General features: G+C 56.2%; 31 protein-coding genes. 16 read left to right on the top strand and 15 right to left on the bottom strand.

Annotated elements, in window-relative coordinates; translation table 11 throughout:
- Positions 1-192: 192 nt before the first annotated feature.
- The gene (locus tag AC01ZF_RS06850; RefSeq protein ID WP_424676091.1) at positions 193-1716 is read right to left on the bottom strand and encodes an ATP-binding cassette domain-containing protein; all 1524 of its coding nucleotides are present in this window, start codon (positions 1714-1716) and stop codon (positions 193-195) included.
- 102 nt (positions 1717-1818) lie between these two features.
- Positions 1819-2991, bottom strand: a complete 1173-nt coding sequence (locus AC01ZF_RS06845) for a sugar ABC transporter substrate-binding protein (protein ID WP_424676092.1) — start codon at positions 2989-2991, stop codon at positions 1819-1821.
- Positions 2992-3297: 306 nt separating this feature from the next.
- Between AC01ZF_RS06845 and AC01ZF_RS06840 the strand changes: the two genes are divergently transcribed.
- Entirely contained in the window at positions 3298-6051 is a 2754-nt protein-coding gene (locus tag AC01ZF_RS06840) for a winged helix-turn-helix domain-containing protein (RefSeq protein ID WP_476575228.1), read from the top strand.
- Between the two features lie 4 nt (positions 6052-6055).
- Here AC01ZF_RS06840 and AC01ZF_RS06835 read toward each other — a convergent pair whose 3' ends face one another.
- Positions 6056-7108, bottom strand: a complete 1053-nt coding sequence (locus tag AC01ZF_RS06835; protein WP_424676094.1) for a homoserine dehydrogenase — start codon at positions 7106-7108, stop codon at positions 6056-6058.
- Between the two features lie 120 nt (positions 7109-7228).
- On the opposite strand from AC01ZF_RS06835, the gene AC01ZF_RS06830 reads away from it, so the two are divergent.
- The 4 genes from AC01ZF_RS06830 (at position 7229) to AC01ZF_RS06815 (ending at position 12504) form a co-directional block, all read left to right on the top strand.
- Positions 7229-7978 carry a cyclic di-GMP-binding domain-containing protein, MshE-related gene (locus AC01ZF_RS06830; protein WP_424676095.1) on the top strand — a complete coding sequence of 250 codons (750 nt, stop codon included), beginning with the start codon at positions 7229-7231 and terminating at the stop codon, positions 7976-7978.
- A gap of 98 nt (positions 7979-8076) precedes the next feature.
- Positions 8077-10134, top strand: coding sequence for a DUF6541 family protein (locus AC01ZF_RS06825; RefSeq protein WP_428112944.1), 2058 nt, complete (start codon positions 8077-8079; stop codon positions 10132-10134).
- Positions 10119-11294, top strand: coding sequence for a glycosyltransferase (locus tag AC01ZF_RS06820; RefSeq protein WP_424676097.1), 1176 nt, complete (start codon positions 10119-10121; stop codon positions 11292-11294). Before AC01ZF_RS06825 ends, AC01ZF_RS06820 begins: the two co-directional genes overlap by 16 nt.
- Before the next feature lies 1 nt (position 11295).
- On the top strand, positions 11296-12504 hold the full coding sequence (locus tag AC01ZF_RS06815) for a glycosyltransferase family 4 protein (protein WP_424676098.1): 1209 nt from the start codon (positions 11296-11298) through the stop codon (positions 12502-12504).
- Here AC01ZF_RS06815 and AC01ZF_RS06810 read toward each other — a convergent pair.
- A complete protein-coding gene (locus AC01ZF_RS06810; protein WP_424676099.1) occupies positions 12488-14017 on the bottom strand; it encodes a LuxR C-terminal-related transcriptional regulator in 1530 nt (509 codons plus the stop codon). The two genes, AC01ZF_RS06815 and AC01ZF_RS06810, sit on opposite strands and share 17 nt — an antisense overlap.
- Before the next feature lie 188 nt (positions 14018-14205).
- Between AC01ZF_RS06810 and AC01ZF_RS06805 the strand changes: the two genes are divergently transcribed.
- Together AC01ZF_RS06805 and AC01ZF_RS06800 are read left to right on the top strand one after the other, a co-directional pair.
- Positions 14206-16482, top strand: coding sequence for a hypothetical protein (locus AC01ZF_RS06805; protein ID WP_428112946.1), 2277 nt, complete (start codon positions 14206-14208; stop codon positions 16480-16482).
- On the top strand, positions 16479-17396 hold the full coding sequence (locus AC01ZF_RS06800; protein WP_476575227.1) for a hypothetical protein: 918 nt from the start codon (positions 16479-16481) through the stop codon (positions 17394-17396). Before AC01ZF_RS06805 ends, AC01ZF_RS06800 begins: the two co-directional genes overlap by 4 nt.
- An 88-nt stretch (positions 17397-17484) precedes the next feature.
- Here AC01ZF_RS06800 and AC01ZF_RS06795 read toward each other — a convergent pair whose 3' ends face one another.
- From AC01ZF_RS06795 to AC01ZF_RS06785, 3 genes are read right to left on the bottom strand one after another with little or no spacing between them, the layout of a single operon-like run.
- Entirely contained in the window at positions 17485-19545 is a 2061-nt protein-coding gene (locus tag AC01ZF_RS06795; protein WP_424676102.1) for a hypothetical protein, read from the bottom strand.
- Positions 19542-19859: a hypothetical protein gene (locus AC01ZF_RS06790; protein ID WP_424676103.1), complete on the bottom strand. Its 318-nt coding sequence runs from the start codon at positions 19857-19859 to the stop codon at positions 19542-19544. The genes AC01ZF_RS06795 and AC01ZF_RS06790 overlap by 4 nt, the downstream gene beginning before the upstream one ends.
- 35 nt (positions 19860-19894) lie before the next feature.
- Entirely contained in the window at positions 19895-21055 is a 1161-nt protein-coding gene (locus AC01ZF_RS06785) for an aminotransferase class I/II-fold pyridoxal phosphate-dependent enzyme (RefSeq protein ID WP_424676104.1), read from the bottom strand.
- Between the two features lie 98 nt (positions 21056-21153).
- Here AC01ZF_RS06785 and AC01ZF_RS06780 point away from each other — a divergent pair, with 98 nt between their 5' ends.
- The gene (locus AC01ZF_RS06780) at positions 21154-23589 is read left to right on the top strand and encodes a hypothetical protein (RefSeq protein ID WP_428112949.1); all 2436 of its coding nucleotides are present in this window, start codon (positions 21154-21156) and stop codon (positions 23587-23589) included.
- A 73-nt stretch (positions 23590-23662) separates the two neighbouring features.
- On the opposite strand, the gene AC01ZF_RS06775 is transcribed toward AC01ZF_RS06780, so the two are convergent.
- Positions 23663-24679 carry a hypothetical protein gene (locus tag AC01ZF_RS06775; protein ID WP_428131832.1) on the bottom strand — a complete coding sequence of 339 codons (1017 nt, stop codon included), beginning with the start codon at positions 24677-24679 and terminating at the stop codon, positions 23663-23665.
- Positions 24676-26808 (bottom strand): S8 family serine peptidase, encoded by a 2133-nt coding sequence (locus AC01ZF_RS06770; RefSeq protein WP_428131827.1) that lies wholly within the window; start codon positions 26806-26808, stop codon positions 24676-24678. The genes AC01ZF_RS06775 and AC01ZF_RS06770 overlap by 4 nt, the downstream gene beginning before the upstream one ends.
- A gap of 437 nt (positions 26809-27245) precedes the next feature.
- On the opposite strand from AC01ZF_RS06770, the gene AC01ZF_RS06765 reads away from it, so the two are divergent.
- The 3 genes from AC01ZF_RS06765 (at position 27246) to AC01ZF_RS06755 (ending at position 29189) form a co-directional block, all read left to right on the top strand.
- On the top strand, positions 27246-27959 hold the full coding sequence (locus AC01ZF_RS06765; protein WP_424676108.1) for a hypothetical protein: 714 nt from the start codon (positions 27246-27248) through the stop codon (positions 27957-27959).
- 130 nt (positions 27960-28089) lie between these two features.
- Positions 28090-28503 (top strand): hypothetical protein, encoded by a 414-nt coding sequence (locus AC01ZF_RS06760; protein ID WP_424676109.1) that lies wholly within the window; start codon positions 28090-28092, stop codon positions 28501-28503.
- A 20-nt stretch (positions 28504-28523) separates the two neighbouring features.
- Complete coding sequence (locus AC01ZF_RS06755) at positions 28524-29189, top strand: SOS response-associated peptidase (RefSeq protein ID WP_424676110.1); 666 nt, start codon at positions 28524-28526, stop codon at positions 29187-29189.
- Between the two features lie 3 nt (positions 29190-29192).
- Here AC01ZF_RS06755 and murA read toward each other — a convergent pair whose 3' ends face one another.
- The gene (gene murA, locus AC01ZF_RS06750; RefSeq protein ID WP_424676111.1) at positions 29193-30485 is read right to left on the bottom strand and encodes a UDP-N-acetylglucosamine 1-carboxyvinyltransferase; all 1293 of its coding nucleotides are present in this window, start codon (positions 30483-30485) and stop codon (positions 29193-29195) included.
- Between the two features lie 90 nt (positions 30486-30575).
- A complete protein-coding gene (locus AC01ZF_RS06745; protein ID WP_428131822.1) occupies positions 30576-31637 on the bottom strand; it encodes a hypothetical protein in 1062 nt (353 codons plus the stop codon).
- Positions 31638-31788: 151 nt separating this feature from the next.
- Between AC01ZF_RS06745 and AC01ZF_RS06740 the strand changes: the two genes are divergently transcribed.
- From AC01ZF_RS06740 to AC01ZF_RS06730, 3 genes are read left to right on the top strand one after another with little or no spacing between them, the layout of a single operon-like run.
- Positions 31789-32139 carry an STAS domain-containing protein gene (locus AC01ZF_RS06740; RefSeq protein ID WP_015941283.1) on the top strand — a complete coding sequence of 117 codons (351 nt, stop codon included), beginning with the start codon at positions 31789-31791 and terminating at the stop codon, positions 32137-32139.
- Positions 32140-32183: 44 nt separating this feature from the next.
- Positions 32184-32933, top strand: coding sequence for an anti-sigma factor antagonist (locus tag AC01ZF_RS06735; RefSeq protein WP_424676113.1), 750 nt, complete (start codon positions 32184-32186; stop codon positions 32931-32933).
- Positions 32934-35927 (top strand): SpoIIE family protein phosphatase, encoded by a 2994-nt coding sequence (locus AC01ZF_RS06730; protein ID WP_424676114.1) that lies wholly within the window; start codon positions 32934-32936, stop codon positions 35925-35927.
- A gap of 167 nt (positions 35928-36094) precedes the next feature.
- On the opposite strand, the gene AC01ZF_RS06725 is transcribed toward AC01ZF_RS06730, so the two are convergent.
- From AC01ZF_RS06725 to AC01ZF_RS06710, 4 genes are all read right to left on the bottom strand, one after another.
- A complete protein-coding gene (locus AC01ZF_RS06725) occupies positions 36095-36880 on the bottom strand; it encodes an alpha/beta hydrolase (protein WP_424676115.1) in 786 nt (261 codons plus the stop codon).
- Complete coding sequence (locus AC01ZF_RS06720; protein ID WP_476575226.1) at positions 36873-37715, bottom strand: ComEA family DNA-binding protein; 843 nt, start codon at positions 37713-37715, stop codon at positions 36873-36875. Before AC01ZF_RS06720 ends, AC01ZF_RS06725 begins: the two co-directional genes overlap by 8 nt.
- A 51-nt stretch (positions 37716-37766) precedes the next feature.
- The gene (locus tag AC01ZF_RS06715; RefSeq protein ID WP_424674843.1) at positions 37767-38627 is read right to left on the bottom strand and encodes a deoxyribonuclease IV; all 861 of its coding nucleotides are present in this window, start codon (positions 38625-38627) and stop codon (positions 37767-37769) included.
- A gap of 82 nt (positions 38628-38709) precedes the next feature.
- Positions 38710-38886: a DUF2256 domain-containing protein gene (locus AC01ZF_RS06710; RefSeq protein ID WP_428131817.1), complete on the bottom strand. Its 177-nt coding sequence runs from the start codon at positions 38884-38886 to the stop codon at positions 38710-38712.
- A 123-nt stretch (positions 38887-39009) separates the two neighbouring features.
- On the opposite strand from AC01ZF_RS06710, the gene AC01ZF_RS06705 reads away from it, so the two are divergent.
- Both AC01ZF_RS06705 and AC01ZF_RS06700 read left to right on the top strand, forming a co-directional pair.
- On the top strand, positions 39010-40122 hold the full coding sequence (locus AC01ZF_RS06705) for an RNA-guided endonuclease InsQ/TnpB family protein (protein ID WP_424674845.1): 1113 nt from the start codon (positions 39010-39012) through the stop codon (positions 40120-40122).
- Between the two features lie 115 nt (positions 40123-40237).
- Positions 40238-40818: ComF family protein (locus AC01ZF_RS06700; protein ID WP_476575225.1), on the top strand; the 581-nt coding region annotated here is incomplete at its 3' end.

Here is a 40818-nt window from a genome sequence, read left to right as displayed (position 1 = left end):
CTGCGCTCACCCTGACCCCTGCTGTCATTTCGAGGGCGCACCAGCGCCCGAGAAATCTTAACGTGCGGCAGATTGCTCGCTCCGCTCGCAATGACAGATGGCATTGCACCCGCCCTGACAGCCTCCGTTCGGTAATCATTTGCTAAACACCAGTGTGCCGACTATGAGCGGCGCACGGTGCGCTTCGTAACATTAGTAATCTACTGCCAACGCCATAATCTTCTCTTGGGTCGCCTCGACAATCGGCAGCTCACCTTTGATACGCCCACCGGACACGACGTAGACGCGATCACTCATTCCCAACACTTCGGGCAATTCCGACGAGATCATCAGAATGCTCATCCCTTCGCTCACCAGTTGGTTCATCAACTGATAAATCTCGTATTTCGCCCCGACATCAATACCACGGGTCGGTTCATCGAGGATCAGAAGATCGGGTCGAACAAACAGCCATTTACCGAGACATACTTTCTGTTGATTGCCACCACTCAAATTCGCTACTTGCTGCTCAATGGTTGGTGTTTTGATATTGAGCGATTTGCGATAGTTTTCGGCGATCTGAATCTCGGCATTGCGGTCGATCACGCCATTAGTTGCCAATGCCCGCAAGTTGGCCAGCGTGATATTCTGACGCACATCCTGGATCAACACGAGACCTTTCGCCTTCCGATCCTCTGAGACATACGCCATCCCGGCGGCAATTGCTTCACGCGGGTGGTGGAACAGCCGTTTGCGCCCCTTGAGCCACAATTCGCCACTTAAGCGGTAGCCCGGCGCATTCCCAAAGATACTGAGCGCGAGTTCGGTCCGACCGGCACCCATTAGCCCGGCTAAACCAACGATCTCACCTTTACGCACCTGTATATTGACATCACGGAGTAGATAGCGACCGACGTCAGGTGAGAAGACCGACCAATTGCGCAGTTCCAGCACCACCTCGTGACCAGGCTGATGGGTACGCGGGGGGTAGATGTTGGTAATTTCACGACCAACCATATTGCGAATTAAGGTCTGCTCGTTCACCTCACCTTTGTGGGCATCGAGTGTGCAGACCGTCTTCCCATCGCGTAGCACCGTCACCGTATCCGCGACCGATAACACCTCTTTCAATTTGTGCGAAATGAGAATACAGGTCACGCCGTTATCGCGCAATTCACGTAACAGATTCAATAAATTCTCACTATCATCTTCGTTGAGCGCAGCGGTTGGCTCATCGAGGATCAGAATCTTGACTTCCCGGCTTAGTGCTTTCGCAATTTCGACCAGTTGCTGCTTTCCTACACCGAGATCGCGGATTTTTGCTGCCGGATTCACATTGAGGCGGACTTTACGCAACATTCCATCGGCACGGCGGATGGTTTCGTTCCAGTCAATGATCCCGTTGCGACTAATTTCGTGGCCGAGAAAGATATTTTCGTAGACGGTTAATTCCGGTACCAGAGCCAATTCTTGATAGATGATACCAATCCCTACCCGTTCGCTATCAGCAATGCCGGTAAAGCGTTGAGGTTGACCGTTGATCAGAATTTCACCGCTGTAAGTACCATACGGATAAACACCGCTAAGTACCTTCATGAGAGTGGATTTACCGGCGCCATTCTCCCCGACGAGACAGTGGATTTCGCCGCGCTTGACACTAAACGTCACGTTGTCAAGCGCACGTACACCGGGGAACTCTTTGGTGATGTGGCGCATTTCGAGAATAGGGGTTTCCATACACGCACCGCTTCAGTGGATGAACCGCTGATATTGGGGAAAGGGTGGCGGCCCGAGACGGATGAGACCGCACGACCCCTTCCTTATTACATCACGACAGCCTTACGGGAGATTAGTGAAATCGCTGGCACTATAATAACCGGAGTCAATAAGAGCGGCGCGCACGTTGTCACGGGTGACGGTCACCACCGGCGATTGAATGGCCGGCACGTCCTTCTTGCCGTTGTTGTAGGAGCCACGCGCCTCAGGCTGCTTGTTTTCAAGCAGGGCCACAGCAGCACTGATCGCATCTTTGACCAGCGTGCGCACGTCTTTGAAGACGGTCATTGACTGGCGACCATCGATGATGTACTGCACTGAAGCCTTCTCGGCATCTTGGCCGGTGACGAAGTATTTGGTTACGTCCTTGTCGGCGGCGAAGGCATCGGCAATCGCACGCGCAGTACCGTCATTAGGTGCGAGAATGTAGACTGTACCTTTATCGGCGGCGGTTGCAGCGGTCAGATTAGCCTCGGCAAGGTTCTTGGCGGTGTTGAAGTCCCAGTTGGTCGTAATTTGACCGATGATCTTCGCCATCTCGTCGCGGGTGAGGTCGAGCTTGTTCTGGAGTGCAACTGCCTCGCTCGAGTTCTTGATCACGAAGGTACCATCGGCGATCTTGGGCTGGAGCACCTTCCATGCTCCCTCGAAGAAGAGGAAGGCATTGTTATCAGAGGCTGCACCGGCGTACAGGTAGAGCGGGTTGCCGCTGCCACTCGCGTTATCGACCAGATACTGGGCCTGCTGGGCGCCCACGGCAATGCTGTCGAAGGTAACGTAATAGTCAACAGCATCGGTCTCACGAATGAGACGGTCGTAGGAAATAACCTTAACACCGGCAGCCTTAGCCGCTTCGGCAGCCGCCGCCGCAGCCGTACCATCGTGCGGGCAGATGATCAGTACCTTGATGCCTTTGGCAATCAGGGCCTCAACATTCTCTTTTTCTTTGGCCGATGAGCCTTGGCTGAACAGGATTTCAACCTGATAGCCGGCCTGTTGCAGCGCTTCGCGGAAGCGGGTCTCGTCTTGAATCCAGCGGGGTTCATCTTTAGTGGGAAGGACGATCCCAACCGCAAGCTGCTGGCTGCTGCCACCGGTGCTACTACCGGTACTGCCACCACTACTGCTGCCACCACTACTGCTGCCACCGGTACTGCCACCACCACATGCGCTCACCATGAACGCAAATACCGTCATCAACGACAGAACGAACCACAGAATTTTCTTCGACGACATGACAGAGTCCTCCTTGAACATAAACCAACGTCACTGTTGCGGATATACCTGGACGCCAAATACCTTTGTTGCCGGGTACACCTCCATGTGTGCGAAGTAATCGGTCTGATCCTGATATATGCATTGAAGCACAGTGACGCCGGCTTGCCCATACCGACAACCCTGAATGCGCATAGGGTGTTCCTCCTAGAGCATCATTAGGGAGATTCCCCTAAATCGACGATCTGGGTTTGTTCAGCCGGCTAACACCATATTAGGCGTGGTACACTAGATACATCACCCTAGAAAGCAAGACGGAGTTGGGGTATGATGCCGTTGGTACGCACCAAACTGCAACCACCGGAAGCAAGTCCGTCGCTGTTAGCCCGTCCTCGCCTGTACGAACGGTTGCGGTACGCCTTACACAGTCGGGTTGTTCTGATCACCGCACCGGACGGTTACGGCAAAACCTCGCTGCTCACCGTATGGATCGGTGAGTCCCGCAAGGAATGGCCGCAGATTGCGTGGTTGACCCTCGATGCCGCCGATAATGATCTACGCCGGTTGTTCGTGTATTTGGTGGAAGCATTACCTCACTTGCCACCGACGCGACGGGCACAGCTTCAAGCGTGGCGCGAAACCGAAGTTGGTCTGGATGCGGAACAGTGGTGCACCGAGTTGCTGAACGATCTCGCCGAAATAGGCGATGCAACGATCATTGTTTTCGACGACTATCACACGATCACCGATAACCAGATCCATCACGCAATAACTTTTCTCGTCGAACATCTCCCCCAACGCTGCCGATTGATCATCGCCACTCGTAGTGATCCACCGTTGCCACTTGCACGCTGGCGAGCACGAGGGCAGTTAGCCGAACTGCGCAGTTTTGATCTGGCCTTTACCCCTGAAGAAGCGGCGGCGTTTTTGCTTGAAGAAATGGAGTTGCCCCTCGAACGGGAACACATTGTTGCGCTGCTGGAGAGTACCGAGGGCTGGCCGGCCGGTCTTCATTTAGCGGCGCTGGCTTTACGCCATCATTCGCACCAAGGTAAACCGGTTGATACCATTATTTCCGGTAATCGTTACTTGGTTGATTACCTGATCGAAGATGTCTTTAACCAACAACCATCCCACATCCAACAATTTTTGTTGCAAACGTCGATCCTTGACCGGCTGTGCGGACCGTTGTGTGATACGGTGATCAGCATCAATGAAAGAGGAAGTAATGAACAGAGCCACAGTTCGTACAGCCAGTTGATCTTGGCCGAACTTGAACGCAACAACCTGTTTCTCTTCCCGCTCGATACTGAGCGTAATTGGTACCGTTATCATCATCTCTTCGCCGATGTGCTGCGTGAACGGCTCGAAACCGGGAGTAGCCCAGACCACATCGCCCTACTTCACCAGCGGACCAGCGCATGGTTTGCTGCCCATGGTATATTGCCGCTTGCCATCAACCATGCCTTACGCGCACAGGCGTTTGATGACGTAGTCGCAATGATTGAACCGATTGGCTTGGCGGTGGTGTCACAGGTGGGTGAAACCACGCTGCGCCGCTGGTTGCTGCAAATCCCCGATACGGCCTTCGAGCAACATCCGCGTTTAGCCCTGTTACGTGCATGGCTGGCGACTACCGACTATCAGATGGAAGATGCCGCGTATTGGATCGCCGTGGCTGAGCGAGCATTGGCCAGGGTCGCGAGTGGAACTGCGACGCCGTTTGGGCCAATTGCGAATCTGCGCGGCGAATTGAGCGCAGTGCACGTCCGACTGGCTGTATTACGCGGTGATAACGACCAGGTGCTGCAAGAGGGGCGACAAGCGTTGGCATGGTTGCAAACCGATAATCAAGCCCTACGGATGCGAATTGCTAAAGATTTGGGATATACATACTTCGCTCAAGGCGATCTGGTGCGTGCCGAGCAAGCGTTTAGTGAGGCAATTGTCAATGGATTCAATGCCGGCTTGCCTTATATCTCGGCGATGGCTACCAGCGATGATGCGTATACGAAAACGCTGCGCGGTTCGATCGGCACTGCTATTCAGACGTGTCGCGAGACCATTAACCACATGCTGCAACGCAACCGCGATCGCGCATCACCCGGTATCGGGTTGCCTTTTCTGGCGATTGCCGACCTGCACGGTGTGCGTCATGAGTTTGCCGGAGCATTGCCGGCATTGGCCGAAGCCGAGAGTTCGATCAAGCCGGGGAACACAACGAGCTATTTGTGTCTGTTGATCGTGACGGCACGGATCAATCGGGCACGAGGCGATGTGGCCGGTGCATTACGTGTTGTGCGGCAGGCCCGCTTTCTGGCCCGTCAACGTAAGATTGATTGGGTGCTAGCGGTGTTGAACGGTTTCGAGGCTCAATTGGCACTAGAACAGGGTGATCTCGTGACCGCCGAGCATCTGCTCGAAGCACAACTGCACCCGCCGGTTGAGTTTCGGATGATACCGATCGCCGCTTTCTACGCGCGCGAACATATTACCCGCGCCCAGTACGAATGGCGATTGGCGCGGGCCCACGCTGCCAGCAATAGCACTGAACTCTATGCCCTGGCCGCAGCATTGGCCGCGCCGATGCAAGGTGAGATCTGGCAAATGCTAGCTCCGCTTGATGCCTCTCTGCTGCGCGGGCTGGCCCTCCTTGCTGTCGGTGAAGATGTGACCGACATAATCTTGACCGCACTTGATTTGGCGACGGTTGAACGAATCGTTACACCGTTTGTGCAAGCCGGTGCATCGCTCCGCATGATATTGCACCAACTGAGTGCGCGCCAACGCTTACCCGCCTACGGTGAATACATCCTTTCCCGCTTAGACCAAGATGAACCTTTGCCGGTGAGTATGCCGATAACACCGGCACCGTCAACCCTACCCGAACCACTGAGCCAGCGTGAGATCGAGGTCTTACGCCTGATGGCCGAGGGCCGCAGCAATCATGAGATTGCGGCAAGTTTGGTGATCGCGGTGAGTACGGTGAAATCGCATATCAACAATATCTTTAACAAACTAGGGGTCGCCTCACGCACGCAAGCGGTGGCACGTGGGCGACGGTTGGGGTTGATTCCGTAACGACCTAGCGCCACATAATCTCGATCACATCACGTAACATCGCTTGACACGTGCCCAAAGGCCCGTCTTCAAGACTGCTGATCGTTGAACGACCGGCGGTATCGGTATATATCACAAATCCCATCTCACCCTGCGCTAAGCGGGCGAGTGGATGTTCGCGACCAAGGACGGTTGGGGCAACGGACATGGCGTAACGACCATCGGGCTGACGCTCGGCCAGCGCTACTAACGACACCCGACCACCGGCGCCCCAAGCTGCTGCCAGCTCTGCCATCGTCACCTCACGAATCCCGCGCACCGTTACATCGGCTAGGGTTGTTGGCTGCCTGAGCACCGCGTTGGCAAAGATCACCAGCTTGTTGGCAGCATCCCAGCCATCAACGTCAAGTGCTGGGTCCGGTTCGACGATCCCCTGTCGTTGGGCTTCGGCCAGAGCGCCGGCAAAATCGGCGCCGGCGGCCATCTGTTCGAGGATAACTTGCGTGGTGCTGTTTACAACCAACTCGGCCCGTTCAATCTGCGCACCGGCCAGATCACGGCGACCGAAGTTGATGGTTGGTAGCGCGCCACCTACGGCGCCGGAGAAGCGTAGCGCCGGACGCGGACTGCGCGGTGAAAGATCATCGGCCCAATCGCTCAGGGCTGCCAATTCGGCAAAGGCGAGTACCAACGGTCCCTTACTGGCAAGCACTGCCGGCTTCCCACGACGTAACGCGGCCCGCACGATATCGAGCGCAGGCTGACCGTCGCGGAGGTTCGTAGGTGTAGCTTCTAGTAACAGATCATACGCAGCCGTTGCAGCGAGCGCAACCACATCCAGATCGGGACGAAAGGCTGATAATGTGCGTACCCCTAATCCCTGCCGTTTCGCCGCAACAACCGCCGATAGATCAAGCCCGGCCGGATCGAGGGCTACCCCCGTAGAGTCGGCTGCTCCTACGATGCGCAGGGTAAAACCGTATCGGTGCAATAACCGATCAGGATCACGAGCTAGCAACTCAAGCAGGGTTCGCCCAATGTTACCCAAACCGGTAACGATGGTGTTTACGATAACCATAACAACTCCTAGGCAACAGTACGGTAGGCGTGTATAATATAAAGCTATATTCTATCTGTTCTAGCGGTGAGGTACTTCACATCATAACGAAGTTCCATTACTCTTCTAAGGTCGCCTGTCATGAAACAGTGCCCGGTTCCATGCCCATTTGTCGCTGCCCATAATAGCGATCTCGTGATGATCCGTCAGCATTTGATCGAAGGCTATCAATGTCGCGATGCATGGCTGGCACTGAGCAAACTCGTGCAGAATCCACGGCAGCGCAAAGATTGTCTTGAACGCGCTGCGGTCCTCGATCCAGACAACGAAGAACTCGTTATTGCCTATTTGGAATCGCGACTCGCCCTGGATCCGTCTGACGCATTTGCCCAACAACGCTTGAACGAAATCCACACCAAACGCTTGCTGAGCGATGTAAAAACGTCTTATTTCCACGAACAGCCCAAACCACGACTGATCGGCGATATTTTGGTCTCGATTGGTGCGATTAGTGAAGCTGAACTACACGAAGCGTTGACTGAGCAACGACGGACAAGTTTGCTGAAATCCGATCGACGGCTGGGCCAGTTACTTTTGAAGCGCGGATTAATCACTCCGGCAAAGCTGGCCAAGGCCTTGATCATCCAACAACAAGAGCGCAGTCGAGCACGCACTGCACCGCAGGTGTTGGGTGAGTATCTCGTTGAGAAAGGTTACATTACCGCAGCCCAATTGGAAGATGTGTTGGCCGAGCAGATTAGGCTTGATATGCAAGGCAAACGGTTAAGTATCGGTCAACTCCTCGTGCGGATGAACCTGATGTCGAAAGAAAAAGTTGATCAGGCTGCCCGCGAATACGAGCGGCTCTTCTGGTCACAGTTTAATGCGTAAATCGAGCGTTGCACCGTGTTGATCGACGAACACGTAGGCGTGCTACAATAAGCGGGCTTGCATAGTGTGTTGACGTTGATCATCGAACACGGTTGGTCATGATTGCCGGCAAACTCACTTCCTCGCGCACAACGATCTGGCTGGCAGCGATTTGGCTGGCGGCAATGATTAGCATAGCCGTACCGGGATTGCTTTGGTGGCTGCCGTGGTCATTCTTCCGCACTCCATTAGTTGTGATCAGCGGCGGGATGCTGTTTACCCTACCGGGGTTAGCCCTCTTACGTTGGCTCCACCCTAGCCCGTTGCCCTGGTTTGAACGCCTGGCATACGCGGCAAGTCTGAGTTGCACGGTCCTTCCTCTCATCCTCCTGTTCAGTGAACCTATCGGCTGGCGCTGGAATGGACTGTCTGCCTGGTTGGTTATCGGTGGCTGTGCAGTACTGGCCTTGTGGCCGCAGACATCGGCGATACGCCGAATCGCTCCTGCTTCAGGCAATTGGCGACAAGCTGCTCTACCAATTCAACCACGCCACCACTTGATCGGATGGGTGTTGATCTTGCTAACCGGTGCAGCCTGTGCGGTACGCTTGTTTCTTGTGCGTGATGTGCCGCTGGGGTTTTACGGTGATTCGTATCATCATACGGTGATCACCCAGCTCCTTATCGACCACGGTGGCCTGTTCCGATCATGGGAACCTTATGCTCCTGCCGTCACCTTCACCTATCACTATGCGTTTCACACGATAGGTGCTTGGTGGCATTGGCTCGCCGGTATCCCGGCAACCCAAGCAGTGATCTGGGTAGGGCAGGTGATGAACGGCTTGTCAGTACCGTTGATGTATTTGTTGACTGCACAACTTACCAATTCGCGTCTGACCGGTGTATGGGCTGCGGTGATCGTGGGCTTTGTGAGTGTGTATCCGGCTTATTACGTCAATTGGGGACGCTACACGCAGTTAGCCGGACAGACGGTCTTGCCGGCGGCAGGGATAGCGTGGATGACGTTGATCGACAGCGCTTTGCAGCCGCAACGGTCATGGCGTTCCCTGGTCAGGCCGCTGGTGCTGGTCATCATCGCCAGTGCTGGCTTGGTGGTCAGTCACTACCGGGTCGCGATCCTTGCGATCTGCCTGCTGGTAGCCTACACGGTAACGGTGCTCGTGACGGCTTGGCCAATCGAACGTCGAGCATTGATCCGCTTCCTGACGGTAGGAGCCATCGGTGCTATCGGCACACTGCTGCTGGCATTGCCTTGGCTATGGCGAGTACGAGAGGGGCAGATCACGCGACTGACTACGAACCTCGTCCTCAACAATAGTGAAGCCAGTAATCCTTTTTCACTCGAAACCGTCGGGGCAGCATTTCAGCATGGTCTCTTCCCTTTGGCCGCGTTGGGCTTGGGTAGTCTGCTCTGGCGACGGCAGCTCGGTGGGATCGTGCTCGCGCTCTGGGCCTATTTAGCATGGATGGTCGCGAACCCGCAATTGATCGGCCTGAACGGGCAGGGTTTGATCTCCACCTTTACCGTCTTGATCGGGGCCTACCTGGTGATTGCACCGGCTGCCGGTGCGGGTATCGTGGCGCTGTTCAGGCTAATCGCACGCCTGATGATCACCCTGCCTCGTCACGCTGCAACTGCACTCGTTGCCATCCACTTGGGGAGTGGTATCCTCGTTGTCGGGTGGGGATCGTATTTTCAGGCGACGATCCTCGATCCGGCCTACCAACTTGCTACCCCTGCCGATCTGAAAGCCGCAGCATGGATTCGTGATCATCTCCCACCAGATGCAGCGATTTTCGTCAACGGGTTTGCAGCCTACGGCGGCTATGTTTACGCCGGTAACGATGGAGGCTGGTGGTTGACCTTTCTGACCGGACGGCGAACGAATCTGTTGCCGATGGCCGTCGGCTTTGAGGCAACCAACCCGCCGAATCTGTTGCAGATCATCCGTGAACAGCATCAAGCGATACAACAATACCCAATTGGTAGTGCAGAAGCGGCAGCAGCACTGCGTTCACTTGGTTTTGCGTATCTGTACAATGGCCCGGCGGCTAATCCGCCTGACGAATATCTCGATCCGGCGCAAATTGACGCCACACCGTTGTATGAGCTTATCTACCGCCAAGACGGCGTGAGTATTTGGAGAATTCGCTAGTGCGTCTTGCAGTTGTTGGTCCGACGTACCCTTTTCGTGGTGGGATTGCGCAGTATACGACGTTGCTGGTACGCTATTTGCGTGCAGCCGGTCACACCACATTCTTCTATTCCTTTACTCGTCAGTATCCGGCATGGCTCTTCCCTGGCCGGAGTGACCGTGATCCAAGCTCGAACCCGTTGCGTGTGGAGTGTGAGTACATTCTCGATCCAATAAACCCGCTCACGTGGTGGCGGTTAGTGCGGCGCGTGCGGGTCGATCGGCCCGATCTGCTGTTGCTGCAATGGTGGGTTCCTTATTGGACACCGAGCCTCACGGTGATTTCCAGTCTGCTCAAACGCCCACCACCCACGAACATTGCTATCATTTGCCACAACGTCTTACCCCATGATGGTGGTGGCGTCATTGACCGTCGTTTGACATCCACCGTCTTGCGGCGTGCCGACGCGCTCATTGTCCATAGCGATCCCGATTACTATCGGGCACGAGCATTGGCACCGGATGTCCGGATCGTCAAGGCCTTCCTTCCAACATACGAGCCGATCTTGACCGAGACACCGACGGCAACCATCGCACACTTGCGCACACAATGGGGCATCCCCGAGCAACGACGAGTATTGCTCTTTTTTGGCTTTGTGCGACCATACAAAGGTCTTGAATATTTAATCCAAGCACTGGCCAAAGTATGTCAACATCTTGATGTCCATTTGGTAGTCGTTGGGGAGATTTGGGGATCGTTAGCCTATTATCAGCGCTATGCCGCAGAGTTTGATGTTGCGCAGTATATTACCTTCGTGAATCGCTACGTGGTAAATGAAGAGATTCCTGCGATCTTCGCCACGGCTGATGTAGTAGTTTTACCTTATATTTCCGCAACTCAGAGCGCTGTCGTGCAGTTAGCGTTCGGTGCGAGCAAACCGGTCATCACTACCCATGTCGGTGGGTTGCCTGAGGTTGTGCAAGATGAGGTAAACGGCTTGATCGTGCCACCGCAAGATGCCAATGCGCTGGCTGGGGCGATTATTCGCTATTTCCAAGAGGATTTAGGGCCGCGCTTTACGGCGAATCTACAAACAGCGGCTGCCGAACGAGCCGAGTCGTGGCCGCGGTTGGTTCAGATTATCGCCAATCTCGCGCGTGAGTTGCAGGGAACAACCTAGCATGCGGATCGTGTTTCTCCTCCCAATGGGTATTGACCGACCGTCGGGCCGGCGGTATTTCAATATCGCGCGCGGTCTGGTTCGGCGTGGGTGGCACGTGCGTCTGTTGGCCCTGCATCCCGATTTCGCTACCTGCCATCAACGTCGCTTCGTCGCCGATGGGGTCGAGGTCTGGTATGTGGGCCAGATGCATGCCCGCAAAACTGGCAACACCACGGTGCGTTTCAGCCCGCTCGCCTTGCTGTGGGTGGTGATCCGTTCAACGTTAGGTCTGATCTGGGGAGTACTCTGTTCGCCGGCAGATTACTACCATCTGGGCAAACCGCAACCGATTAATGGCATGGCGGCAATCATTGCGGTATGCCTGTTGCGCCGAAAATCCTTTTTTGTTGATTGTGACGACGATGAAGTGACTGCCAATCGTGTAACTGCCGGTTGGCAACGGGCGATGTTTGCCTTCTGGCAATGGCTCCTACCACGCCTGGCTGTTGGCATCACCGTCAATACGCACTATCTCGCCGCCCAACTGGGACAACCCGGCAAACCATGCGTTATCGTTCCCAACGGGGTAGCCATCGCGCAATTCACCGTGCCACCGGACTCAATCCGCACAGCTCTTGCGCACGCGCTGGGCCTTGACGAAGGACCGGTCATCGCTTACGTTGGTACGGTTGCCCTGCACAACCATCCCGTTGATCTGTTGATTGCGGCATTCACGCAGGTCGTAACGCAACATCCAACCGCACGTCTCCTCATCATCGGTGGCGGTGAGGATTTGGCTGCCGTGCAAGCGAATGTTGCGCGCCAACCGTGGCACGACCGCGTCATATTCACCGGATACGTACCACACACAACGGTGCGCGGGTTACTTGCCCTCGCCGATCTGAGTGTTGATCCGGTCTACGATGACGCCGTCGCCCGCGCACGTTCACCACTCAAGCTGATCGAGAGTTTGGCATTAGGTGTACCGGTCATCACCGGTGATGTCGGTGATCGGGCTGAGATGCTTGACTTCGGTGCTGCGGGGATAGTAGTGCGACCCGGTGATGCACAAGCGCTGGCCACAGCCATCAATGAATTGCTTGCCGACCCAGTACGGCGCATGGCGATGGCGTCAGCAGCAGTCGCACAGGCCCGACGATATGACTGGGATCGGTTAGCCGAGCAGTGGATCAGGGTCTACCATTCTCATCCTACTGACCGGGAATGAAGATGACGTACAAGGCGCGATACTCGCTCAATGTACCTTGTGCATGGCTATCGCCCACGAAATAGACGTTTTGACCGAGCAAGACGGCATCGGGAAATACTTGCGCGTCTGCCGGCAACGACACCTTACTCCATGCATCGGCAGCGATGTCATATGAGAGACTTTCGCGGCGTTCGCTATCGAAGACTAACAAGGCGTTAGAGAGACCAATCACTGCCGGGCGAGCGATCGCCTGCGGCAACGGGGCAATGACCATCCAACGCCGACTCGGACTGTTCGGTGGTTCGAGCCATGCACTCTCGCGCAATGGGCCGTTGCTCCCCTCACCACCGATCAGGTACAGTCGCCCATCGGCAATGGTTACACCGGCGTATTGCCGTGGCTGTGGTAACGACGGCCCCGTCTCCCAACGGTCGAGTACCGGATCGTAGATAAAGACTTCAGCCCGAATCGTCGTGCCATCCCAACCGCCAATGAGGTACAATTGACCTTCCCACGCAACCAGGGCGTAGCGGCTCCGCGGTGCGGGTAAGGGCGCACCGCTGTACCAACGCTGTTCGCGCGGATCGTAGATCTCGAGCCGGTCACTGACCGTCCCGTTCTCGTCTTCACCACCGGGTACAAAGATTTGACCACGGAGGGTGATGGCGCGGGCATAGCTCACTGCGGTTGGCTTGTCGGTGAGAGTTACCCAACGATTGGTATCGGGATCGTAGCGATCGACGGTGGCGACAACGGTATTGTTGCGTATGCCACCAATAACATAGAGTCGTCGCTCGAGATCGTAACCGGCAAGCGCAAAATGATCGCGTGGCTCGTCGAGTGGCTGGCGAATAAACCAACGTTGAGTGGAATCGATAAGAACGGACGTGGTCGAAACGACGGGTACCGGTGGATTAGCCGCTAAGCGCGTATTCACGAAAAATGTGATGCTAGCTATGACGATCACGACCACTAATCCAATCGGCCAAAACCACCTGTGCATAGCCTGAGATTGTGGTTGAGTAGATGCGGTCAATTCAGGCGCCGGTAGAGGGATTGGAACCGGCTCGGCACGCACAGGCGACGCCTCGGTCACCGATGGTTTGGTGATGAGCGGTTCAGGTTCAGCAGTGGTCGGAGCAGAGACCGGCTCGGTCGTGACTGGCTCTGCTCCTTCGGCACACACGGACGACACCTCGGTCGCCGATGGTTTGGTGATGAGCGGTTCAGGTTCGGCAGCGATCGGTGCAGAGACCGGCTCGGTAGTGACCGGCTCCTCTCCAGTAGCCAATGTCTCATCGTTGATCACGGTTCCTGTCTCGCCAACGGTTACAATCCCATTCCGAATAGCATACACTGTGGCCTCAGTCCGCGACTCAACGCCGATCTTGGCAAAGATATTCCGCAGATGCACCTTGACCGTATTGACACTAATATTTAAGGCAACTGCGATCTGCTGATTGGTAGCACCGGTAGCGACGAGGCGCAAGATTTCACGCTCTCGTTCGCTGATAGGGCTTTCGTTCGTCATAATCTTGCACGCTACTTCGGTTGACATTTTGCGTTGATCATAGCACATACTTGATGTATCGGCGTGACCAAACGCCCGATGGAGAGAATATTGAGCACAACTGTGGGCAAAGCATTACGCTGACAGCAGGCAAAAACTTCTCGTATAATTAGGTATTGCCACTCTTAACGTGCAAGGTTCATTCTGGTATGATTGTACGACGGTCGCGTTTTGCTCTGCTGCTGTACTGCTTAACCGTCTTGTTGGTCGTACAGATCGGTGTGCCCGCACAAACCTTAGCCCAAGCCCAAATTGAGTTGGAAGTATTCACCCCGTTTGGCGGTCAATACGTGGTTGGCGAATGGCTACCCATCCGCGCGACGCTACGTAATCAAGGCCCTACGGTGACGGTCACGTTAACCGCTTCACTCATCGATGAGCCGACACAGTATGTACGCACATTCCGTATCGCCGCCGATACCGAGCAGGTCGTCTGGCTGTATGTGTTTATTGCCCGACCGCTGCGCGCAATTACCGTTATTCTTTCCACCAATACCGGAGTTGTCGCCCAACAAGACATCTTGCTCCTCTTGCGACCGGTCGAACGGATGCGGGCTGTGATCGGGCCTTCACCGGTGAATAGCGATCTATTTGCTACCGATAGTTTGACCGTCGACGATCTGCCCGATCATCCACTTGGCTTGAGTACTCTGAGCGTATTAGCGCTGTTTGCATTGAGCGAGCCACTGACGGCAAGTCAACAAAGTGCTTTGCTAGTATGGGTTGCCAACGGCGGTCACCTCATCGTTGGCGGTGGGGTGAGCGCCGTGGATCTGCTGGCTGCATTGCCACCTGCGTTACAAGCTGCTCAGATCGAAGGTGTAACGGTCATTGACAACCAACCAATCGCCGAGTACGGCAAGCTGGAGCTAACAACACGGTTGATCGGCTTGAAGTTGGCGCCGGTAGTCGGTGCGCAAGCAATCGGTGATCCCAACGCACCGCCATGGATCGAATATCCGATAGGGCGTGGGCGTGTTACTCAATTGGCCTTCGCTCCCGAACAATTGGCCGATTGGCCCGGTCGTGAACTATTTTGGAGTACGTTAGCGCAACCGACTTTGTTGCTACCAACCGCTCTTGGCACGACTGCGCAGATTGCTACCGTCCAGGAACAACGTCTTCTGCCGGTGCTGAGCGAGCTACCGACGCTTGACCTGCCAGCCTTCGCTCAAGCGCTGACCGCGCTGACGTGGTACGCTTTAGCACTTACCGGCATACTCATGATCGGTTGGTGGCGACGAAAGGTGGTACCGGCAGCCGTCTTGGCATTATTTGCTATGATAAGCAGCACCGTAGGCGTGTGGTGGGCGATTGCAAATGCCTCCCCTACGCACGCCGCCATCCGTTTGACGTGGATCGAAGTTCTCGATCCAGCACAAGCTCAAGCCCAGACGGCAATCGTGATGCTGTCGGCAATGCCCCGCATAGAGAACATCGAGTTTGCCTACCCAACCATGATTCGCCCGCTCTCAGGAGTGGCGAGTCACCTCGAAGGGATGAATGGGAGCGAAAGGGACCTGCCGCAATTGACCACACAGATGGCGGTCAAGCTCAAACCATGGCAAGCCCAAGGGTTATGGGCAACTGCGTTGTTGCCGGCGCCGGCGATACGGGCGATATTTACTGTCGATCAGGGTCGGCTACGGGTTGATGTGCAAAACGATAGCCCGTATACCCTGCGCGACACCTATTTCGTCTACGGTGATCATCTGCTCTTCTTCGGCACCCTGCGCCCCGGTGCGCGTTCGGTCGCGCGCTGGCCACTCGGTCTCCCGATAACGAGTACCGGTGATTCACTTGGGCAATTGATCATACAAGACTTGCAGAATAACGGTTTGCTTACCGGTCCAAATGTCGAACAGATTACTCGTATCCGTGGCTCCCTTATCGATGCGATCATCGCGACGCTCCCAAATCGGTTCGATCCGGGGCCGTTTATGTTGGCATGGCTCAATCGTGATCCGTTGGCCGGAGAAAAGTTCACGGTTGAGCTCAGCGAGACGCTGTTGGTGCTACGTCCACCCATTAGCGGTCAAGGCGAGCTTAATCTTCCCGCCGGTTGGTTGCGTCTTGATGTAACCGATCCAACGACGAAACGCTGTCTCAACGATCGAGGAATACAACTGAGCGGCAGCACAGCCGATCTCCACCTACGCCTCCCACCGGCACTCTCCTCACTACAGGCTACAAGCATTCAAGTGCGTCTTGAGTCGTCGGGCTCCTTGGATAATATCACTATTCAAGTCTACAATTGGGTCACCGACGAATGGAATAGCATTCCGTTGACCAATCCGGCCAACTTCACCATCCCGACGGCCAACCCATATTTGCGAGCCGGTGAAGTGCGGCTTCGGATCAACGGCAACCTCGATCGGCTTGGGTGTGTGGTTGCCGCCGGTGGGGTTCAGGGAGAAATACCATGAGCGTCATCTTGCGCGAAGAATGGCACTACCTGATCCGGCGACGACGCATCGCGGTGCTGATCGTTAGCACAATGCTGGCAATGATCGCAGCCACACAGCTAATCGCCCAACAGTCGGGGTTCACCAACATCATTGTTGCAACACCGCAGGCTATTCCCCTTCCTCATGCGCAAATTGGTCGGTTATTTGCGACGAGTCTCTGTCTGGCGTTACAAGGTTGGGTGATAGTCACAACCCCACTGGTAGCCGCGAGTACGTCACCACCGACCGGCCTGCAACCCGCGTTACCGCCTGCCCGTTTGTTTGCCCGTTTGCTGGCTGTGTGGGGAGGTATGCTCCTGGTCGTGCTGATCACACTACCCTTCTTTAGCATCTTACCGTTGTTTGGGAGCCTTAGCTGGCCTGAAATTGGCTGGGCCTTTGCCGTGATCCTCACAAGCGGCTTGCTTAGCGGTGCTTATAGTCTCGGTTGGATAGCCTTAGTCCAGCAAACGCCGCCAGCCTTGGTGGCAATCTATAGTTCACTGCTCGTATGGGTCGGAGCAGCGACGCTGATCATCACCAACAATCCCGTTCCTAACCCTACCCTCATCTCACTAGTCGCGTTCAATCCCTTCGCTATGATTATTGCACCACTCGCACCGGCCTTCCCACCCGATGGACCGATCGCTGCCGATTTGCAAAATGTACTGCGCTTGACCCACGGCCCGGTTGATCCGAGCATCCCTCTCTACCGACTCTACCTGGCCGGCAGTGGTATGCTCGTTTTCATCGTTGTTGCCGGAGCTAGTTGGTTGGCCCGTCCGCGACCACGCCGCTGGCAACGGTTTGATACGGTGCTGAGCGTGATGTTGATACTCTATGTCATGGTACTGGTTGGATGGCGTGATTGGTGGTGGATAATCGGACAATAATGGGGTCCAGCTCAGTACGGTAACGACTTGGGCTGCGTTCGTGATGGTCTAACGTCACCGGCGCTGTTGTAGTCGATCCTGACCTGATCTACGGTGCTCGCACCTGATAAATCACAACACCACCCTGTGTGTATACCGGCTCATAACCCAGGCCGGCAATCTGTGCCGGAGTTAGTGGGCCGGCCGGAGAGGTGTAGATGTAGTCGATCTGAGCATCGGTGATCAGTTGAACCAGATCAATCGGTTGACCGTTGCCAATCGCAATCACTTGCTGGCTGAGCTGACGTGCTATGCGCAAGGCGGTTGGGTCGCCGTAGGTGATCAGAACCGGCGGCGTACTTGTCCACCGTCCGGTGAGAGGTGTAATCCACCAACCACCATCGTTGCCGCGCTCGATGGTCGGTAGCCAGGGTGCTGCGTTGATGAGAAAGCGTGCATCTGTAGGAGTATGTTCATCGATCCACCGCATAGCAACGCGGTCGTCGGTAGTAGCCAACACGGTGATCGGATTCACGATGTTACGTTGCTGCTGCGCACCCCACAGGGCAATCCCGATCAAAGCACAAACACCACCGATCTGCAACCAGCGTCGGGACGGCCAGATCAATGCGACCCCTCCGCCGATCAGGCTGCTGAGGGGTAAAAAAAGACTGATCGCAGCAATGTCAACCGGGAGTAGCCAGAGAAAGGGCAGATGTACCGTCGCCGGGTTGATCGCCAACAAGAGCAGCCCCATCCCAGCCCAACGCCAACGACGCTGCACAATACCGACGATCAAGACAATCACACCTACCGATGGCAACACAAAGCTGATCAGCCACGGATTGGTCAGCACCACCAGACCACCTACCCACAACGTGAGGATGGTAGTCGCCCGTTGCCGCCGAGCAACGCCGAGCAGTGCGCCGAGCAACGCCAACGCGACCAACCACTCGTTCGGGCCAATCCACATTAAGTCGTAGCTGAGTCGCGCATACGAACCACCGGTGGTTAAACTCTGCTCGCCGACTGCTGCCGGTAATAAGACGCGCCGGAGGATTAACCACCACCACGGTGCTGCTAGGAGCGCAACACCAACCCCGACCAGCCCGACGAGACCCGTGTAGATGCTGATGGTGCGTCGTGACTGACGAATGCCCCACACGAGACTCTCTGCGGCAATCAGTGCCCCGCCGAACACAAAGACTCGCATATGCACGAGACTGAGACCGATTGCCGTGAGGATGATCAGAGCCAGCCAGCCGATCCGCTCCCGTCTGTCGCCGGCACGCAGCCAATGGTGCCAACTGATTGCCAAGCCGACCAACAACAACAACCCGCTTAGTTGGGTATAACGACCCCATGATACGTAGTAAGCCGGCATCCACGAAATGCAGCCAACGATAACGGCAGCTACACTCGCGGCCACCGGTCGTCGCCAATACAGCAAGGCCAACGCTGCCGCCGTTACACTCTGCAACCAGTTGAGGAACTGGCCACTCCAAAGCATTACATCGGGTAATTCACCACCGCTAAGCTGCCACGCTGCGGCTATCAACACGTGGTACCCCCAGTGATACGGCATGTCAACTACTGGCAAGTAGGGGGTTAACGTCCACGGCACTCGCCCTGTCTCGGCTGCAACCCGGATCATCAAGGCGTGATGAACCGAGTCGACCCACGGTGGAAAAGCGAGATCGGCGATCTGCACAGCGCGCAACCCGGCGGTGATAACGAGTATCGTAAGTAACAACCACGTCGCAGCTGATGGGCGATCGTGTACGGCTGCGAGATCATGCCAAGCGGCAACGCCGGTGCTTATCGCTAACAGGAATGCGCCTCCGCTCAGCAGAGCGGGCGTCACCGCTCCACCGATGGCGGTTGTCCATAGGTAAACTAGCGGTAGGATGCTCAAACCGATCCCAACCCAGAGCGCAATCCGTAGCAACCAATGCGGACGCGCACCGGGAAGATAGCGTTCGAGCAGGTAACCCGGCGCAATGAGCCAGAAGGTCGTCGCCAACACAACCCGTCCGGTCGGCGTCAAAGCAACGAGCAAGCCGATGGCCAAACCACTGAGCAGCCAACGCCGACCGGTACTTAGTCGGCCGGTAGTCAGTTGCCCACCGCCTACCGTCGTCGAGACCGGTTGGAATTCGCTCCCATTCACTGGACTAGCCAGAAGATCAGCGCTACCACCACTACGGCAATCAGGAACAGGAGGCTGAGCAATTTGACTTGTTCAATGGAACGACGCCGGGCCAGTAAAGGCCGCGCTTCTGGTGCATACGGCACGTTGGGTAACTCGCTGAGAAAAATCGCGCCTAGCGCTGTCGGATTGGTAAACAGGGTTTTGAAAAAGACGGTGATCAAGTCACGCGCCGTGATCAACGGCGGTGCCCAATACGCCTCTTCTGGTGTCAGCGGTCGCCCGGTCAACGAGCAGCGGAGTTCGGTGGTTGTTTCATGGTTGTGCGATGCCATCGTGTACCTCGCTTGCTGCCGATTCTGTTCGTCCATTAGCCAATCCGTCGAACAAAGCGCTCGATCCGTTCGAGCGCCTCTTCAATTTTATTCAGTGCCGTCGCATAACACGCCCGCACATAGCCGGCTCCACTCGGTCCAAACGCATCACCCGGCACGACGGCCACTTGCTCACGCTGGAGCAATTGCTCACAAAACGCTTCGCTACTAAGCCCAAGATGGCTCACCTGCGGAAAAGCGTAAAACGCCCCCTGCGGTTCAAACGTGGGTAAACCGATGCTGTTTAACCCGGCCACAATCACGTTGCGCCGGCGGTTGTACTCACACACCATCTCCTGTACCGCTTCTTCGCCATGCAAAATGGCTTCCAAACCGGCGTACTGACTCATGGTCGGGGCCGACATAATGGCATACTGATGGAATTTACGCACCGCGCCGGTGATCGCTGCCGGAGCGGCCAGCCAACCCAACCGCCAACCGGTCATGGCGTATGCCTTCGAGAAGCCACCGAGCAGTACTGTGCGTTCGCGCATGCCGGGCAATGATGCAAAACAGGTATGCTCGACACCGTACACCAACCGATCATAAATCTCGTCAGAGATGACGATCAGGTCGTGGCGTTCGGCGACCGCAGCTACCTCTAACAAACGCGCGCGACTCAGTACGGCACCGGTCGGGTTGTTGGGATAGCCGATCAAGATCGCTTTCGTGCGTGGCGTCACCGCCGCTTCCAGCGCCGCACCGGTCACTTGAAAGCCGTCGGTAACGTTGGTCGGGACATAGACCACCCGCGCATCGGCGAAGGTCACACATGCCGGATACGCCACAAAACACGGTTCTGGCATCAGCACTTCGTCGCCAGGATCGAGTAAGGCTAGCGCTGCCCCAAGCATCGCTTCGCTGACGCCAACGGTGATTAGTAGTTCGGTTTCAGGATCGTACTGGACGCCATACCGACGGTTGAGGTGTTCAGCCAGCGCAACGCGCAGTTCGCGGAGACCGGAGTTGGAGGTGTAGGCTGTGGTACGATCAATTGACGCTTGTCCGGCCGCACGAATGCTTGCCGGCGTGATAAAATCAGGCTCGCCGACCCCGAGTGAGATCACGTCGGGCATGGTGGCGGCAATATCGAAAAAGCGACGGATGCCCGAGGGGGGAACGGCACGAATGCGATGCGCAATTCGCTGTTTGGTCATAGGAACTCTCCTTCACGCTGTCGCAGAGAGTGGATAGGTGATTGACAGCGTGTTAGCGGCTTAGCCGAGCACCGTTGCTCGGTGAGTTCTATCTTACCATGGGACATGCAGGATTACGTTGGCTTGATCGAATATTGTTGAGCGTCCTAGCCGGTCTGGTGACTCTCTACATCTGGTACGCCGCCGAGCACGTTCGTCTGTTGCTTTCGTTTCCCTTCCCACTCGATTACGGCGAAGGGCCGTTACTGGCGCAGGTTCGTCATTTGACCGATAGATACGATCTCCATCAGTTGTACGCCGATCCATCGCGCGCTCCGTTTTTGATCGTCAATTACCCGCCACTCTTTTTACTGCTAAGTGCCGGCCTAACCGTCCTGATCGGTATGCCATTAGTTGCCGGACGATTAATCGCGCTCGCCGCTGCAATCGCAGCGACTGCGGCGTTGGCCGCACTCATCGGGCGGCGCGGGGCATGGCTGGCCTTGCTCTGGTTGGCTGTACCGGTGGTGCGCGAGTGGATGCCACTTATGCGGGTTGATCTGCTAGGAGTCGCGCTAGGGCTGTGGGCAGTGTGGGTAGCCGATAACGATCGCCTGCCTCCAGTCTGGCGGGGAGCGTTGGCCGGTGGGTTGGCGGTTGGTTGTCTCTTGACCAAGCCCTCACTGATCGCCGGGCCGCTGGCCGCCGCTACGATCTTCCTCGCCGAATGGATCCGGCTCCGTCCCCAACCCGAACCACATGCCCGTTATGCACTACTGACGTTTCTTGCGACTGCAACACTGGCCGGTGGTGGCATCGTAGCAGCTCTCGCCTGGGCTACCCAAGGTTGGTTCCTGATCCACGTGATAGCCGCCAACGCAAACCGCTGGGAAGCAGACTTAGCCCTCGGCTTCTGGCGGCAGCAACTGACGCTGCGTTGGCCTCTCGCCATCGCCGCCCTGCTCGGTGGAGCTATTGTGTGGCGCACCGAACGACGGAAGATGCTCCTCCCGGCCCTCACCTACACATTGGCCGGCACCCTCGGCGCCATTGGCGTAGGGAAGGTCGGTGCGTATGCCAACTACTTCTTCGAGTGGTACGCCGGCCTGATTTGGCTGTGCGGTTTGGGATGGAGCACGCTCACCGCTGTGAACCAACGCCGGTCCGTTCGGTCACTTGCAATGAGCAGCCTGCTGATCCTCAGTCTGCTCTACTATCCGCCGTTGTGGGACGCCAACCGGCTGCGTCCGGCAGGGTTGATCGAGCCTAGCCCACCCCGCTTGGCCTTTGGTCAGTATGGGTTGTGGGCCGACGTCCGGCGTGAAGCCGATGTATTGGCGGCATTGACGCGCACCGGTATGGCGTTAGCGCGCGAAGCACGCACCGCCGGGCCGGTCATCTTCACCGATGTGCCCGGTCTCGCCAGTGGGGCCGGTGTCACTGCACGCATTCCTGTCTTCGAGTTTCGCCAATTACTCGATCAAGGCTTAGCCGATCAGACCACGCTGTTGCAAGAATTAGCGAATGGCAAACCACCGTTGATCTTGCTCGATTACCTCGGTAACTGGTTGACGCCAGAGATGATCACGATTATACAGCACCGGTATGCCCAAGACGGTTCGTTGGGACTGATCGACCGCTACCGGTCGGTCGCCACCGGACCGGCCCAACCGCCGTTGCAGCCGGTGGCGGCAGGCGGAGTGCAACTGGCCGGGGTGCAACTGGCTCCACCGCTCGGTGTCGCCTATGAACCGGGCCAACTCCTCACACTCAGCTTGCAATGGCAGCGGATCGATCAGTACCCGGCAGACGACCTGACGGTCGTGGTACGGGTGCTCTTTGCCGGCAATCGCGTCGCTGCCCACAGCGAGCTACCCTTGCTCTACGGCGCGCTGCCACCAGCGCGCTGGTCAACGACGGCTCCCATCGAGCACATGCAGCCGATTGCGTTGCCGCTCGAATTATTGCCCGGCACGTATCAACTAGCCGTCGGCCTGCGCGACAGCAATGGTCATGACCTCATCGCGCCGCAGCCGGTTGCTACGATTGCTATTGAGGCGCAAGGCGGCAGTTTCTTCACCGAAACCGGCTACTTTGTGCCGGCAGCCTTTATGCGGGCGTGGGCCGAGCTTGGGGCGGTTGAACGGGTCGGCTGGCCTCTTATGCCGGCAGTGCCATTTACGTGGGGATGGCTGCAATGCTTCGAGCGGGTGTGTCTCGAAGCACGTGATAGTACCATCTCCATACGCTCATTGGGCAGAGAACTTTATCTCGCCGAAACGATGCGTAGCGCACAGTGTTTCACCGGAACACCGGCCACAACGATCTGTCCGGGATTTACCAACTATAGCGAACAAATAGCCGACCTCGGCCAACCGCTCAGCGGTGAACTGTTTCGCAACGGTTGGATCGTGCAGTGGACGGAATATGCCCGCCTCGAACGCAATACTGATGGCACTGTCTTTGGCCTGGGCCGGCTCGGTGATGAGACGCTACACTTGCCACCGGGGGTGCGCTACCGCTGGCCGGGGAGCACGATAGCCGAACGCAGGTAGGAAGGTGCGGTTCAACCATCAACCACGACAAGCCCCTAGCCCGCCGTGGTTGATGGTGTTGTAACGCGACCGCCTAACGGACAATGATCGCACTCGCCTCGCGACCTGCCGGCGCGAAGGAGTATTGCAAGAGAATGCCTGAATCGGTCACATCACTTGGGGCGTTGAAGCGGTACACAGTCGTCGTGAGCGAACCGTTTGCCGGTACCACCCCACTACCGGTGTCAATATCGAAGCGTGGTGCGCCGAGCACTGTGCTTATCCCCTCAATCTTGCTCAACTCGAAGCCGGTGAAGTAGTTGTCGTAAGTGTAGGCATCGACGTTGATCTGCTGACCAAGGCTCGCCACCCCGATTTGACTGCCACACAGTGTCAGCACCGTATTCGCGCTGTTGGTTGCATGAGCAGTGAAAAAGAAGGCACTGTACGGTCCACCTACCGGACCGACAAAGAAGGCATTGCGTCCATCACTGGCAAAGTTACCAACCTCCGCCGTGTAGCCAACATAATCGGGAGTACCATTACGGTCGGTATCGAACAGCAGATCGATCTCCACCGGATAGTTGGAATGGGTAATCCGCTGGTGCGTCGTAACTGCAAACTGGATCAGCGGGCTATTAGCCGGACAAATGCCGGTCCCATCGAAGGCACGGACACCCACATAACGCAGATCCATGGGCGGCATCTGCATTCCGGACCCTAGTGAAGCATTCACAGTGGTGTTGCTCCCGATCAGCGTGAATGGATCAACCGATACTGGATTGGCGCCAGTGTTGGTTAAACGCGCCATCGCCGGGCTGCCGGTCGTCGCCCGTACTGAAGCGGGTGCGCTCACGTTACCTGCAGCCCGCGGTAACACATGCCACGGCATCGTCAAGTCGTTAGCAGTACCAGGCGCATCAAGCACCAGATAGCCATCGTACTCGACGGCAGTCAGCGCTGCACCGTTGCCTCCGTTCGGCCCTGAATTGAGTATCCACACCGGCAGTTTCGTCGGATCAATGCGCAACGTCAGCGTGAACGTGCGCCGGCTACGCGGCGGCACCGTGATTGTGGTTACCGATGTGCTTGGGGTAATCGCCCCACTCACTGCATCGTTAGCAAAGCGGAAGGTCGGCGTGATCGTATAGGCGACGTATTGCCGTAGTTACGCACGACTATCGTGCGGCGTAGCGTGGTCGGGTTGCGCGTTGCCTCAACCAACCCAAATGAGATAGTCGCTGCTCCGTTGCTCAATTCCCACGCACTGGCCTGTGCCGCGATTGCGCGGTTGATGCGTACCTCACCACCACCGATACGGGTAATTGGAGCCAAGGCCGAACCAACGAAGACCGGCGGACCGTTGTAGATATTCGTTTCCGCCGTGTTGATCAGACGTGCCTTCAGCTCCCACGGTGAGAGGCTCCAGTTTGAGGCGTTGTAAAGCAATGCCGCTGCGCCAGCCACCATCGGAGCAGCTCCAGAGGTCCCACCGAATGGTTCAACGCCGGTGCCACTACCGGCCACCGCCGAGATCGAGGCGCCCGGTGCGCCGATTTCCGGCTTGATGATCTGACCGTACATAATCTGATTGCCATAGGTCATCTGACCCATGGTCGGTCCGCGCGACGATGTGCCAACCACGCTACCGGCGTTGCTGACCGGATTCGCAAAGTCGATAGTCGCCGAGTTATTTACCCGCGCTTTCAAAGCATTGCCGGCAGTCTGTGTGATCGATAGTACCGGTACGGTCGGTGAGCCACCACCGAAGCCGAATGTCGGCGGGACTGCACCGGCCACGTTGTTTGCCACAATCACAGCTACAGCACCGGCGGCTGCTCCATTAGACCCCTTGACGCTGATGGCGCAGGTGCCGCGGTCAACCAGGAGAATTTGGCCGGTCAGTGAACCGGGTGGGTACGCGGTACAACCAAGTGCGTTACCCAGCGCTGCACCATAAATCAAGGTACCACTGACCGCTGTGCTCGGGATCGGCGCCCACGGCTGGGCAACACCGTACACCGTTGTACTGAGTACAGTAATCGGATACGATGAATCACTTGGTACCGCCGTCTGTGCCACCGAAAGGGCCGTGCGTGCCCCTGCCGGTGTGCCGGTAATGTAGGGGCGGTCGGAGCTATTGCCCGCCGAAGCAACAACCAAGATGCCGAGCGGCTGCAAATTATCGACGGCAATCGCCGCGTCGTCGTCGTAGTTCTGCCCATACGACGCACCCAGCGACATATTCACAATGTGCATGTGATCATCGGTGACACCGTCGCCGTTGGGGTCGGCTACCCAGTTGAGGCCTTGGAGAATAGCGACGCCACTGCACGACGACGATACCGCCGAACAGACTTTCACTGCAAACAGATCGACTTCCGGCGCTACTCCCTGTTGGCCGCCGATAATGTCGGCGACATGGGTGCCGTGCCCGCCAGCACATGTACCGCTGCTCAAACCGGATACACCACAGTCGATCGGATCGGGATCTGGCATCAGCGGCCCATTCGGCCACATTTCGCCGACAAAGTCATAGCCCCCTTTGACCCGATCGGTTGGGAAGAGGCCATCGAGAGTCGTGTTGCGCGAATCGGAGGGACTCGTGCCATATGCCGCTTGATACGCTTCGAGCGTACCAGGGCCGCCAAATGCAGCGTGGGTATAATCGATACCACTATCGAGCACGGCTACCCGTACATCTTTACCACGATAGCCGGCGACTTGTACTTCGGGCGTGGCTCCGATGTACGGCACCGTCTCCATCGGGGGTTGATCGGCACGCTCATAATCGACCACTGGATTGATTCGCACAACCTCAATATCACGGGCCAAGGCTGACAGTGCTGCACCATCTACTTCGACGATAACGGCGTTCAGCGCAACACGCAGCCGTGCCAGCTCGATCAGTGTCGGATCAATAGCGCGTAACCGCGCCAAAACTCGCTCCTGCTGCTGGCTGATACGGTTGAGTTGGGCCGCTTGTGCGGCACCCTGTGGGATACGTGCGGTTGGATTCTCACTGAGACGAATGACAACAGATTGCCGTCCGGTCACATTAATAAGACTCGGTGATAGCTTGATCGGTGCTTGATCGAGGGTTACCGGTTCATCTAGACGTAAAGCATCGAGTTTAGGAATCGGGCGGGGCGGTTGAGCGGTAATCGGTGTGACCAGTGTTATCGTCAGTAACAAACTTACCGCCAGTGTAATCAACGGTCGTTTTGGCATCGAATGCATAAACACTCCTCAGCTCCTATCACAATACAGGAAAGAGATTTAACACTTGCGCTGTCGAGATTGCTTACTCTGGACCTCCTTTCTTTTGGTCATCGGATAACGACCTATTCAAGGCTGAGCGAGCGCACAATGAGACACCGGAATTGGTATATCCCGTTGTTCCGGTTACTCAGCAGCAACGATGCTAGCAAGATGAGCTGAGGTTGGGAAAATGGTGGAGAGAAGATTAAACCGAGTGAATATATTTGTCAAGACAAGCACCATAAAAATTAATGACAAATTTTTAACGTTCAGATGAAAAATTGTTCATGCAAAAGCATTTATTTAGAAATACTAAACATATTTTCAACGACCTGCTACCACTCTTCAATTCGAATGTGCTCGGTACGTGCTTTATGCTATACTGCTATCAATACGATTCAAGGTGGAGGATCCTTGTGTCTACGATCAATAACCTCTCAGTCGTGATGTGGGCCACCGATGGCACCCACGTCGAGCGAGCAGTCACCGGTGCCGCCGCTACTGCCGCCCGTTTTAGCACCAACTACGAGATCATTATTGCTGCCGGACCGGCAGCCACCGACGCTGCGAACCGCGCTGCTACTCGTCCGTTCGTTTATGCTACATACCATCGTCAGCCGCGTCGTCCGGCCTATCTGCTACGCGACGCTTGCACCCTGATCGGTGGTGAGCTGGTCTTGGCGTTTGATGCGGCAACCCCACCCTCAGCCTCAGCCCTTGAACGATTGCTGACCGCCTACGATGGGCAAGACATCATCACCGGTATGCGGACACCGGCGCCTACCAGCTTGCTGCACCGTACCCACACCGCGCTCCTCAAGCAGATTTTGGTCAGCGATCAGGCCGATCCGCTTTTACCACTTGCCCTCTTTCGCGCCGAACTAATTGACCTGCTCCCTGGCGATGGTGAGCTAGCTCCACCGCTCGCGCACGTGTACGCCGTAGCCCGCCGTCGCAACTATACGACAGCGCAAATCGCTTTGCCAGCCCACAGTGCCCCGACCTGCCCATCCACCATCGGCGATGTCGCATCGCTTGCTGCCCAAGGCCCTGCCCGTAGCACTCGACCCGCTCTCGGTACGCTGATCGTTGTTGCTAGCCTTTGGTTGCTCTTGCGCCGACGCCGCTAAACGGTACATCGAGCGCAACGTTTTCATCGCTCCCTTCGTCATATAACTACCTGCACGTCCCGTTCATCTCGCACATAGCTGACGTGGAGGTCAATCGTTACCGGAAAGTTGCTACCATAAGGAGACAACCATGACACAATCGAATCAATCCCCCAACCAACCACCCGACCTCGGCACAGCCCTGCGCGAGTTAGGCCAACAGCTCGAAACAGCGTTTCGCGCTGCAATCGACAACGAGCACACGCGCCAGGTCCAGCAAGAGTTGGTGAGCGGTTTTCGCAACCTTGGCGAGCAGGTCCAGTCGGCTTTGAAAACCATTGCCGACGACCCGCGCTTGCAAGAGCTGGCCGAACGTGGTCAACAAAAGTTGCACGAGCTTGAGCGGAGCCAAGCAGCCCAAGAGTTGCAACATGCGCTTGCCCAAGGGATCGATCAGCTTAACAAGCAGTTGGCCGAGTTTATCAGACGGATGCAGCCCCCTGCCGGCGGTGAGCCATCAACCGGCGCAACGACGCCGCTCGATAAAGACAACGACTCTTTTTAAGCTTACGTGATGGTTGCACGATGTGTGGGCGTTATACCTTAGCCGTTTCATCGGCCAAATTAGCTGAACGTTTTGCTATTCCTCCAATCTCCGATCTCCAACCACGCTACAATATCGCACCGACCCAGCCGGTGGTGGTAGTACGAGAAGGCAACGACGGACGGGAGGGGGTATCCATGCGTTGGGGCTTGATCCCTTCGTGGGCGAAAGATGCCTCAGTCGGGGTGAAGTTGATCAACGCTCGTAGCGAAACGGTACTCGAAAAACCGTCGTTTCGCACCGCCTTCCGTCGCCGTCGCTGCCTCATTCCGGCCTCCGGTTTCTACGAGTGGCAGACAACGGCAACCGGTAAGCAGCCGTTTTACTTCACTCCGGTGGCCGATGATCTGATGGCTTTTGCCGGGCTGTGGGATCAATGGCAGGCGCCTATCGGTGAAGTGATCGAGAGTTGCACGATCTTGACCACCACCGCGAATGAGATAGTTACTCCCATCCACAACCGGATGCCGGTGATTGTGCCACCGGAATTCACTACTTTCTGGCTCGATCCGGCGACCGATATTCCACACCTGCATGCATTTTGCCTTACTCCGCCACCGGTGGCCCTCCACAGCTATCCGGTCGGTAAGGCGGTAAATCAGGTGCGTAACGATGGACCGGCGTTGATTGAGCCGGCTGCGATCTAAACCCTACGCCGACCGCACCCGCTTGATTCGCGCACCAAGAGCGGCTAACCGCTCTTCGATCCGCTCGTAGCCGCGGTCGATTTGACCGATGTTGTAGATGACACTTCGCCCCTTCGCACATAGCGCCGCTGTGACCAAGGCCATACCGGCCCGAATATCCGGGCTAGGTAACCCGTCTGGCTCGCCGTAGAGTTGCGATGGCCCGACCACAACCGCTCGGTGCGGATCGCAGAGCACGATCCGCGCCCCCATGCCGATCAGCCGGTCAACAAAAAACAGACGGCTCTCAAACATCTTCTCGTGAATTAAAACGGTCCCACGCGCTTGCGTGGCGACCACAATCGCCGTACTGATCAGGTCAGGGTTAAAGCCGGGCCATGGCGCCGAATCGATCTTTGGAATCGCCCCGTGCAGATCGTGACGCACGACTAACTCTTGATCGGCGGGAACGATAATGTCGTTACCCTCTTCACGCCACATCACTCCCAGGCGCCCAAACATAATCTTGGTCATGCGATGCTCACGTGGCCGCGCATCGACGATCCGCAATTCACTTCGGGTAACCGCTGCCAACCCGATCAGCGATCCTACCTCCATAAAGTCGGGGCCAATCGTATAATCCGCCCCGCGTAAACGGCTGACCCCCTCGATTTCGAGCAGGTTGGTACCAATACCGCTGATCCGCGCCCCCATCTGGTTGAGAAAATGACAGAGATCTTGGACGTGTGGCTCAGAAGCCGCATTGGCAATCGTGGTATGTCCTTCGGCAACTGAAGCAGCGATGATCGCTTGCTCGGTACCGGTCACGCTCATCTCATCGAGAAACAGGTCGGCACTGCGCAACCCTTCGGTTGTCAAGATGTAGCTGGTTGGCGTCACTTCAACATGCACACCCAACGCCTGCAACGCCAGCAAGTGGGTATCGAGCCGCCGCCGACCGATTGCATCTCCGCCGGGACGCGGTAATGTGACGTAGCCACGCCGAAACAAGAGCGGACCGGCTAACAGGGGTGAGGTACGGATACGACGGGCTAGCGCAACATCAGGGTCGTGTGAGGGCAGATGAGCGGCATGCAATTGCACGACATTCGGTGCAGGTTGCTCGATCTGAACACCAAGGTGGGCCAGTAACGCGAGTTTGGTGCGTACATCGCCGATATCCGGAATGTTACGCAACGTTACCGGCTCATCGGTTAACAAGCTGGCGGCAAGTAAAGGGAGGGCGGCATTCTTGTTGCCGGCTGGCCGGATCGAACCGGACAGTCGGTACCCACCTTCAATCACAAAATGATCCATACGGTTTATTCCTATTGTGGTGTTGAATCTCCAATCAGCCGTTGGCGTCCGCGGCATACGGCACAGGGCGAGCCGATGTTTGCCAAGCGGTTACTTTTCTTTCCGGCGAAACCGGCTGCGCAACGCCTCTCCCCAACGTTGCCAACGATTGACTTGGATGGCACCGGTACGACGAGCTTGTGCAATCAGATCGGCAGCTCGTGCGCGGCCCAATGCCAATGCTTCGCGTCCTAGTTCTTTTAAACGCGCTTGATCGATAATTTCGCCTTCGGCAAACCAGCGCCACGCTGCCATTCCGGTGGTATACGTGCCGGCGTAGGCAATTGCTACCTTTGGCGCTACCCCCCAGATCGGTATCAGCCCGACGAGCGAGCGCGCTAATTGGCGCCAGATGAAAGCCCCTCCGATCACCGGCAAAACTTCTCGCAATCGCTCACGAATATCGGGCGGTGCTCCGTAGGCAAGAGCGAGCCGATACACGAGTATCGCTTGATTTTTGGTCAAGACCAGGATATCGGCTGCGGCAAACGGCACATTAAAGATTGGAATCTGCGCCGGTAAAGCCGTTGCCAGTACATATGAAGCGTTGGTAAACGAGACGTTATTGATCAATTGGCGCGCTACGGTTGCCCGTAGACCGGGTAACCGCCGAGCTGCCGCAAGGTGCAACTCAGTCGGTAAGCGGTCGAGGATTGCGCTTGCCAATTGTTCATCAACATCAGGTGTCATTGGATCAGGCACCACCAACAACCGAGCATGGGCAACGCGCGGATGCAATGGCCCGGCGTCAGCCGGTAGCGCCGTCCCCCATACTACGACAACGGTCGGTAATGCTAAGGCAGCTAATCGATCGATCGTCGTCAATTCACGCGCCGAGAGACGAGTAGTACGTTCAAGTCCGATAATAATAAGATCGACACTGTGTAACTCATCGGGTATGATCGTCGCCAAACTTGCGAGCTGGATTGGTGAAGGCCCGATCGGCCCGTACCGTTGGGTACCACGCTCGAGGCGGGTTGCAATCTCCTGACACACCCCCACTGCCCCCACACAGACAATGGTTAGTGGTCGTTCGGCTTCGGTACGGATTGCCGCAACATCAATTTCGCGCAGTGTGTTAAAAGCAACACTGAGATCGTTCCATTTCGGCATAATGACATACCTCTAAATAACCGGCCGATCCTACCGGCGGTGTCATTATAGCACGGACATTGCCTCTTTTTCTGAACTCTGCAACTGTATGGTATAATGTACTTCAGTATCGCTTGATGCGTCGCAAGCGCCTGTTGAGGAGGAACTAAGGATGGAACTCACTCACCGCCGGCTCAATCGAGTTGATCTCATTGAGGTTATCGGGCGTGTTGACGCAGCTACTGCTCCCCAACTCAAGCAACTCATCGAGTCCATTTTTAACGACGGTCGTTATCGCATTGTCCTGGATCTCAGCCGGCTTGAATATATTAGTAGCCCCGGTTTGCGTGTCTTGATCGAAGCGCGCAAAAAGGCCCGGGAATGGAAAATCACCGATCTTGAAGGTGGTGATGTGCGTATTGCCAACTTACCACCTCGGATAAAAGAAGTCTTCGACCTAACCGGCTTTAGCTCGCTGTTCGAGATCTATGGCGATACCGTCGAAGCAGTTGGATCGTTTTAGCCCTGCTCAATGCCGGTTCGTATACACCGGTCTACCCGATCGCCATGGAGAGTATTACCCTTACCGCCGACCTCGATGCATTAGCTAAAATTAGCGCGTTTATTACTGCCGCTGCCGAACGTTGCGGTCTTGATGATCGGGCAACATGGCAAGTCCAGCTCGCTGTTGATGAGGCCGTCACAAATGTCATTCAGCACGCTTACGATCCCGATCGGCCCGGCGATCTAACCCTGAGTTGGCAGTGTCATGATCATCGGTTTATTGTGACCGTTCGTGATCATGGTCGCCAATTTGACCCCAATGCTGTGCCGGTGCCAGACATTACATCACCGCTTGAAGAGCGTCAGGTTGGCGGCTTAGGTATTTATCTGATTACCCGCTTGATGGATGAAGTCCGCTTTGAGTTTTCGCCACAGGGCGGCAATTTACTGACTATGGTAAAGTACCTGCCCCACGATCGGCCAGAGTCTTCTGATGAAGTGCAGGTCGTTCCGGTGCATGATCGGATCGATGCGCTTACCGCGCCTCGCCTAACCAAGTTGGTGAGCGAACGGATTAGCCAAGGTGCACGTCAGATTGTGCTTGACCTGAGCGCTGTGTCGTTTTTGTCGAGCAGTGGCTTGCGCGCCCTTCTCCTCATCCGTAAAGAGTTGATGACGCTCGGTGGGGAGCTACGACTGGCGGCGCTTCAACCTCAAGTCTATGAAGTCTTCACTATCACCGGCTTCACCCAGGTGTTCAACATTCATCCTTCTGTGGCTGAAGCTCGGGCAGCATTTTCCCAGAGGCGTTGATTGTCGCGCGAACACCTGCTGACATGGTACGGTTTTATCGTCGGCGGGGTGGCATGGGGCTGGCTGCTACTGTTACCAACCGTACCGACAGTACCGGCGTTGGTGGTATTGTTCGCTGTACTGGCCTTCGCTGTTGATCTGCTTGCGTTCCGCACCCCTCCTGCCGATGTTCATAGTCTTGCCCCATTGGTATTGGTCAGCGCTAGTCTCGCGCTAGGACCTATTCCTGCGGCATGGATCGCAGCCGTCGAGGGATTTGTCTCTGGCGTGACGATTCTGTTGCAGACCAACCGTCCGCGTACTCTGTTTTCGCTCTTGGGACGACCATTGTTACGGAGCGGTTTACGCGCGCTTGGTTTGCTGGTCGGTGCATGGCTTGCCACTATCTCAAGCGGTCAACCACTGACGGCATTACCGATGTCGCATGTATTTGGCTGGACACTGCTTAGCTTTCCATTCGTGACTCAACTTGGGCGGATCGGGCGTGAGCTGTTGCAGGGTGGCTACAGCGGGCTGGCAACGTGGTGGCGCTCGGCGTGGCCGGCTATCCTCGGTGCAGAGATGGCTCCGCTGCCACTGGCATGGCTGGGCGCAGCGATTGCCCACGATCTCGGTATGCTCCATTTGATACTGGCCGGAGGAGCATTAGTTGCATCAGCAGCGATTTTGCGTCGCTCATCGCTCAACCTCCAACGCCAGCGTCGCTCGATGCGCGAGTTGGCACGGCTTAACGAAGTGAGCCGGGCGATCATCCGTAGCGAACTTGATGTCGATGCCCTTTGTGAGTTGATCTACCGCGAGGCGAGCCGGATAGTTGACACCTCATCGTTCCACCTTGGTCTCTTCAACGGTCATTACTACACGCTCGTGGTGCGGGTCCAAGATCGGGTACGATTGCCACGGCTCACTGTCGATCTGTCGGAAAATAGCGGTCTGATCGGCTGGATTCGCGAAACCGGACGGGCGATTCTGGTCGAGGATTTTACGCGCGAGATGGATCGCCTCCCCGCCCGTCCACGTTATCAGAGCGAACGACCGCCACGTTCGGGTATCTATGTGCCGCTCATTGCCGGTGAGACGGTGATCGGTTCGATTTCGGTGCAAAGCTACGAACCGTCGGCATTTGACGCTAACGATCTGCGGCTGATCTCACTCATCGCCGATCAGGCCGCTGTGGCAATCGCACGGGCGCGAGCCTTTCACGAAGCACGTCAGCGGGCCAATCAGTTGCAAGCGATACGTGAGGTAAGCCAGCAAATTACCGCTATTCTCAATCTCGATCGGTTGTTACCCTCGATCGTGCAACTTATTCGTGAGCGTTTCGGCTATCATCCGGTACACATTTTTACCCTCTCACCCGACGATGAGCGAATCTACTTTCGTGCTTCTACCGCCGATGGTGCTGATCTCGAACGGTTACGTGCGCTTTCACTGCGTATCGGTCAGGGGTTGGTCGGTGAAGCAGTGCAACGCGGCGAACCGGTATTGGTCGGTGATGTGCTGAACGACCATCGTGCGATTCGCGATACCTTACAGACTCGCTCGGAATTGGCGGTACCGTTGCGTGTGGGTACGACGGTGATCGGTGTGCTTGATGTGCAGAGCGATGAACCGGACGATTTCGATGAAGATGATCTGTTCGTGATCCGGACGTTGGCCGATCAGATTGCGATTGCGATTGAGAGTGCTAATGCCTACACTGCTCAACAAGAGGAAGCCTGGACGCTGAATGCACTGCTCCAGATCGCCGAAAATATCGGTCGGGCGACGACACTCTCCGATCTACTGGCAACGGTGGTGCGCTTACCACCACTCCTGATGGGGTGTCCACGCTGTTATGTTGCCTTGTGGGATCGCGAACAGGGTGATTTTGTGGTACGTGCAGTGTACGGTTTGCCGGCCACAGCACGTACCGGTGTTCTAAACCAGCCGACACGTTCACCGTTTTTCTGGCGGTTACGAGAACGGACCGCCGAGACGGATCAACCACGGCTCGAACTGCTCTGGCAGGCCCAAGACAATGCCGATCAGTGGCCGACACTGATAACCGTAGCGCGCAGCGGTACTTTGGTTGGCTTACCGATCAGTGCCCGTAACACACTCCTCGGTGTCTTGGTGCTGGATTACAACGATCCGTTCGTTTCACTGAGTACGCGCCAGCAGAACCTTTGCACCGGTGCTGCGGCTCAGATTGCCGGTGCGCTGGAAAGTTTGCTGCTTGCTGCCGAAGCTGCCGAAGCTGCTCGTCTCGAACAAGAGTTACGTGTAGCGCGCGAGATTCAGCAATCGCTGCTGCCCACTCGTTTACCGAACGTTGCCGGTTGGCAGATAGAAGCTGCGTGGCAATCGGCCCGGCTGGTCGGCGGCGATTTCTACGATTTTTGGTCATTGCCGACCGGCACCGAACCACCTCGCGAACTAGGGTTCGTCATCGCCGATGTGAGTGATAAGGGCATACCGGCTGCCATGTTTATGACGATGGCGCGCTCGCTGGTGCGCGCTGCTGCACTCGATGGCTCGGCACCGGCACGAGCGATGGAACGCGCCAACCGCTGGCTTTACCGCGATTCCGAGTCGGGAATGTTTGTTACCCTCTTTTACGCCCGCCTTGATCTTATCACCGGTCAGCTTTGCTATACGTGTGCCGGACATAATCCTCCACTGTTGTACCGCGCAGCTACCGGTGAGATCGAAGAGCTACGTACACCCGGTATTGCGTTAGGAGTGTTGCCGGAAGCGACATTAGCGGAGGCGGAGGCACAGTTAGCACCGGGGGATGTGTTGGTCTGCTATACAGATGGTGCAACTGAGACGATCAATGAACTGCTTGTGCCCTTTGATGTTGATGGTTTACGGGCGGTGATCAAGGCCTACGCCATAGGACCGGCAGCAACTATTATGCAAGCAATTTTGGCTGCCGTTGCTCGTCATAGTCACGGCCAACCACCGTTTGACGATATTACGCTGATCGTGATTAAACGTGCGTCAACGTAAGTTTGGAGGTAGTAGCAGCGCACATTCCGATGGCGAATGCAATCCTTGTGCGAGAGAACCGACAACCATCGACAGAGAGCGAACTTGCATAGCGAAACAGCTCTGACCCTCGGCCAAGCGACTGTTGGCTGCGAGACAAATATGTAGGGATGTAGGAATGTCCCGCCCTATCTTGACAAAAACCGGCCAATCCGGTGAAAAATCGTCTGCCGGTACGGTCCGGTCAACAACAGTTGATGGCCGGTCGCCGGATAATAGACGACCTCGCAACTCACACCACCGATCCGTGCCGCAATCGCTGAAGCACTTGCCGGGTCAGCCGTATTGTCATCCCGACCGTGGACGATTAACACCGGCGTTCGTACTTCCGGTAGCACACGCCGAGCTGCTGCCAACGCCAGGCGTAGTTCATCAATCGCTGCCACCGACACCTTAACCGATCGGCGTAACATCTGCTGAATTGCCGGATCATCGAGATCAAGGTCAGGCTGTCGTCGCCAAATAGAAGCCCGCAGATCGGGACTAGAAAAATCAGCTTGCGCCAACAGATAAAACCACGGCACAACGTAGCGCGCCACACCCAACAAGTCTATCCGCCAGTCGCCACCGAGGCGGTACGGTGTCGCCAACATCACCAACCGATGCACCGGTCGTTCGGCGGCGAGCAGGGCTGCCAATGCCCCACCGAGCGAAAATCCGATCACCGAAACGGTAGCATAACGGTCGGTCAACCAATCAAATGCCTGCCGCACAGCCGCAAGCCAGTCACGCCAACTGACCGCCATTAAGTCTTCGGGATGACCGGTGTGCCCAGGTAGGCGCACACTAAGCACAGTAAGACCAGCCTCAGCTAAATAATTAGCGAGGCTGCGCATCTCACTAGGGTCACCGACAAAACCATGGATCAGTAAGCAGGCATGGTTGCCACGTGGCAGCAAATACGGTTCAGTCATGCGTAACGTAGACGAGCTTGCGGAAGGCGTTGATATTACGTTCACCAATGCCTGACACAGCTATCAGATCATCAACACTTTTAAACGGGCCGTGCGCTTTACGGTATGCGATGATTCGATCGGCCAGTACCGGTCCGATACCGGGTAAAGTTATGAGTGTGGCGCGGTCGGCGCGATTAATATCAACCGGTGTGAAATCTACTGCTGCTGAAGCTTCGATTAGCTCAGCAATCTCTTCTTCATCGCTCCTCGTATCAGGAGTCGCTGGAGCGGCTCCCTCGGCGCTTGCCCCCAACGTGCTCGGCCCCGCAGCCGCCGGGTCGCGTGCTTCCTCGGCGCTTGCCCCCAACGTGCTCGGCCCCGCAGCCGCCGGGTCGCGTGCTTGAGATACTGGAGTAGCGGATGACGGTACCTCTGACAGAGGCAAAGACACCTCAGACAAAACCGACGCAGATGAGACCTGATCTGACGAAGGCTCACCGGCACCATTCCGACTAACCATCGTCTCACCAGTCGACATAGGGCGACGACGAGTCTCTGGCGGTGGACCACGATGCACCCGCGTCACCACCGGACGCGGCCCACTCGTAGACGTACTACTAGGAGCAGCACTCATCGATGTCTGTTTCGGTGGCTCACCGCGATGCACCTGCGTCACCACCGGACGCGGCCCACTTTCTACAGAAGAGGAAGTCGGCGGGGTCGATTGCGGAGTCACCGGTTTCGCGGGTGACGGTACAAACGAAGGCAATACCTCGGTACCGCTTTGCATACGGCGCCAAATCAGATACCCAATTCCAACTAGGAGAACAACAAATAACAACTTCCGCCACATAGTCGTGTGCTCCCCATCATACTCACACGAATCCACATCACACCTCGACACCTACGCTGCCGTCATCTGTACCAAGGATCGTAACAGAGCCAGATTCATTCGATCCTCCGCCATATCTTCACCCTTTGGCGTCTCAATAATCATCGGCAGATGGGCAAAGCGCGGGTCATTAACCAATAGCCGGAATGCCTCCGTACCGATGCACCCCTGCCCAATATGTGCGTGGCGATCAACCCGGCTCCCCAAATCCTTTTGCGAATCGTTCAGATGAAAACACTTTACCCGTTCCAGACCAACCAAGCGGTCGAGTTCAGCAAACGTTGCGGCATACGTATCGGGGTCACGAATATCGTAGCCAGCAGCAAAGATATGGCACGTATCGACACAGACACCGAGGCGGTCGTGGTAAGGGATCAACTCAAACAAGCGAGCTAAATGTTCAAAGCGATACCCCAAAGCTGTCCCTTGACCAGCCGTCGTTTCAAGCAAGATCATCGTCGGACCACCCACACCCTCGACGAGCAAGCGACTGATCGCATCAGCAACCCGGACCAAACCGGCTTCTTCACCAATCCCAGTATGAGCACCGGGATGGGTTACGAGATAGGGTATCTTAAGCTGGGCACAGCGTTCAAGTTCATCAGCAAAAGCTGCAATCGACTTCTCACGCAGATCATCAGCGGGAGCAGCGAGATTGATCAGATACGAGTCGTGGACGATCACCGGATGGATACCGGTACGCTGCTGTTCAGCCTGAAATGCAGCCACCTCTTCGGCAGAAATCGGTTTCGCCACCCATTGTCGTTCATTCTTGGCGAAAATCTGCATAGCATCAAGCCCAACCGACTCGCCGCGCGCAAACGACTTCGAGACACCGCCTGAAATAGACATATGTGCGCCGAATCGGGGCATACCAACTTCCTCATCTTCACTGCCGGCGGATACCAGATATAGCAATTATATCACGCCTTGTCGGCACCTTTCGCGCCCTATATCACAAGCGCGCGGCACGCCGACAACGCTCTGAGCAATAGCGTACCTCATCCCAACAGCGTGCCCACTTTTTACGCCATTCAAACGGGCGACCACACCCGACACAGACTTTCGTAGGTAATTGGCCTTTACGTTTCGGAGTATGAGCGGTAGCATTTGTAAGTTTTGTGCGCGCCATAGCGAATCCTTTTGCCGACTCAAACGGTATATAAGTAGAGTACCAAAACTCGCCAGACATGGGTCAAACCGACAGCAACAACAAACTAAACCCAACACCTCACCTCACGCCCAAGGAGCGAGGATGACAGAACTAAAAGCATATCAATATCGCCTCACCCCAACAAAAGGCCAAGTACGTCTGCTTGAACAGACGCTTGAGCTTTGTCGTTGGGTATACAACGAAACGCTAGCCTACCGCAAACAGGTATGGAAAAACCAGCGATTACACATCGAACTAGGCAAAACCAACGCCCTACTTGCGAGTTGGAGAACAAGCCATCCCGAACTTAAACGAATCCACTATCACGTCTTACAGGACATTCAGAAACGAGTACATCATGCATGGGAAGCCTTTGTGCGGCGCATCAAGCGTGGGCACAAAGCAGGCTTTCCACGCTTCAAAGGACGCGGCTGGTATGACAGTTTCACATTCAGGCAAGTGGGATACAGTCTCAGCATCAATGGGCAGTGGATCAACCTTTTCAACATTGGGCGAGTACGGATGATCGTACATCGCCGAATTGCAGGCACTATCAAGACACTAACAATTCGTCGGACACGAACAGGAAAATGGTATGCATCATTCGTAGTCGAAACGCACCCCAAAACATTACCACCAACTAACCGCGCAGTCGGCGTTGATGTTGGATTGCAACAATTTGCCACACTATCAACCGGTGAAGTGATCGCCAATCCACGCTTCTTTCGCAAAGACGAAAAAGCCCTGCGCAAAGCCCAACGTCGGCTGGCGAAAACCGAGCAAAACACACCCGAACGAGCGAAACGCCAAAAAGTGGTAGCCCACATTCACGAACGGATCACAAACCGCCGCAAAGACTTCGCCCACAAACTCAGTCGGCGGCTCGCCAATGAATTCGACGTCATCGTATTCGAGCAACTACGCATCGCACAGATGATCAAGGCTCGTCGCCTCGCAAAAAGTATCTCCGATGCAGCATGGCGACAGCTCATCACCTACACACACTACAAGGCTGCAAGCGCCGGTAGGATGTTTGTAGAAGTTGATCCGCGCGGCACCTCACAACGGTGCAGCCGATGTCGTAGCATCGTCAAAAAAGATCTATCAACGCGACTGCACCGATGTCAAACATGCGGCTTAGAAATCGACCGCGATCACAATGCTGCGTTAAACATTTTAGCTGTGGGACTACACAGCTTGGGTAGAAATCCCTAGAAGCCTACCTCCTGAAAAGGGACTGGGGCGAAGGTTTGCTACCGGTATGAACGTCTATGCCGTGGAGAAACTTTATAGAAGCCTACATCCTGAAAAGGGGACTGGGATTAGTCACATGATTGGATGGTTGTTTCCAGACCATTGTGCCGGATGCGGTCGTCTCACCGGAGAGTTGTTCTGCGCCGACTGTCGCGCTCGGCTCCGTCCCTACCCACCATTCCCGCCGCCAACCGGACTAACTGCGGCACGGGTAGCGTTCCGTTACGAAGGTGGCCTCGCTCACGCGATTCATCGGCTCAAATACGGTCATCGCCGGCGAATCGCGCGTCCGCTCGGCGATCTCCTTGCTGCTGTCGCCGGACCGCTCGACGCCGATGCCCTCATCGCAGTGCCGCTACACCCAACTCGGCTGCGCGAACGTGGCTTCAATCAGGCCGCCGAATTAGCGGCTCGTCTCCAACGTCCCGGCGCACCACCGCTAATCGACGGCCTCGCCCGCGTGCGCGCAACCCACCAACAGGCCCGACTGGAAGCCCCAGCCCGTACCGCCAACGTCGCTGGGGCTTTCGTGTGGATCGGATCGACACCACCCCCGCCCCGGCTTATCCTCATCGATGATGTCCTCACCACCGGCGCCACCCTCGCCGCCTGCGCCGCCGCCCTGCGCGCCGCTGGCGCCCACACAGTCAGTGCCCT

It is taken from the genome of Chloroflexus sp., from assembly GCF_056331925.1.
Note: the sequence above shows the minus strand (reverse complement) of the source record. Positions and strands in the feature narration are given on the sequence as shown.

Bases quoted from the DNA above. Each gene is read 5' to 3' on its own strand.
- AC01ZF_RS06850 (WP_424676091.1), bottom strand. From the start codon at position 1,716: ATGGAAACCCCTATTCTCGAAATGCGCCACATCACCAAAGAGTTCCCC.
- AC01ZF_RS06845 (WP_424676092.1), bottom strand. From the start codon at position 2,991: ATGTCGTCGAAGAAAATTCTGTGGTTCGTTCTGTCGTTGATGACGGTA.
- AC01ZF_RS06840 (WP_476575228.1), top strand. From the start codon at position 3,298: ATGATGCCGTTGGTACGCACCAAACTGCAACCACCGGAAGCAAGTCCG.
- AC01ZF_RS06835 (WP_424676094.1), bottom strand. From the start codon at position 7,108: ATGGTTATCGTAAACACCATCGTTACCGGTTTGGGTAACATTGGGCGA.
- AC01ZF_RS06830 (WP_424676095.1), top strand. From the start codon at position 7,229: ATGAAACAGTGCCCGGTTCCATGCCCATTTGTCGCTGCCCATAATAGC.
- AC01ZF_RS06825 (WP_428112944.1), top strand. From the start codon at position 8,077: ATGATTGCCGGCAAACTCACTTCCTCGCGCACAACGATCTGGCTGGCA.
- AC01ZF_RS06815 (WP_424676098.1), top strand. From the start codon at position 11,296: ATGCGGATCGTGTTTCTCCTCCCAATGGGTATTGACCGACCGTCGGGC.
- AC01ZF_RS06810 (WP_424676099.1), bottom strand. From the start codon at position 14,017: ATGACGAACGAAAGCCCTATCAGCGAACGAGAGCGTGAAATCTTGCGC.
- AC01ZF_RS06805 (WP_428112946.1), top strand. From the start codon at position 14,206: ATGATTGTACGACGGTCGCGTTTTGCTCTGCTGCTGTACTGCTTAACC.
- AC01ZF_RS06800 (WP_476575227.1), top strand. From the start codon at position 16,479: ATGAGCGTCATCTTGCGCGAAGAATGGCACTACCTGATCCGGCGACGA.
- AC01ZF_RS06790 (WP_424676103.1), bottom strand. From the start codon at position 19,859: ATGGCATCGCACAACCATGAAACAACCACCGAACTCCGCTGCTCGTTG.
- AC01ZF_RS06785 (WP_424676104.1), bottom strand. From the start codon at position 21,055: ATGACCAAACAGCGAATTGCGCATCGCATTCGTGCCGTTCCCCCCTCG.
- AC01ZF_RS06780 (WP_428112949.1), top strand. From the start codon at position 21,154: ATGGGACATGCAGGATTACGTTGGCTTGATCGAATATTGTTGAGCGTC.
- AC01ZF_RS06770 (WP_428131827.1), bottom strand. From the start codon at position 26,808: ATGCATTCGATGCCAAAACGACCGTTGATTACACTGGCGGTAAGTTTG.
- AC01ZF_RS06760 (WP_424676109.1), top strand. From the start codon at position 28,090: ATGACACAATCGAATCAATCCCCCAACCAACCACCCGACCTCGGCACA.
- AC01ZF_RS06755 (WP_424676110.1), top strand. From the start codon at position 28,524: ATGTGTGGGCGTTATACCTTAGCCGTTTCATCGGCCAAATTAGCTGAA.
- murA (WP_424676111.1), bottom strand. From the start codon at position 30,485: ATGGATCATTTTGTGATTGAAGGTGGGTACCGACTGTCCGGTTCGATC.
- AC01ZF_RS06745 (WP_428131822.1), bottom strand. From the start codon at position 31,637: ATGCCGAAATGGAACGATCTCAGTGTTGCTTTTAACACACTGCGCGAA.
- AC01ZF_RS06740 (WP_015941283.1), top strand. From the start codon at position 31,789: ATGGAACTCACTCACCGCCGGCTCAATCGAGTTGATCTCATTGAGGTT.
- AC01ZF_RS06735 (WP_424676113.1), top strand. From the start codon at position 32,184: ATGGAGAGTATTACCCTTACCGCCGACCTCGATGCATTAGCTAAAATT.
- AC01ZF_RS06725 (WP_424676115.1), bottom strand. From the start codon at position 36,880: ATGACTGAACCGTATTTGCTGCCACGTGGCAACCATGCCTGCTTACTG.
- AC01ZF_RS06720 (WP_476575226.1), bottom strand. From the start codon at position 37,715: ATGTGGCGGAAGTTGTTATTTGTTGTTCTCCTAGTTGGAATTGGGTAT.
- AC01ZF_RS06715 (WP_424674843.1), bottom strand. From the start codon at position 38,627: ATGCCCCGATTCGGCGCACATATGTCTATTTCAGGCGGTGTCTCGAAG.
- AC01ZF_RS06710 (WP_428131817.1), bottom strand. From the start codon at position 38,886: ATGGCGCGCACAAAACTTACAAATGCTACCGCTCATACTCCGAAACGT.
- AC01ZF_RS06705 (WP_424674845.1), top strand. From the start codon at position 39,010: ATGACAGAACTAAAAGCATATCAATATCGCCTCACCCCAACAAAAGGC.